This is a genomic window from Actinoplanes sp. TFC3, from assembly GCF_001553785.1.
Taxonomy (GTDB): Bacteria; Actinomycetota; Actinomycetes; order Mycobacteriales; family Micromonosporaceae; genus Actinoplanes.
In genome coordinates this window covers 1568493-1615746 of sequence record NZ_LOJP01000001.1, presented here as the reverse complement: position 1 = coordinate 1615746, position 47254 = coordinate 1568493, and the positions used below count along the sequence as shown (strand labels likewise).

26 protein-coding genes are annotated in these 47254 nt (G+C 69.9%); 9 read left to right on the top strand and 17 right to left on the bottom strand.

Going from position 1 to position 47254, the window contains the following annotated elements; all coding sequences use genetic code 11:
- The 10 genes from TFC3_RS07270 to hrcA form a co-directional block, all read right to left on the bottom strand.
- Positions 1-18792 (bottom strand): non-ribosomal peptide synthetase (locus tag TFC3_RS07270; RefSeq protein WP_067497203.1); only part of this gene is annotated, 18792 nt, incomplete at its 3' end.
- A 124-nt stretch (positions 18793-18916) separates the two neighbouring features.
- Entirely contained in the window at positions 18917-20644 is a 1728-nt protein-coding gene (locus tag TFC3_RS07265) for an ABC transporter ATP-binding protein (protein WP_067497199.1), read from the bottom strand.
- Positions 20641-22305 (bottom strand): ABC transporter ATP-binding protein, encoded by a 1665-nt coding sequence (locus TFC3_RS07260; RefSeq protein WP_067497197.1) that lies wholly within the window; start codon positions 22303-22305, stop codon positions 20641-20643. The genes TFC3_RS07265 and TFC3_RS07260 overlap by 4 nt, the downstream gene beginning before the upstream one ends.
- Positions 22302-22514 (bottom strand): MbtH family protein, encoded by a 213-nt coding sequence (locus TFC3_RS07255; protein ID WP_067497195.1) that lies wholly within the window; start codon positions 22512-22514, stop codon positions 22302-22304. The genes TFC3_RS07260 and TFC3_RS07255 overlap by 4 nt, the downstream gene beginning before the upstream one ends.
- A 38-nt stretch (positions 22515-22552) precedes the next feature.
- Positions 22553-23335 carry an ABC transporter ATP-binding protein gene (locus tag TFC3_RS07250; RefSeq protein WP_067497194.1) on the bottom strand — a complete coding sequence of 261 codons (783 nt, stop codon included), beginning with the start codon at positions 23333-23335 and terminating at the stop codon, positions 22553-22555.
- A gap of 10 nt (positions 23336-23345) precedes the next feature.
- Positions 23346-24416 (bottom strand): iron chelate uptake ABC transporter family permease subunit, encoded by a 1071-nt coding sequence (locus TFC3_RS07245; protein WP_082772394.1) that lies wholly within the window; start codon positions 24414-24416, stop codon positions 23346-23348.
- Between the two features lie 23 nt (positions 24417-24439).
- Positions 24440-25495, bottom strand: coding sequence for an iron chelate uptake ABC transporter family permease subunit (locus tag TFC3_RS07240; protein WP_067497192.1), 1056 nt, complete (start codon positions 25493-25495; stop codon positions 24440-24442).
- A gap of 32 nt (positions 25496-25527) precedes the next feature.
- Positions 25528-26262 (bottom strand): 16S rRNA (uracil(1498)-N(3))-methyltransferase, encoded by a 735-nt coding sequence (locus tag TFC3_RS07235; RefSeq protein ID WP_067506155.1) that lies wholly within the window; start codon positions 26260-26262, stop codon positions 25528-25530.
- A 158-nt stretch (positions 26263-26420) separates the two neighbouring features.
- A complete protein-coding gene (gene dnaJ, locus TFC3_RS07230) occupies positions 26421-27566 on the bottom strand; it encodes a molecular chaperone DnaJ (protein ID WP_173745368.1) in 1146 nt (381 codons plus the stop codon).
- A 66-nt stretch (positions 27567-27632) separates the two neighbouring features.
- Positions 27633-28655 carry a heat-inducible transcriptional repressor HrcA gene (hrcA, locus tag TFC3_RS07225; protein WP_067497188.1) on the bottom strand — a complete coding sequence of 341 codons (1023 nt, stop codon included), beginning with the start codon at positions 28653-28655 and terminating at the stop codon, positions 27633-27635.
- Between the two features lie 151 nt (positions 28656-28806).
- Here hrcA and TFC3_RS07220 point away from each other — a divergent pair, with 151 nt between their 5' ends.
- A complete protein-coding gene (locus TFC3_RS07220) occupies positions 28807-29433 on the top strand; it encodes a DUF4870 domain-containing protein (RefSeq protein WP_067497187.1) in 627 nt (208 codons plus the stop codon).
- Positions 29434-29439: 6 nt separating this feature from the next.
- Here TFC3_RS07220 and hemW read toward each other — a convergent pair whose 3' ends face one another.
- Positions 29440-30630: a radical SAM family heme chaperone HemW gene (gene hemW / locus TFC3_RS07215; RefSeq protein WP_067497186.1), complete on the bottom strand. Its 1191-nt coding sequence runs from the start codon at positions 30628-30630 to the stop codon at positions 29440-29442.
- Between the two features lie 27 nt (positions 30631-30657).
- Here hemW and TFC3_RS07210 point away from each other — a divergent pair, with 27 nt between their 5' ends.
- From TFC3_RS07210 to TFC3_RS07200, 3 genes are all read left to right on the top strand, one after another.
- Positions 30658-31428, top strand: coding sequence for an enoyl-CoA hydratase-related protein (locus tag TFC3_RS07210; protein ID WP_067497184.1), 771 nt, complete (start codon positions 30658-30660; stop codon positions 31426-31428).
- Positions 31429-31471: 43 nt separating this feature from the next.
- Positions 31472-32335, top strand: coding sequence for a hypothetical protein (locus tag TFC3_RS07205; RefSeq protein ID WP_067506152.1), 864 nt, complete (start codon positions 31472-31474; stop codon positions 32333-32335).
- Positions 32336-32513: 178 nt separating this feature from the next.
- A complete protein-coding gene (locus tag TFC3_RS07200; RefSeq protein WP_236718023.1) occupies positions 32514-34100 on the top strand; it encodes a PAS domain S-box protein in 1587 nt (528 codons plus the stop codon).
- A 294-nt stretch (positions 34101-34394) separates the two neighbouring features.
- On the opposite strand, the gene TFC3_RS07195 is transcribed toward TFC3_RS07200, so the two are convergent.
- The 4 genes from TFC3_RS07195 to TFC3_RS07180 all read right to left on the bottom strand — a co-directional run bounded on the left by TFC3_RS07195 (position 34395) and on the right by TFC3_RS07180 (position 38151).
- The gene (locus TFC3_RS07195; protein ID WP_067497181.1) at positions 34395-34673 is read right to left on the bottom strand and encodes a GlsB/YeaQ/YmgE family stress response membrane protein; all 279 of its coding nucleotides are present in this window, start codon (positions 34671-34673) and stop codon (positions 34395-34397) included.
- A gap of 192 nt (positions 34674-34865) precedes the next feature.
- Complete coding sequence (gene lepA, locus TFC3_RS07190) at positions 34866-36743, bottom strand: translation elongation factor 4 (protein WP_067497179.1); 1878 nt, start codon at positions 36741-36743, stop codon at positions 34866-34868.
- 111 nt (positions 36744-36854) lie between these two features.
- Positions 36855-37556, bottom strand: a complete 702-nt coding sequence (locus TFC3_RS38670; protein WP_067497177.1) for an MOSC domain-containing protein — start codon at positions 37554-37556, stop codon at positions 36855-36857.
- Between the two features lie 61 nt (positions 37557-37617).
- Positions 37618-38151: a DUF4240 domain-containing protein gene (locus tag TFC3_RS07180; protein ID WP_067497173.1), complete on the bottom strand. Its 534-nt coding sequence runs from the start codon at positions 38149-38151 to the stop codon at positions 37618-37620.
- A 141-nt stretch (positions 38152-38292) separates the two neighbouring features.
- Between TFC3_RS07180 and TFC3_RS07175 the strand changes: the two genes are divergently transcribed.
- From TFC3_RS07175 to TFC3_RS40385, 4 genes are all read left to right on the top strand, one after another.
- A complete protein-coding gene (locus TFC3_RS07175; protein WP_236718022.1) occupies positions 38293-39183 on the top strand; it encodes a phosphotransferase family protein in 891 nt (296 codons plus the stop codon).
- Between the two features lie 110 nt (positions 39184-39293).
- Positions 39294-39560: a 30S ribosomal protein S20 gene (gene rpsT / locus TFC3_RS07170; protein ID WP_067497171.1), complete on the top strand. Its 267-nt coding sequence runs from the start codon at positions 39294-39296 to the stop codon at positions 39558-39560.
- A gap of 507 nt (positions 39561-40067) precedes the next feature.
- Positions 40068-41042, top strand: a complete 975-nt coding sequence (gene holA, locus TFC3_RS07165; RefSeq protein ID WP_369819585.1) for a DNA polymerase III subunit delta — start codon at positions 40068-40070, stop codon at positions 41040-41042.
- Positions 41039-41866, top strand: a complete 828-nt coding sequence (locus TFC3_RS40385) for a hypothetical protein (RefSeq protein WP_369819584.1) — start codon at positions 41039-41041, stop codon at positions 41864-41866. Before holA ends, TFC3_RS40385 begins: the two co-directional genes overlap by 4 nt.
- 56 nt (positions 41867-41922) lie before the next feature.
- On the opposite strand, the gene TFC3_RS07155 is transcribed toward TFC3_RS40385, so the two are convergent.
- Positions 41923-44334, bottom strand: a complete 2412-nt coding sequence (locus tag TFC3_RS07155; RefSeq protein ID WP_201787128.1) for a GH92 family glycosyl hydrolase — start codon at positions 44332-44334, stop codon at positions 41923-41925.
- 134 nt (positions 44335-44468) lie between these two features.
- Between TFC3_RS07155 and TFC3_RS07150 the strand changes: the two genes are divergently transcribed.
- Positions 44469-45218, top strand: a complete 750-nt coding sequence (locus TFC3_RS07150) for an SDR family oxidoreductase (RefSeq protein WP_067497167.1) — start codon at positions 44469-44471, stop codon at positions 45216-45218.
- 136 nt (positions 45219-45354) lie between these two features.
- On the opposite strand, the gene TFC3_RS07145 is transcribed toward TFC3_RS07150, so the two are convergent.
- Positions 45355-47254: ComEC/Rec2 family competence protein (locus TFC3_RS07145; protein ID WP_067497166.1), on the bottom strand; the 1900-nt coding region annotated here is incomplete at its 5' end.

Here is a 47254-nt window from a genome sequence, read left to right as displayed (position 1 = left end):
GTCGAGGGGCAGGTAGGCGGCGCCGGCTTTGTGCACGGCCAGGACGGCGATGACCAGATTGGCCGAGCGGGGCAGGTGGATGCCGACGATGCTGCCGGTGCCTACCCCGCGAGCTGCGAGCGCGGTCGCCAGCGAGTCGGACGCGGCGGCGAGATCGGCAGCCGAATAGGACACGCCGTCCGCAATCAGGCCGCCTGCCATCGCAGCGCTGCCTGACAAGCCGGACTCATCCGGACGTGCAAAGGGCGGCGACTCCGCACCTCCCCGGCCCACCTCCCAGGCGGACAACTCCGACTTGTCCGCAGCGGTCAGCAGCGAGGCTTCGAACACGGCAACCGCCGGGTCAGCCGCGAAGGCCGTCAGCAGCATTGACAGCCGCTCCAGCAGCCGGGCTGCCGTCCCCGGCCGGAACCGGTCGGTGTCGTACTCGCAGGTCACCTCGACCCCCTCCGCCCCGGCGTCGATGAAGGTGACGTTCAGGTCCACCTTCGGGTCCGCCGCGAAGGGGGGTGCTTCCAGAGCCGGCAAGCCCAGGAACGAGTCCTCGGAAGCCGGGCGGTGGAAGTAGCCGATCATCACCTGGAACAGGGGGTTGCGGCCGGGGACGCGCGGCGGGTTCACCAGCTCGACGACCTGCTGGAACGGGACGTCCGCGTGCTCGAACGCCGCCAGATCAGCGTCTCGCACCCGCCGGAGCAGGTCTACGAACGCCGGGTCTCCGGACAGGTCCGCCCGCAGCACGATGGTGTTGACGAAGAAGCCGATCAGCTCGTCCAGCGCCGCGTCGCCCCGGCCCGAGGTGGGGCTGCCGATCGGGACGTCGGTGCCCGCGCCGTGCCGCGCGAGCAGGGTGGCGAGGGCGGCGTGCAGGGCCATGAAGAGGCTCGCCGATTCGCCGCGGGCGAGGTCGCGCAGGCGGTCCACCAGCTCGGCGGGCAGGTTTGCGGTGACCGTTCCGGCGGGCTTTTTCGCCACGGTACGTCCACCGTCAGCGGGCAGCGCGATCTCATCCGGCAAGCCCGCAAGCGCTGACGCCCAGTAGTCAGGCGCGGCGGGAGCAAGTGACAGCACGTAGTCGGCGTACTGAACGGACAGCGGTTGCCAGTCGGGGGCGGCACCGGCGAGCCGAGCCCGGTAGGCGATGTCGAGGTCACGCAGCAGCGGGCGGTCGGACCACTCGTCCATAGCGATGTGGTGCAGCACCAGCGCAAGCAGACTTGACCGGCCCTCGTTCACCAGCGCGGCCCGGATGGGCAGGTCGGCGGCCAGGTCGAACGGGCGCGTGATGATGTCCAGCGAGGTTTCCACGGGCAGCGCGCCGGGAGCGGGGACGATGTGCTGTGCGGACGAGCGGATCAGCGTGCGCAGCACCTCGTGCCGGGCCACCACGTCACCGAGGGCCAGCGACAGCGCCGGAACGTCGGGGTGACCGTCGAGCCGGACGAGCAGCGGGTAGTTGTAGGCGCTGGAACCGGGGTCGAGCTGGTCGAGCAGCCACAGCCGCTGCTGAGCCGGGGACAGCGGCAGCACGTCCGGGCGGACGCCCGCGTTGACAGCCGCACGGGCCGGGCCGCTGGCGAGACGGGCGAGTCGTTCGGGCGTACGGGCATCGAAAAGGGCACGCAGTGAGAGGTCGCCGCCCAGCTCGGTGCGCACCCGCCCGAGCAGGCGCAACGCGGTCAGGGAGTGGCCGCCGGCGTCGAAGAAATCATCCTCCACGCCGAAGGATGGCAGCTCCAGGACCTCGGCGAACAGCTCGGTGAGGCGTTGTTCCCGAGCGTCGGCGGGCGGGCGGGACGCGGTGGTCACCGGGGTGGCAGCGGGCAGCGCGGCAGTGTCCAGTTTGCCGTTCACCGTGAGGGGCAACTCGGGCACAACCGCATACAGCGACGGCACCATGTACGACGGCAGCCGCTCGGTCAACGCCGCCCGCACCTGCGCCGGGGCGACATCGCCGACCAGGTAGGCGTGCAGAGCCCCATCGCGGGCCAGCACCGCGCACTGCCGGACGCCGGGCACCGCCGACACCGCGGTTTCCACCTCACCCAGCTCGATGCGGTAACCGCGGATCTTGACCTGGTCGTCGGTGCGCCCGAGGAAGTCGAGGTTGCCGTCGGCGCGCCGGCGGACCAGGTCGCCGGTGCGGTACAGCCGGCTCCCGTCCGGGCCGGCCACGAAGCGCGACGCCGTCAGCGCGGGCCTGTTCAGGTACCCCCGGGCCAGGCCCGCCCCGGCAATGTAGAGCTCCCCCGCCACCCCCGGCGGCACGGGCCGGAGCCAGCCGTCGAGCACGTGGCCGACGGTGTTGAAGATGGGCTTGCCGACGGTGGCTGTGGCGCTGCCGGCCGTACCGCCGCCCAGGGTGTTGATCGTGTATTCGGTGGGGCCGTAGAGGTTGTAGCCGGCGACGCCGTCGGTGTCGCGCAGGGTGGCCCACAGCTTTTCGGACACCGCTTCGCCGCCCAGCAGCACCAGGCAGGGCCGGTGCGCGCCGTCGAGCAGGCCCTCATCGAGCAGGGCCTGGGCGTAGGTGGGCGTGAGGTTGACGACGTCCACCTTGTGCTCGGCGCAGTACGCGACCAGCGCCCGGCCGTCGCGCCGCAGCTCCTCGTCGGCGACGTGCACGTGGTGGCCTTCGACCAGCCACAGCAGCTCCTCCCAGGACATGTCGAAGGAGAAGCTGACGGTGTGCGCGATGGTCAGAATCCGCCCACCGGCCGCCGCGACAGTGGGGTCGAAGATGGCCTCGCGATGGTTGAGCTGCATGTTCGTCAGCCCGCGGTACGGTGTGACGACACCCTTGGGCCGGCCGGTGGAGCCCGAGGTGTAGATGACGTACGCGGGCCGGTCCAGGCGCCCGGGGGTGCCCGGCGCGAAGTCCTCCATCCACGGCTCGCCGACCTCGTAGTACAGCCCGGCCAGCGAGTCGAGCACGAACACCGGCCCGGCGTCGTCGATCATGGTCTGCCGCCGCTCCTCCGGCAGGTCGAGGTCGAGCGGCAGGTACGCGGCTCCGGCGCGCAGCACGGCGAACAGCGCGACGACCATGTCGATGCCGCGGGGCAGGGCCAGGCCGACGATCGTTTCCGGTCCGGCGCCGCGGTGCCGCAGCCCGCGGGCGATCGCGCTGACCCGGCCGTCGAGTTCGGCGTAACTGATCGTGGTGCCGTCATGGGTCAGCGCGGCCGCCGTGGGGGTGCGCGCGGCCTGCTCGGCCAGCATCTCCGCAATGGTTGTATCGGGAATGCCAGCCGTAATGCCGGTCTGCGGTGGCTCGTCGGGGAGGGCCCAAGCCGCCGCCGAAATGTCCGAGTTGAACCCGAGTAAAGCGGAATGGAGCCGGCCCAGCAAAGCCTCAGCAGCCGCGGCAGGCACCACATCGGAGCGATACTCCAGCCGGATCCGCAGCGCCCGCCCCGGCGTAGCAACCCAGGTCAGCGGGTAGTGCGTGGCATCCACCGCCGCCACGCCCACGATCCCGTGCTCGGTTTCCAGGTCGTCGAACGTGTCGTCGTCGAGGAAGTTCTGCAGCACGTACAGGCTGTCGAAGAGCTGACCCCGGCCCACCGCGCGCTGAATGTCGCCGAGTCCGACGTACTCGTGAGCCATCATCTCGATGCGGGACTCCTGCACGCGCCGCAGCACCTCGCCCACCGGCTCAGCCGCCTCGAACGTCACGCGCTGCGGAACGGTGTTGAGGAACACGCCGACCACGTCCTCGATGCCGTCCAACTCGGTCGGGCGTCCGGCCACGGTCGTGCCGAACATCGCTTCCGGGCGGCCCGACGCGTGGCTGAGCACGAGCCCCAAAGCGGTGCTGAGCACGGCGTTCAGGGTGACTCCGGCAGCGCGGGCCTGAGCCGTGAGCCGGGCCGTCTCCTCCTCGGTGAACTGCACCGCGAGGCTGGTCGCGAGGATCGGCTCGGTGCCTGCGGCGGCGGGGTACAGGATCGTCGGTTCAGCGCCGGCGAGCTCGTGCACCCAGGCCTGCTCGGACGCGGCCGCATCCTGGCGGGCGGTCCAGGCGAGGTAGTCGGTGAAGCTTGCCTTCCCGGCGGGCACGGGCCGGCCCGCATACGCCCCGAACAGATCGCGAAGGACCAGCTCACGGGACCACCCATCCCACAGGAGCAGGTGGTACGTGAACAACAACCGGTCCCGTCCTCCGGGCAGCCGCAGCACGGTCAGCCGGGCCAACGGCGGCTCGGCGAGGTCGAACGGGCGGGCCCGGTCGGCGGCCAGCACCGCGTCCAGGTCGGCCGGATCCTCGATGACCTCGACATGCACCGGCACCGACCGGCGCAGCACCGCGCCCTCATCGGTGAACGCCAGCCGCGCCGCCGGATGCGCCTGCAGCACCGCCGCGAACGCCCGTTCCAGCGCCGGCACATCGAGACGATAGGTCACATCAAACGCGTTCTGCGCGATGTAGACGTCGGCGTCCCCGGCGAGTTTGGCCTGGAAGTACAGCCCCTCCTGCAGCGGCGACCTCGGCAGCACACGCTCGTCCGCCGGAGCCAATTCGGCCACCCAGCCCTCGGCGATCGCGCGCACGGCATCAAGACCAAGACCCTCATCGGCGTACGTCAGGAGCACGCGAAGCTCGTTCCCGACCGCCGCAACGTTGACTTCCAGCAGGTACGGCGTGCCCAGGTCGTCGTCGGGCCGGATGTGGATGTCCTCGCCGGTCGACGCCCAGTCGCCCGCGTCCTCGGTGAACCGGCCGAGGTAGTTGAACAAGACCTGAGGTGTGCTCAGGCGCGCCAGAGCGGCGGCGCTGCGCGGGTTCACGTAGCGCAAAAGGCCGTAACCGAGACCGTCGCCCGCCGGCTTCTCCGAGGTTGCGGGCAAGCGGACCGGGGCGATGCTGGTGAACCAGCCGACCGTGCGCGACAGGTCAGCGTCGCTTTCCCGGCCGTGCCGTTCGAGATCCACCACCAGGCCGGCGTCGGTGCCCCGCCAGCGGTTGACCGCCTTGTGCAGCGCGGTCAGCAGTGTGCCGGTCACGTCACCGGTCAGCGTGGACGCCTCGACCGGGATGCGCAGCTCGTGGTCGCGGGTCTGCCCCACCGTCAACCCGAACGTCATCGCCCCCGCGTCCAGCTCAGCACCGGGAGCCAGAGCCGCCTGCCACTGCGGGAACTCGGCGAGCCGCGCGGCGCTGCTGGCCTGCTCGGTGAGGCTGCGCGCGAACGACCGCAGCGACGTCGGCACCGGGTCGAGGTCCTCGCCTGCGTACGCGCGGCGCAGGTCCTCGGTGAGGATGTGCCAGGAGACGCCGTCCACGACCAGGTGGTGGGCGACGAGCAGCAGGCGGTGGTGACCCGGGAAGTACACCGCTTCGAGCACCCGACCGGCGTCCGGGTCGAGCCGGGACACCGCGTTCCCGGCCGCACGCTTGATCAGCTCGGGGCCGGTGCCCTCGACGGTGGTCAGGGTGACCTGCCCGGTCTCGGTGACCTCCTGGGACCACAGCATGGGCGCCGGGCGGCTCAAGCGCAGGCGCAGCGCGTCGTGGTGGGCGACCAGCTTGTCCAGCGCGGCTTGCAGCTTGCCGGCGGTGGCGTCGGCGGGGGTACGCAGGATGTCGGCCTGGTGCAGGCGGTTGATGCCGCCGCCGAGTTCGGCCAGCCGGTGCACGATCGGCAGCAGCGGTACCTCGCCGACGCCGTCGGTCTTCACGACCTTCTGCACGGGGGCTGCGGAGCTGGCGAGGGCCGCCGGGGTGCGTTTGAGGAAGACATCGCGCGGGGAGAGCCGGATGCCGCTGCGCTTGGCGCGGTTGACGAGCTGGATCGCCACGATGCTGTCGCCGCCGAGGGTGAAGAAGTCGCCGTCCCCGGGCACCGCGTCCAACCCGAGCACCTCGGCGAACAGTCCCCGCAAGGCAGTGACCTCGGTGCTTTCGCCGGTCGTCTGCGATGCAGCGCTGGTGACTTGCCGGGCCGGTGCGGGCAGGGCGTCCTTGTCGAGCTTGCCGTTGACGGTCAGCGGCAAGGCGTCCAGCGTCACGAACGCCGACGGCACCATGTAGTCCGGCAACACCCCGGCGAGGTGGGCGCGAACGGCATCCACGTCGGGGCGGCTGCCGGCCCTGGCCACCAGGTACGCCACCAGCTTGCCGTCGCGCACGATCACCGCCGTGTTGGCCACCCCGGGCAGGGCGAGCAGCGCCGCCTCGATTTCGCCGGGCTCGATGCGGTAGCCGCGAACCTTCACCTGGTGATCCGAGCGGCCGAGGTAGACCAGTTCGCCGTCTTCCCAGCGGGCCAGGTCACCCGAGCGGTAGAGCCGGGTGCCGTCCGGCCCGGCGACGAAGCGGGCTGCGGTGAGACCGGGCCGGTCCAGGTAGCCGCGGGCGAGCTGGGGGCCGGACACGTACATCTCACCGGTGACACCTTCGGGGACGGGCTGCAGGTAGGAGTCGAGCACGTGGACGCTCAGGCCGGGCAGGGCGGCGCCGATCACGCTGGGCCTGGTGACATCCGCCGGGTCGAGGGCGCGGAACGAGACGTGCACGGTGGTCTCCGTGATGCCGTACATGTTGACCAGCACGGGGTTGGCGTTGCGGGCGTACCAGGGGCTCAGACGGGCCAGGTCCAGCGCCTCACCGCCGAAGACGATGTAGCGCAGCGGCAGGTGATCGGGGGCGGCCGCGTCGGCTTCGATCAACGGGTAGAACGCGGACGGCGTCTGGTTGAGCACGGTGACGCGCTCGTCGCGCAGCAGCGCCCGGAACCGCTGCGGATCACGGGCAACATCGTGCGGCACGGTGACCAGCCGGCCGCCGTGGAGCAACGGACCCCACAGTTCCCAGACCGAGAAATCGAAGGCGTACGAGTGGAACATCGTCCACACGTCATCGGGCCCGAAGGCGAACAGCTGGTCCGCGGCGGCGAACAGGGCCCGCACATCGCGATGGGTGACCACGACGCCCTTGGGCTTGCCGGTCGACCCCGAGGTGTAGATGACATACGCCGCGTGGTCGCCGTGCAGCGCAACCGCGGGCCGGGTGCCGGGACGGCCGGGCGCTTGCACGCCGACGCCGCCTTCGCCGACCACGCAGACCGGGTTGGCGTCGGCGAGGATGTAGTCCTGCCGGGTCGCGGGGGCTGCGCTGTCGACCGGTACGTAGCAGCCGCCGGCCTTGATGACGGCCAGCAGCGCGACGATCAGGTCCTTGCCGCGCGGGAGGCGGACGGCCACGCGGGATTCGGGCCGGACGCCGCGGGCGATGAGTTCGTGCGCGAGCTGGTTGGCGCGGTGTTCGAGTTCGGCGTAGGTGAGGTCGTCCACGGCGACGGCGTCGGGTCTTTCGAGCGCGAGATCCAGGACATCGACCGGCACCGACTCGGGCAAGTCCGAGATGCGGCGGCTCACCGTCGGCACATCGGACACCGCAGCGGCCGGCCGGGGAGCAAGAGGAACCGGCGCGGGGGCCACGCCGAGTTGCAGAGCCGCGACCGGGCGGTCGAGGTTTTCGATCAGTTGGTGCAGGATGTGCGCGACCTGCTCCACCAGGCGGCGGGCGGCCGGCTCCCCCACTGCCGTGTCGTACTTGATCTCCAGGGTCAGGCGGTCGCCGGGGAAGGCGACGAGCGAGACCGGGTAGTGGGGTGAGTCCGTACCGGTGAAGCCGACGACTCCCAGGCCGCCGGCGTCTCCCCGGGCGACCGGCGGGAAGTTCTCGACCACGACCATGGAGTCGAACAGTTCGCGGACGCCGGCCAGGCGGTTGAGTTCGGCCAGGCCGACCTGTTGCACGTCGAGGACGTCGGTTTGCTGGTCCTGCAGGCGGCGCAGCACCTCGGCCAGGGGCTCGTCCGGGCGCCAGGACATGGGCACCGGAACCGTGTTGATGAGCAGGCCCACAACGGTTTCCACGCCGGGCAGCTCGCCGCCACGGCCCGAGACCGTGGAGCCGAAGACGACCTGGTCGCGGCCGAGGAGGCGGCCCAGCAGCAGGCCCCAGGCGCCATGGATCAGGGTGCTGACGGTGATGCCGTGGCGGCGGGCGGCTTCGGCGAGGTCGGCGACCTGGTCCACGTACGCGAAGGCGCTCTCGTGGTGGGAGACCGAGGTGATGTCCGGGTGGAGGGCGGTGGGTTCCACTCCGGTCAGGGCCTGCGCCCAAGCGGTGCGGGCGGCTTCGCGGTCACGGCCGAAAACGGCTTCGAGGTGGTCGCGGAAGGTTGCGGTGGGGGCTGGCAACGAAGCTCCGTGGTAAACGGCGACGACGTCGGAGAAGACCAAGGGGTACGACCAGCCATCGGCCAGGATGTGGTGCATGGTCTCGATCAGCCGGTGCTCAGTGGGGCTCAGCGACACCAAGGCGTAGCGCAGCGCGGGCGGGTGTGCGAGGTCGAACGGCTTGGCGAGTTCCTCGCGGGCAATGGCAGCTACGTCCGTACCGTCGGCGAAGCGCCAGGGAAGGTGCACGTCGTTCGCAATGATCTGGACGATCCGGCCGTCGCGGGTTTCCCGGAAGCAGGCGCGCAGGGCGTCGTGCCGGCGCACCGCGGCCTCAACCGCAGCCCGCAGCCGCGGCGCATCGACCTCCCCGACCAGCTCAGCGATCTGCTGGACGGCATACGTGTCCACTTCGGAGGTCACCGAGTGGAAGTACATGCCCTCCTGCAACGGCAGCAACGGCAGCACGTCGGCCGCGTCAGCGAAGGCGTCGACGTCGTCCTGGGTGAGCTCGACCAAGGCAAAGTCCGAGGGGGTACGACCGGAAATGTCGGTCGTTACCAGCTCGCGCAGCACAGTCGTCCAGTGGCCGGCCAGCGCCACCACCCGGTCCTCGCTCAGCAGCCCGGCCGGCCAGGACAGCGTGGCTTCGAACGTGTCACCGGTGGCGAAGGCGTTGATTTCCAGGGGCATCGCCGGGTTCGCCGGGTCCACGCCTTCGCGCAGCGGCGCCGCCTGACTCCAGTCCGCCTTGTCCGTCGCAGCACCAAAGCGGCCCAGGTAGTTGAACAGGATCTCCGGTGCCGGGCCGAAGTCGTGATCCTCCAGCCAGCGCAGCGCGCCGTAACCCAGCCCCTCCGTGGGAACCGCGCGGAGCTGCTCCTTCACCGCCCGAGCGGCGGCCTTGAGGTCCACGGTCGTGCCGGGTTCGAGGCGTACGGGGTGGATCGCGGTGAACCAGCCGACCGTGCGGGACAGGTCAAGATCGCCGGTGCGCCCATGGCCTTCGAGGCTGACCAGCACCGGCTCCTGCGCCCGGCCCCGCCAGCGGTTGACCGCAACGGCCAGCCCGGTGAGCAGCACGTCGTTGACGCCACCGTTCATCGACGCGGGCACGCTGGTCAGCAGCGGTACGGTCACCTCGGGCGGCAGCGTCACCGAAATCGAGCGGACCGTCGCAGCCGTGTCGATGGCCGGGTCGGCGGGCCGGTCACCGAGCAACGGACGCGGCTGGGCCAGCGTGGTGCGCCAGAAGTCCTCCTGGCCACCGAACGACACAGGAGCTGCTGCGAACGTACGGAACGAGGCTCCCACTTGCGCAAGCGGCAGCTCGCGAGCGAGATCCTCGGTGAGAATGCGCCACGAGACGCCGTCGATCACCAGGTGGTGGATGACCAGCAGCAGCTTGCGACCGTCCCACGCGGCGCGCAGCATGATGCCGTTCGCCGGGTCCAAGCGCGCGACCTCGGCCTCCTCGTCGATCGGCCCCTCGGTGATCAGCCCGGCCGCCCGCAGGCCGGGGGCGGGCACGTGCAGGGTGCCGTCGAACGTGGCGCGCAGCAGGTCATGGCGGTCGAGCAGCGCCTGCAGCTTCTCCACCAAGCCGGCACGGGTCAGCGAGGCCGGGGTGTGCCAGGCCATCGACTGGTAGAAGTGGCCCAGCGGTGTCGCGGACTTCACCGTCTCGGCGAGCATCGGGGTGAGCCGGACGTCGCCCAGACCGTCGTCAACCACGGTCTCGACGGTGGTCGCAGGCAGCGCGGCGGCGAGGGCTTGAACGCTGCGGCGGCGGAACACGTCACGGGGAGTCACGGACAGACCGGCCTTGCGGGCGCGCCCGGCCACGGCGATGGACGAGATGCTGTCGCCGCCGATGGCGAAGAAGTCGTCGTCGATGCTGACCTGCTCCAGACCGAGGACGCCGGCGTAGATGCCGGCCAGGGTACGTTCACGCTCATCGCGGGGATCGCGGACAACACCGAGGATCGGGGTGGCCTCGGGCAGCGCCTTGGTGTCGAGCTTGCCGTTGACCGTGAGCGGCAGGGCCTCCACGGTGGCGTAGAGCGACGGGACCATGTACGACGGCAGCCGCTCGGTCAACGCCGCGCGGACGTCGGCCGGGAGGGCTTCGCCGACCAGGTACGCGTGGAGCTTGCCGTCACGGGCGATCACCGCGGCTTGCCGGACACCGGGTACGGCCGCCACGGCGCTTTCCACCTCACCCAGCTCGATGCGGTAACCGCGGATCTTGACCTGGTCATCGCTGCGCCCGAGGAAGTCGAGGTTGCCGTCGGCGCGCTCGCGGACCAGGTCACCGGTGCGGTACAGGCGACTGCCGTCCGGCCCGGCGACGAAGCGCGACGCGGTCAGGGCCGGGCGGTCCAGATAGCCGCGGGCCAGGCCGGCCCCGGCGATGTACAGCTCACCGACGACACCACGCGGCACCGGGCGCAGCCAGTCGTCCAGCACGTAGCCGACGGTGTTGAAAATCGGTCGGCCGACGGTGGGGGTGGCGCTGTCCGCCGTACCCGCGCCCAGGGTGTTGATCGTGTATTCGGTGGGTCCGTAGAGGTTGTAACCGGCCGGGCCGCCGGGGTCGCTGAGCCGCGACCAGACCGCGTCGGTGACGGCCTCGCCGCCGAGCAGCACCAGCCACATGCGATGCCCGTCGAGCAGACCCTCGTCGAACAGGTGATGCGCGTACGTCGGGGTCACGTTGATCACGTCGATGCCGTGGGCGTGGCAGTAGGCCACCAGCGCTGTCGCGTCGCGGCGAAGTTCCTCGTCACAGACGTGGACCTCGTGACCTTCGACCAGCCACAGCAACTCCTCCCAGGACATGTCGAAGGAGAAGCTGACGGTGTGCGCGATCCGCAGCCGCTCGACCCCGGCGGCGCGGGCGCGGGTCACGGTGGGCGTGAAAATTTCGGCCCGGTGGTTCAACTGCATGTTCGTCAATCCGCGGTACGCCGTGACGACGCCCTTGGGCCGCCCGGTCGACCCGGAGGTGTAGATGACGTAGGCGGGGCGATCAAGATCGGTCTGCTGCCGGACCGGCGAGGTGTCCTGCGACGCGATGCCGTCAAGCGTTTCCAGGACCAGCAGCGGGCGGGCGTCGTCAATCATGGTCTGGCGGCGCTCGGCCGGAAGGTCAAGGTCCAGCGGGAGGTACGCCGCCCCGGCGCGCAGCACGGCGAAGAGCGCGACGACCATGTCGATGCCCCGGGGCAGTGCGAGCGCGATGATCTGCTCGGGTCCCGCGCCGCGCTCGATCAGGCCGCGGGCCACGGCGTTGATGCGCGCGTCGAGATCGGCGTAGGTGAGGCGCTGGTCGCCGAAGACGAGCGCGGTGAGGCCGGGGGTCTGCTCGGCCTGGGTGGCCAGCATCTCCGCCACGGTCATATCTGGAATGTCTGTCTCGTGCCCACGGGACTGGTGGCCGTTTTCCAGAGACACCGCGCCGGCCGGGATCTCCAGGTTGTCTGCCAGGACGCGCAGGACGGTGACAAGGTCGTCAACCATCTCGCGGGCCTGGTCGGCCGGGATGACGTCGGGGCGGTACTCCAGTTTGATCCGCAGGTTGGCGCCCGGCGTCAGGACCCAGGTCAGCGGGTAGTGGGTGGTGTCGGTGTACTGGACGTCAACGATGCCCTGGGCTGCTTCGAGGTCGGCGAAGGTGCTGTCGGCGAGGAAGTTCTGCAGCACGTACAGGGTGTCGAAGAGTTGGTCGTGCCCGGCTGCGCGCTGGATGTCGCCGAGGCCCAGGTACTCGTGCGGGGCCAGGTCGAGACGGTCCTGCTGGGCGCGGCGGGCGAGGTCGGCCACTGTCGTGCGGGGAGTTGCCGCCACCCGCACCGGCACGGTGTTGAGGAACAGGCCGATGACGTTCTCGATGCCGGGGATCCCGGTCGGGCGTCCGGCCACCGTGGTGCCGAAGGTGACGTCGCCGCGGCCGGTGCGGTGACCCAGGACCAGGCCCAGGGCGGCGGTGAGCACGGCGTTGAGCGTGACGCCGGCGCGCCGGGCCTGCTCGGTGAGCCGGGTCGTGACCGTGGTGGGCAGCGCGGCGAGGACACGCTCGGACAGCAAGGGTTCGCGGCCCACCGCCTCGGGCACCACGATCGTCGGCTCGTCGAGGACCGCTTTCCAGGCGGCGGCGGAGGCGTCCTTGTCCTGCGTGGCGATCCACGCCAGATAGTCGGGGAAACCGGGGCCTTCGGTGGGCAGCGCTCCGGTCGTACCGCAGGAGTCGTAAAGCGCGAAAAGCTCGCGCAGCACCAATTCGCGCGACCAGCCGTCCCACAGCAGGAAATGACACGTGAGCAGCAAACGGTCGGTGCCGTCGGCGTTGCGCACCACCGTGAGGCGCATGAGCGGCGGATCGGTCAGATCGAACGGGCGCTCGCGATCCTCGGCGGCAATGGCCTCGGGATCGCCGTCGGAAACGGTGACAATGGCAGGAACGCGGGCGGCGATGTGTTGCTGCGGACGCGGTTCGCCGACGAAGGAGGCGCGCAGGGTGCGGTGGCGGTCGAGCAGGGCGGCGAAGGCTTTTCCGAGCGCTTCGATATCGAGGCGGCGGTCGAAGTCGAAAACGTTCTGGGCGATGTAGGTGTTCGCGCCGTCGGAAAAGGTGGCCTGGTAGTAGACGCCCTGCTGCAGCGGGGAAAGGTCCCAGATTTCGGCTTCTGCCGCTTTGGCTACGACGGCTTCCTCGGTGTGCGTGGCGGCTATCGCGGCTGCTGTGCGCGTACGGAAAATATCCTGGGTGGAAAGCTGAATGCCCTCCCGCGCCAGCAGATTGGCCAGCCGGATCGCCGAGATGCTGTCACCGCCGCGGGCGAAGAAGTCATCGTGGACGCCGACGGCATCGGTGTTCAGCACCTCGGCAAAGCGCGCCACAACTTGCGCTTCCCGTTCGTTGCGCGGCGGCGTGGAAACGGCCGCAACGGGATCCGGCAGGGCGCGCCGGTCACGCTTTCCATTGGGCAGCAACGGTACGGCCTCAAGCACCGTAATTGTCGACGGAACCAGATAACCCGGCAGTTCCTCGCGCAACGTCGCCAGCAAGGCTTGCGGATCCAGCGTTTCGCCGGGCTCGGCTACCACATATCCGTGCAGCGAACTGCGATTGCGCGCGACCGCTATGGCCTCCCGCACGCCCAGCCGCCGCAGCAACGCCGCCTCGACCTCGGCCAGCTCGACCCGATGCCCGTTGACCTTTACCTGGTCGTCGTTACGACCGAGGAACTCGACCTCGTCGCCTGCCCAACGCCCGAGGTCACCGGTGCGGTACAGCCGCTCCCCCGGCGTGAACGGGTCAGCCACGAACCGCGCCGCGGTGGCCCCGCCCTGCCCGCGATAGCCGCGCGCCAACTGCACGCCGCCGACGTAGATCTCGCCGACCGCCCCGGGCGCAACCGGCTCCAGCGCGGCGTCGAGCAGGTGGATGGTCACGCCCGGAACGGCCCGGCCCAGGGTGACAGGCTGGCCCGGCGTGACAGTTCCGGCGAGGACATCCCCGGTGTTCTCCGAGGCACCGTACGAGTTCACGAGCTCGGCGTCCGGCGACGCGGCGGCCAGCGCGGCCACCGTACCGGCATCGAGCGCCTCACCGCTGGTGATCCACCGCTCCAGCCCGCGCACCTGCTCAGCCGCGGACTCGGCGAGCGCCGCGGCCAGGCTGGGCACGGCGAGCAGCTGGGTAGCGCCGGACTCGTGCACCAGCCGGGCCAGCGCCGAACCATCAGCCGCCGCAGTCTCGTCCGCGATCACCACTGTGGCCCCGGCAACCAAGCCACCCAGGAGTTCGGTGGTGCCGTCGATGAAGCTCATGGAACTCTTGGCGACCCGGACCTCGCCGGTCCAGCGCTCTTTCGCCCAGGCCAGCCGGTTGGCCAGCGCGCCATGGGTGCCGATGACCGCCTTGGGCCGCCCGGTCGAGCCGGACGTGTACACCACGGAGGCCGCGTCGAGCGGACCGATTTCGACGGGCCGAGGTTCGCCCTTGGCCGTGCGGATGCGGACGACCGGGAGATCGTGCGGGGGCAGCGAACGGTTGGTGGCGTCGTCGACCAGGACGCATACGGGTTGGGCGTCGTCGAGCATGAACTCGATGCGGGCGGCTGGATAGCCGGGATCGACGGGGAGGTAGGCCGCGCCGGCGCGGAGGACGGCTAGGAGAGCTGTGGGGAGGTCGGGGGTGCGCTTTGTCGCTACGGCTACTACGTCGCCGCGCTGGACGCCTGCGGCTTGCAGGGCGGCTGTGACTGCGCCGGAGCGGGTCCAGAGGTCGGCGTAGGTCAGCTCCAACCCGCGACCGAGCGGGGCTTGCATTCCAATTGCCACCGCGGACGGATGCACGGCTCGGATCGCCTCCGTCACCAGCGCGATTTGCCCGGACGGTTCCCCTCTTCCTCGAAGCACGACGTCCGCGTGGTCCGCGTCGGACAAAAGCTGCAACTGGGCCACAGTGGTGGTGGCGTCGGCCGTGAGGACGCGGACGTACTGGTCCAGCAGGCGTTCGGCGGCCTCGTGCCGGAGGCGGTGGGTCAGGGTGATCTCGATGGTGTCGCCGGGCTTGACCATCAGGGTGACCGGGTAGTGCGATGCCTCGATCACGTCCATGCCGGTGATGCGCAGGCCACCTTCGGCGGGCGCCGACGTGGCCGGATAGTTCTCGATCACCACGAGCGTGTCGAACAGTTCGGGCAGCCCGGTCCGGCGCTGGATCCCGGCGAGCGACGTCTGCTCGTGCTCGACCACCTCCCGCTGGTCCGCGGCGAACCGGCGCAGCACGTCAGCCACGCTCTCGTCACCACTGCACCGAACCCGCGCCGGCACGGTGTTGATCAGCAGCCCCGCGATGTCATCGATACCGGCCAACTCGACGCCGCGACCCGAAACCGTCGAGCCGAGAACCACATCGTCGCTCCCGGTCACCCGGCCGACCAGCACCCCCCACGCGGCCGCGATCACGTTGCTGACCGTCACGCCATAACGCTGGGCAACCTCGCGAACCGCAGCCCCGTCGACCGATGCCCTGACCCGGCCTGCAGCGCCCGAAATGCCCCCCGCAGCGGGCGCGAGCAGCGTCGGCTCGACCACCCCATCGAGCAGGCGGGCGAACGCTTCCACGTCCCCCTCACCGCGCGCCGCGAGGAAGTCCCGGTAGGGGAGGGCCGGCGCGAGCGACTTCCCCGCGTACAGGGAGAGCAATTCATTCAGGACCAGCGGCACCGACCAGCCGTCCGCGACGATGTGATGCACGGTCTGGATCAGTACGTGGCTGTCATCGCTGACCCGCACGAGCGCGTACCGCATGCCCGGCGGCGTGGCCAGGTCGAACGGCTCGGCACGCTCGGCCGCGGCCACCGTTTCCACGTCTCCGCTGACCACGTACCGCCAAGGAGCCGCAACCGGGCCGCCGAGCACCGCCACGATCTCGCCACCGGCCGTCGGACGGAACGCCGCAGCCAGGTTGGGGCGCCGGTCGAACACGGCGGTCGCCGCGCGGTGCAAGCGTTCGGCGTCGAGGCGGCCCTCGAGGTGGATGAGCTGCTGCACGACGTACGGGTCGGCGCTCGGATCGTACGTTGCGTGGAAGTAGAGACCGGCTTGCAGCGGGGTGAGCGGAAGGACGTCGCGCACCTCCCCACCCAGCGCGTCCACCTCGGACTGGGTGAGCTGCACGAGCGGGAAGTCGCTGGGGGTGTGCCCGGTCACGGCCGGGTCGGTGGCCAGCTCGCTCAGGTGCGCGGTCCAGCGGTCGGCGATCGTCTGCACCTCGGCGCGGGTCAGCACCGAGCCGGGCCAGCTGAACACAGCCGACAACTGGGTGCCCGTGGTGACCGCGTTGACCTCAAGGGTGCGCGGCAGCGGCATGCGGGGGTCACGGCGTTCGACGACCACCTCACCGTCGTCGAAGCGGCCCAGGTAGTTGAACAGCACGCGGGGCTGGACGGCGAGATCGTGGTGGCCCGCGAGATAGCGCAGGATGCCGTACGAGATCCCGTTGCGCGGCACCGCCCGCAACTGATCCTTGACCGCCTTGACCGCCGCAGCCGCAGTGAGCCCGGAAACGTCAAGCGGGACCGGGAACAGCGTGGTGAACCAGCCGACCGTACGAGAAAGGTCAAGGTCCACGGCGTCTTCCTCGCGCCCGTGTCCCTCCAGTTCCAGCAGGAACGGCTCGTCCGGCGAGATCGCCAACGCCAGCGCGGCCACCAGCGCATCGTTCACGCCGCCGTGAACGGCCGCCGGTACGGCACCGAGCAGCCGGTCCGTGACGTCCTCGGGCAGCGTGACGGTCAGCGTTTCCTCGGTCGCGACCGTGCCCGCGCCGACCGGCAACGATCCCGGGGAAACCTGCGCAGCGGCTTGCCAGAACGCCAGGTCAGCACCGAGGTCCACGCCCCGCAGCGCCGTCGCCCACTGCCGGAACGAGGTCGGGGCGGGCGCGATCGGCAGGCCGGTGCGCAGGGCCTCGGCGAGCACCCGCAGCGAGACGCCGTCGACGATCGTGTGGTGCAACGCGATGATCAGCTCGCCACGGTCGGGGAGGTACGAGAACGCGACCATGCGCTCGGTGCTCAGCCGGGCTACGGTGGCCTCCAAGTCCTCGCCCTCGCGCAGCACCTCGGCCGCCGTGATCGAACCGGCCGGGCGGAGGGTCAGCGTGGCCCCTTGGATCGACCCGCGCAGCACGTCGTGCGCGGCGAGCAGGCCGTCGATGAGGTCGGCACTGCCGTTGAAGGGCACAGTGATCGCCTGGAAGAAGCCGTCGAGACCGTCGCCGACTTCGTCCAGCCAGGCCAGGATCGGCGTGGGCGGCACCTCACCGACAGCCTCGATCGCGGGCTGCTCCGCTTCGGCGGCCAACGTCACGACCAGCGCCAACGCGGCCGGGGTGGGGTTGGCGAACAGGTCACGGGCGCGCAGCGTGAAACCGGCGCGCCGGGCGGCTCGTACGGCACCGATGGCCACGATGCTGTCGCCGCCGAGCGCGAAGAAGTCGTCCTCGGCGCCGACTGTTTCCAACCCGAGCACGTCCTTGAACACGTCGCACAGGCGCGCTTCGGTTTCCGTACGCGGCGGGCGGGAACGGGCCGGGCCGAGCACCGGGACCGGCAGTGCCCGCCGGTCGACCTTGCCGTTGGCGGTCAGCGGGAACGCCTCAAGGATCACGAAAACCGAGGGCACCATGTACTCGGGAAGCCGCTCGGCACACCAGTCGCGCAGGTCGTCGGCGGTTGCGGGGGCGCCCAGGACGGCGTACCCGATCAAGTGTCTGTCCTGGACTGTCACCACGGCCTGGCGGACCGCCGGGTGGGCCGAGGCGACGGCCTCGACCTCCTCCAACTCCAGGCGCATGCCGCGGATCTTCACCTGGTCGTCGGCGCGCCCGGCGAACTCCAGGCTGCCATCACCGGTCCAGCGGGCCAGGTCCCCGGTGCGGTACATGCGGGTGCTGCCGCCGAAGGGGTTGGCGATGAACCGGGAGGCGGTCAGCGCGGGAGCGTTGACGTAACCGCGGCCGAGCAGGAAACCGGCGGCATAGAGTTCCCCGGTCACGCCCGGCCCGACCGGGTTGAGATCGTCGTCGAGCACGTACAACTGGGTGTGCGGGTTGGGACGCCCGATCGAGGTGGCGATGCGCTCGGCTGAGTCGCGGTAGATCACGTGGGAGACGCCGATGGTCGCCTCAGCCGGACCGTACCCGTGATAGAGCGTCGTCGTGAGCTGCGAGCGGAAGCGTTCGAACAACCCGGGGGTCAGCACCTCGCCGCCGCACCACACGTGCCGCAGCCCGTCGAGCAGGTGGGTACCCCGGGCGAGTTGCAGGAGGACGTCCAGCATCGAGCTGACCAGGTAGACGAAGGTGACACCCTCGGTGGAGATCAGGTCGAGCAGGTACTGCGGGTCGCGTTCGCCGCCCGGCTCGGCCACCACGACATAGCCGCCGGACACCAGCGGGAGCAGGATCTCGTTGACGCTGATGTCGAACGAGAGCGGCGCCTTGAACAGGGTCGCGTCGCCCGGCCCGAAGTGCAGGATCTCGTCACGCTGCCAGCGCAGCCGTTCGTGGATGGCCTCGTGGCGGATCATCGCGCCCTTGGGCTTACCGGTCGAGCCCGAGGTGAAAATAACGTAGGCGAGTTGGCCCGGCTCGATGCCGGTCCCCGGCGCCGGTTCCACCGTGCCGGAAATATCGCCCGAGGTCAGCACCAGCTTCGCCCGCGCCTCGGCGAGGACCTGCTCCCGTCGCTGATCAGGCCAAGCCGGATCCACCGGTACGAACGCAGCGCCGGCGACCATGATCCCCAATACGGCGACCACCATCTCGGCTGAGCGAGGCATGCCCACGCCCACGACATCCTCGGCCCCGACGCCGTCCGCCTGCAGCCGACGGGCCAGGGCACAGACCCGGCCGCTGAGCTGGGCATACGTCCACCGGGTCTCCCCCGCGACCAGCGCCAGGGCGCCGGGGTGCCGCGCGGCCTGGGCCAGGAAGGCTTCCACCACGGTGGAGATGCCGGCCGGCGTCGTGTGGTTGTTCCACCGCGCCAGCGAGTCCTCAATCCCCTGAAGCCCAGCCGTCATGTAACCCGCACCTCCGAAGTGGAGCGCCCAGTCAGGCGCACGTCACCCACCGACGCGGATTTAGGTTAGCCTAACCTCAACAGACATGGAGACCGCCCTCCGTGCCACCCGGCAGGACGCGCCATCACGCCACCGAACGAGCCGACCACGCACTCCACAGATCGGCATACCGCCCACCCGCAGCAACCAGCTCCTCATGCGATCCGGACTCCACAATCGACCCGTGTTCCAGCACGATCACCCGGTCCGCGGCCGCCGCCTGAGTCAGCCGATGCGCCACCACCAGCGCCGTACGACCCTGCAACGCCGCCGCAGCCGAATCCTCCAGCGCCCGCGCCCCCGCACTCCCCGCCTCAGCCGTGGCCTCATCCAACACGGCCACCACCGGGTCGAGCAGCACCAACCGCGCCAGAGCAAGCTGCTGCGCCTGCGCCGCCGTCAACTCCTGACCGCCATCCCCGACCTCGGTGCCCAAGCCCTCGGGCAGAGCCGACGCCCATTCGAGCGCCCCCACCTTCGCCAGCGCCGCCGACACCTCCGTCACCGAAGCGCCCGGACGGGCCAGGCGAAGGTCCTCGATGAGCGGACCGGCGAACACGTGGGTTTCCTGGCTGACGATCGCCACGGTGCGTTCGGGTACCTCGGTGACCGGCACGCTTGCGACGCACGCGGAACCGCTTGCCGGTCGCAGGATGCCGGCGGCAATCAACGCAGCCGTCGTCTTTCCTGCTCCCGTTGAACCAACCAGCGCGACCCGCTCCCCCGGCTCCACCCGCAACGTCACGTCGCGCAGCACCGGGGTGACCCCGTCGTAGCTGAAGCACACCTTGTCCAGCGACAGCGCAGCACCATCGGCCGGCCGGGATTGATCAGCCGGCACCGGCATGCGCAGCACGCCGACCAGGCGGCCCAGGCTGGCACCCGCGTTCTGCACCTCGTCGAAGGTGAACAGCAGCATCGACACCGGGTTGAACAGGCGGTGGAACAGCAGTGCCGCCGCGGAGGTCTCGCCGACGGTCACCGAGCCGTTGCGGACCAGCAGGAAGCCGACCACCAGGATGGCCGCGAGCCCGGCGAACTCCGCCCGGTTGACCCGGCCGACGAACCGTGTGAACAGGGTGAACACGTCGACCGAGATGTCGCGTGCCTTGGCCGACACGGTGTCTATCTCACGGCGGTGGCGTTCTTCCAGCCGGTACGCGTGCACGGTTCGCAGGCCCTGCATGCTCTCGACCAGCAGTTGCGAGCGTTCGGCGATGGCGGCGCGTTCGCTGGCGTAGCGGGGAGCCGAACGCGGCAGATACCAGCGCAGCCCCAGCACATACAGCGGTACGGCGATGACCCCGGCCAGGCCGAGACGCCAGTCGATGCCGGTCATCGCGGCCAGGCTGAGCACGCCGAGCAGCAGCGCCGAGATCACCTGCGGCAGCACGTCGGTGACGGCCTTGCCGATCGCGGCTATGTCGGCGCCCACCCGCGACAGCAGGTCGCCGCGGCCCGAGCGGTCCAGCACCAGCGCGGGCAGACGCAGCGCGGTCGAGACGGTGCTCTCACGCAGATCCGCGAGCAGCCGGGCGCCAAGACGTCCGATCAGGTACGTCGAAAGCCCCGTCGCCGCGCCCCCCACCAGCGCCGACGCCACGATCACCAGCGCAATCGGGATGATGGCGTGCGCCCCGGCGCCCTCGCGCACCCGGTCCACGAGCAAGCCGAGGACGTACACGGGAACGATCGCGGCAATCGCGGCCAGCACCCCGGCGATCAGCGTTCCGGCCGTCTCGCCGCGGCGGGTTTTCAGCTCGCTCGCCAGCCAGGCGCGGCTCTGTTTCGCAGTGGCAATGGGCAACGTCATCGCAGCACCATCCGGCGGTAGGTGTCGTCGGTAGCGCCCAGGCCGGCGTGCTCGCCCTCGGTGTCGACCACGCCGTCGCCCAGCACCACCACGCGGTCGGTGGCCGCCAGCAGGGCCGGGCTGCTGGTGATCACGATGGTGCCGAAACTGGACTCCGGAGCGTGCCGCAGCGCGCGGATGCCCTGCGCGATCGAGTGTTCGGTCACCGCGTCCACGGCGGTGGTCGGGTCGTGCAGCACCAGGACCGGCGGCCGGGCCAGCAGCGCGCGGGCCAGGGCGAGGCGTTGCCGCTGGCCACCGGAGAGGCTGGCGCCGCGCTCGGCCACCGGCTCGGCCAGGCCGCCGGGCTGCGTCGCGATCACCTCGTCGGCCGCTGCCGCCCCGAGCACGGTGTCCGGAATGTCGGCTGCGATCAGGTTGCTTGTGATCGTACCGGTGAACAGGTCGGCATGATGCGGCTCGACCAGCAGTAAGCGCCGGGCGTGGTCGCGGTCCAACGTGTCCAAGGAGGTCCCGGCGAGCAGGATCGAGCCCTCGTAGTCGGCGGGCACCGACAGCACCTTGACCAGCGCTTCGGCGTCACCCGGGCGGCGCGCGACCACACCGACGAACTCACCGGGGCGTACGTGCAGGTCCAAGCCTTGCAGCGGCCCGTGCCGCAGGTCGCGCAGGTGCAGCTCGCAGCGTTCGGTCTCGGCGACGGCCGCGCCGGCGGGCAGGATCAGCGGGGCGTCGGTGACCTTGGCGATCCGGTCGGCCGAGGCCCGCGCCTCGGCCACCCAGCTCGGCACGACGGCGAGCAGGCCGAACGGTTCGATGAGGAACTGGGCCGAGCCGATCACCGTGATGAACTGGCCCGCAGTGATCCGGCCGGTGAGCGCGAACCAGCCCGCCAGGATGGCGATGCCGCAGGCCAGCAGCGTGCTCAGCGTGGTCGAGGCGGCCAGGTAGCCGCCCTGGGTGCGGCCCGCGCGCAGGGTCGCGGCGAGCGAGTGCCGGCTGACCTGCCGGTACCGCTCGGCGGCGGCGTCCTGAGCGCCGATGCCGCGCAGCGGGCGCAACCCGGTCACCAGGTCGGTGGCCAGCGAGGTCGCGGCGCCGGCCCGGCTCTGCTGCTCGGCCACCCGCTTGGTGATCAGGGGCGCGCTGAACTGCAGCAGAAGCAGCACCACGGGGGTGGCGACCAGCACAACCAGCCCCAGCGGTACGGAGATCAGCAGCAGCGTCACCGCACTGATCGCGGTTGCCACGATCGCACCGGCGATCCGGGGCACATAGTCGATCAGGTACGACGCCTCGTCGGCGTCCGTCGTGGACACCGTCAGCAGATCGCCGGCCCGATAGTCCGTACGGATCCCGCGCGGATGCATGATCTTGGCTGCCACCCCGACGCGCAACTGGTGCGCCTCCTCGGCGATCGCCTTCATCAGCTCCCGGGCGCCGAAACGGTACGCGACCGTCAGCACCGCGAACAGCAGCGCCAGCACCCCGGCCCAGAGCAGCAGCGCCGTGCCGTCGCCGGGGCTGACCGCCCGGTCGACGATGACGCCGATGAGAATCGGAATGCTCGCCTCACACGCCTGGTGCAGGCCGATCAGCGAGCTGCCCGACCACAGGCGCTTGGCATTGCGAGTGAGAACCCGGCGAAGAACCTTGTTCACTGCGCCATGCTGTCGCGCAGGCTCTTCGGTCGCAGGTCGGTCCAGTTCTGGTCCACGTAGTCGAGGGCCTGCTGGCGCGGAGCCGGGCCGAACACGCTGCGCCAGCCCGACGGGATCTCCTTGAAGGACGGCCACAGCGAGTGCTGCTCCTCGTCGTTCACGAGGACGTGGAAGGTGCCGTTCTCGTCGTCGAACGGGTTGCTGGACACGCGGGCTCCTTGAGGTCTGCGACACCGACCAGGTAAGGCTAACCTAAGCTGGAGCGCGGAATCACCAGCGGGGTGCGGGTTTCCGGGTCCTCGATGATGCGGCAGCCCAGACCGAACACCCGCTCAACCAGATCAGCGGTCATCACTTCCCGTGGGTCGCCCTGCGCCACGATCGCCCCGGACTTCATGACGACCAGGTGATCGGCGTAGCGGGCGGCCTGGTTGAGGTCGTGCAGCACCGCAACCATGGTGGTGTCCTGCTCGCGGTTCAGCCGTACGCACAGCTCCAGCAGTTCGATCTGGTGCGCGATGTCCAGGAACGTGGTCGGCTCGTCGAGCAGCACGATCGGGGTCTGCTGGGCCAGCACCATGGCCACCCAGACGCGCTGACGCTGCCCGCCGGACAACGTGCCGACCAGCTCGCCGGACAGCTCGCTGACCCCGGTGGCAGCCATCGCGGCGACCACGGCGGCCTCGTCCTCGCTCGACCATTGCCGGATCAGCTTCTGGTGCGGGAAGCGGCCCCGGGCAACGAGTTCCGCGACCGAGATGCCGTCCGGGGCGATCGAGGACTGCGGCAACAGCCCGAGCCGGCGCGCGACTTCCTTGGCCGGGCGCGCGTGGATGTCCCGGCCGTCCAGCAACACCTCACCCGTCGTCGGCTTGAGCAGCCGGGACAGCGCCCGCAGCAGGGTGGATTTGCCGCAGGCGTTGGGCCCGATGATCGCCGTGAACCGGCCCGCCGGGATGTCCAGGGAGAGGTGCTCGCTGATCGTCTTTTTGTCGTACCCGATGGTGATGTTCCTGGCGGCCAGGCTCATGCGCACAGTCCTATCGACGCGCCTGGCGCATCAGCAGCCAGACGAAGTAGAGGCCACCCACGGACACGGTCACCACGCCGACCGGCAGCTGCGTCGGGGCGAACGCCCGCTGTGCGATCCAGTCGCTGAGCATGAGCAGGAACGCGCCCATCGCCGCCGAGGGCACCAGAGCAATGCCCGGGGTGCGGGTCAGCCGCTGGGCAAGCTGCGGGGCGGCCAGCGCGACAAAGGAAATCGGTCCCGCTGTGGCGGTCGCGACGGCGGTCAAGGCAACACCAATGATGAGGTACGACAACCGCACGCGTTCCACTCGTACGCCCAGAGCAGCCGCTGCGTCCTCGCCCATTTCGAGCAGGGCGAGCCGGGGCCCGTACAAGATGAGGGCTACGCACAAGGCACCCACCGCAACCGACGCCGGGGTGACCTGCGCCCACCCGAGCCCGTTCAGGCTGCCCTGCCCCCACATCGACGCCGAGTACGCGGCCTGCAAGTCGACCTTGGTCAGGAACCACTCGTTGGCCGAGGCCAGCATGGCGCTGATCGCGATGCCCACGATGATCAGCCGGAAGCCCTGCACCCCGCGCTGAAACGCGAACAGGTACACGAGCACCGCGGTGGCCAGCCCGCCGGCCAGCGCCCCACCGGCAACCGCGTAGTAGCCGTTACCGGCCACCACTGTCACGATCAGCACCCCGGTGTACGCGCCCACGTTGAACCCGATGATGTCCGGGCTGCCCAGCGGGTTGCGGGTGAGGGCCTGGAAGACCGCACCGGCCAGCCCCAGCGCCACCCCGATGATCAAGGCGAGCAGCACCCGGGGCAGGCGCCACTCGACCACCACGAGCCGGGCCGCGCGGGTGCCCTCGCCGCTCAGCGCCTCGATGACCTGGGCCGGGCCGAGCGAGAACTCCCCGGTACCCAGCGCCAGCACGCCGATCGCGAGCGCAGCCAGCACCAGGATCACCGTGACCAGCAACGGCCGGACCGAGATCCGCGCCGACACCGCCGGGGCCGGGCGCAGCACGAGCACACGCCGGCCAAAGTCCACCTCTCCCGGCCGATCGTCCTGCACTGCCGTCACGGGCCGCTCGCTTTGGACCGGCTTCACAAGCTGCTCGCTTTGGATTTACGGACGTACCAGATCAGCACGGGAGCTCCCACGAATGCGGTGACCACGCCGACCCGCAGCTCGCCCGGGCGCACCACGAGCCGGCCCACGATGTCCGCAACCAGCAGCAGCACCGGCCCGAGCACCGTGGTGTAGACGAAGATCCAGCGCTGGTCGGGTCCGACGATCCACCGGACCACGTGCGGCACCATCAACCCGACGAACCCGATGGGCCCCACCGCCGCCGTCGCCGCCCCGGTCAGCACCATCACCGAGATCGTGGCCAGCACCCTCGTCCGCCCGATGCTCGCGCCCAGCGTGCGGGCCAGGTCGTCGCCGAGCGCCACCGCGTTCAACGAGCGCGCCACGATCATTGCCAGCACCAGCCCGGCCGCCACGAACGGCAGGATCGTGACGGCCACGTCAACCGGCCGGCCCCCGAGCGCGCCGATGTCCCAGAACCGCAGGTAGTCGAACGCGCGCGGGCGGACCAGCCGGATGCCGTTCGAGAGCCCGTCCATGACCGCGCCCAACGCGATGCCGGCCAGCGTCAGCCGCACCGGGGTGGCACCGCCGCGCCCCATCGACCCCAGCAGGTAGACCAGCGTCAACGCGAACGCGACACCCAGGAAGCCGAACCACATGTACTGCGACAGGCTGGTCAGCCCCAGCACGCCGACCGCGAACACGACGAACAGCGCGGCACCAGCGTTGATGCCCAGCACCTGCGAGTCGGCCAGCGGGTTGCGGGTGACCGCCTGGATGACCGCACCCGACAGCCCGAAGGCCACACCGGCCAGCAGCCCCAGGATGGTTCGCGGCACCCGCAGGTCGCGCACGATCGCCTGGTCGTCGGTGTTGGCGTAGTGGAGAAAGGCATCCCAGACGGTGTGCAGCGGGACGTTGCGGGTGCCCAGCGCGATGCTGAGCAGGCAAACCAGCGCCAGCAGGGCAAGACAGACAAGCAAACCGACCCCGCGCCGGGCCTGAGTCGCGGCGAGCCCGGCGGACGGCTGCGATCGCGCAGGCGCCGGCGTACGCGTCAGGACCATGCGCCGAAGCTTAGGCTAGCCTTCCCTATCCGTCACCACCGGTCCAGCCGCGCGGACAGCACGGCCAACGCCGCCATGCCTGCGGTGGAGGTCCTCAGCACGGAATCCCCCAGCTTCACCGGATGCGCACCGGCCGCCACGAAGGCCCCCAACTCCTGGTCGCTGATGCCGCCCTCAGGCCCCACGACCAGCGCGATCTCCCCGGACTCGGGCAGCTTGGCCGCGGTGAGCCGGTCGGAGGCCTCCTCGTGCAGGACGAACGCCGCCGCGACTGTTCCGAGCCGGGCCGCCACCTTCTTCGTCGACACGTCCGGATCCCCGCCCACCACCGGAAGCCACGCCCGCCGGGCTTGCTTGGCGGCCTCGCGCGCGGTAGCCACCCACTTTTCCCGCGCCCGCAGGCCCCGATCCCCCCGCCACTGCGCCACGGAGCGGGAAGCGGCCCACGGCACGATCTCGTCGACGCCGATCTCGGTCATCGCCTGCACAGCGAGTTCGCCCCGGTCTCCCTTGGCGATCCCCTGCACCACAACCAGCCGAGGATCCCCCGCCGATATGAACGAACGCTCGGAGATCAGCAGGTCGACACTGCCCCGCCCGACCGCGGCAACCTCGCCCTGAGCCAGCCCACCCCGGCCGTCGGAAAGCAGCACCGCCTCGCCGGACTTCAGCCGCTGCACGTCGGCGGCATGGTGGCCCTCCTTGCCCCCGAGCGTGTACCGGGAGGCAGCGGGCAGGTCATCAACGAGGAACAGCGGCGCGGACACCCCATGAACGCTACCGAACGCGGGCTTGTCACCGTTGCGGCAGATGATCCTCTGGCGTCGTTTCCAGCAATCATGCGAGCGGCATCCGAGCACCCTGAGCCCGGCCTCGGTGGGTGCGGTCAGCGCCACCCACCGAGCTACGACCTCCGGATCCTGAATTAATGCCCGTTGAAGGCGTCTCGCATCCGGGAGAAGAAGCCGCCCTGCTTGCTGAGCTCGGCGATGTCCTCGCCGCGGGTTTTGGCGAAGTCGCGCAGCATGCGTTCCTGGTCCGCGGTGAGCTTGGTGGGCGTTTTGACGTCGAGGTGCACGAACAGCTCGCCTCGGCCCTGGCCGCGCAGGTGGGGGACGCCCTTGCCGCGGATCCGCAGCGTGGAGGACGGTTGGGTGCCCGCCTTGACCTCGATGTTCTCCTCGGAGTCCAGCGTCTTGATGGTCAGGCGGGTGCCGAGGGCGGCCGCGGTCATCGGCAGGGTGACGCGGCAGTGCAGGTCGTCGCCCTTGCGGGAGTAGACGTCGTGGGGGCGTTCGTGAATCTCGACGTAGAGGTCGCCGGCCGTGCCGCCGCCGGGGCCGACCTCGCCCTGCTGGGCCAGGCGGATGCGCATGCCGTCCTCGACGCCGGCCGGGATCTTGACCGTGAGCGAGCGGCGGGTGCGGATGCGGCCGTCGCCGGCGCAGGTGGGGCAGGGGTGCGGGATGATCGTGCCGTGGCCCTGGCAGTTCTGGCAGGGACGCGACGAGACGACCTGGCCGAGGAAGGTGCGCTGCACCGACTGGACCTCGCCACGGCCCGCGCAGGTCTCGCAGGTGGCGAGGTGGGTGCCGGGCGCGGTGCCGGCGCCGGAGCACTGGGTGCACAGGACCGCGGTGTCCACGGTGATCGGGGCCTCGACGCCGAACGCCGTCTCCACCAGGTCCAGTTCCAGGCGCAGGATCGCGTCGGCGCCGGGGCGGGTGCGCGGGCGCGGGCCTCGCGAGCCGCCGCCTGCGGCCGTGCCGAAGAAGGCGTCCATGATGTCCTGGAAGCCGACGAACGGGCCGGCTCCGCCGGGACCGCCCGGGCCACCGGCGCCACCGCCGCCGGGAGCGAGCGGGTCGCCGCCCAGGTCGACCATCTGGCGCTTCTGGTCGTCGGAGAGGACCTCGTAGGCGGCGTTGATGTCCTTGAACTTCTCGTGCGCCTCGGGGTCCGGGTTGATGTCCGGATGGTACTGACGGGCCAGCTTGCGATAGGCGCGCTTGATCTCGTCGTCGGTGGCTTCCCGGCTGACGCCGAGAATTCCGTAGTAGTCCTTGGCCACAGGTGTTCGAGTCCTCATGTCTGCCCCGCGCTCCGCGCGCTGGCGAGCGGCGTCAGTTTCCGTCTATCAATTCTGTGCCAGCAGATCGCCGACGTAGCGTGCCACGGCACGCACGGTAGCGATGGTGCCGGGGTAATCCATCCGAGTCGGCCCCAGCACGCCGAGGCCACCAACGATTGTCGTACCCGGTCCGTAACCCGTGCTGACGACCGAGGCCGCCCGCAGGTTGTCGATCTCGTTCTCGTCGCCGATGCGCACCCGGGTGGTGCTGGGCTCCACCTCGCCGATCAACTTGAGCAGGATGACCTCCTCCTCGAGCGCTTCCAGCACCGGGCGCAACGAGCCCTGGAAGTCCAGGACACCACCGCGGGTCAAATTAGCCGTGCCCGCCAGCGCGAGACGTTCGTCACTGCGCTCGACCAGCGTCTCGAGCAGCACCGATGCCAGGCACGCCATCGTGATCCGCTTCTCCGGCGCGCACTCGTCGACCAGCGCCTGCACCAGCGGCGGCGTGTCGGCGAGCTTCTCCCCGGTCAGCTTGGCGTTCACCTTGCGGCGCAGGTCGAGCACGTCGTCGTTGCTGGTTGGCCCGGGCAGCTCGACAAGACGCTGCTCGACCCGGCCGGTGTCGGCGATCATCACCAGCATCAGCCGCGTGCTGGAGATCGGCACCAGCTCCAGATGGCGTACCGACGAACGGGCCAGGCTCGGATATTGCACCACAGCGACCTGGCGGGTCAGCTGGGCGAGCAACCGGACCGTGCGGTGCACCACGTCATCGAGGTCGACGGCCCCGGCCAGGAAGCGCTCGATGGCCCGGCGCTCGGCCGGGCTCAGCGCCTTGACCCGCGACAGCCGGTCCACGAACAGCCGGTAGCCGGCGTCGGTGGGCACCCGGCCGGCGCTGGTGTGCGGCTGGCGGATGTAGCCCTCCTCCTCCAGCACGGCCATGTCGTTTCGCACGGTTGCCGGGGAAACGCCCAGCTGGTGCCGCTCGACGAGGGCCTTGCTGCCGACCGGTTCCTGGGTGGCGACGTAGTCCTCGACGATGGCGCGGAGCACCTCGAGCTTGCGGTCATCCAGCGACATGACCCCTCCCTCCGTGGTCTGGCACTCCGTCCGGGCGAGTGCCAGTCTACGTCGCCCAGGCCGCCCGCGCGATGATCGGCCGTCGGCGAAAGCCCTGGACGGCCGGGTGTCGCCCTCGCCAGGTTCGACGCGCGGCCCTACCGTGTGGGCCATGACTGAACCACCTCGTCCGCCCGGTGAGGGACAACCCTCGGACCCCACCGAGCCGTTCAACCAATATCCCCCGCCGCCCTACAACCCGCCGCCCGCCTCGGGAGCCGGTGGCTACCCGCCGCCCAGCTCGGGCTCCGGGGGCTACCCGCCGCCCGCCGGGGGCTTCCCGCCACCACCGCCCTCCTCGGGCGCGCCCTACGGCCAGCAGCCTCCGCCGTCGTCCGGTGGACCCTACGGCCAGCCGTACGGCGCGTCGCAGTACAACCCGCAGGGTGGGGGCGGCAGCAACGAGGACCGCACCTGGATCCTCGTCGCCCACTTCGGCGGCGCGGCCGGCGCGTTCATCACCGGCGGCGTGGCGGGCTGGATCGCCCCGCTGGTCGCGATGCTGGCGCGCGGCAACCAGTCGCCGCTGGTGCGCTCGGAGGCGGTCAAGGCGCTGAACTTCCAGCTGCTCTGGGCCATCATCGCGATCGTCGGCTACATCCTGACCTGCATCGTCGTCGGCTTCGTGGTGGCCATCGCCGCGTGGCTGATCGCCTCGATCATCGGGGTCATCGCCGGGGTCAAGGCGGCGAACAACGAGCCGTACAAATACCCGATGACGGTCTCGCTGATCAAGTAAGCAGCCTCAGACGAGGTCACGCACCACGGCGTCGGCCAGCAGCCGGCCCCCCAGCGTGAGAACTGCTCGGCCCCGTTCGTACGCGGCGGGGTCGAGCAGCCCGTTGGCCATCGCCTTCTCCACGCCAACCGGGTCCGCGGCGGACAACGGCAGCCCCTCGGCCAGACGCACGCGCAGCATCACGTTCTCGACACGCCGATCCTCAGCCGTCAGGACCTCTCGCGCCAGGCCGGGTGAGACACCGCCGGCAAGCTTTTTCGCGTACGAGGACGGGTGCTTGACGTTCCACCACCGCACCCCGTCCACGTGGCTGTGCGCGCCCGGCCCGAAGCCCCACCAGTCCCCGCCGGTCCAGTAGAGCTGGTTGTGCCGGCAGCGCGCCTCGGGCGACGTGGCCCAGTTCGACACCTCGTACCAGGCGAACCCGGCCGCGCTCAGCGCCTGGTCAGCGGCCAGGTAGCGGTCGGCCGCCACGTCATCGCAGGGGAACGGCACCTCGCCGCGGCGCATCTTGGCGGCCATCCTGGTGCCGTCCTCGACGATCAGCGAGTACGCGCTGACGTGATCCACCCCGGCCTCGATGACCGCGTTCAGCGAGGCGGCGAAGTCCTCGGCGGTCTCCCCCGGCGTGCCGTAGATCAGGTCCAAGTTGATGTGCTCAAAGCCGGCCTCGCGCGCCTCCCGGGCGGCTTGGACGGCTCGACCGGCGGTGTGGTTGCGCTCCAGGACGGCCAGCACTCCCGCGGAGGCGGACTGCATGCCGAGCGAGATCCGGTTGAAGCCGGCGCTCTTCAGTTCCCGCAGCGACTCCGGCGTTACCGATTCCGGGTTGGCTTCCGTGGTGATCTCCGCGTCGGCTTCCAGGCCCCAGGTCCGGTCGATTCCTTCGAGGATGCGGCCCAGGTCGTGCGGGCTGAGCAGGGTGGGCGTGCCGCCGCCGACGAACACGGTTTCCACCGGTTTCGCCACGATTTGCCCGGCGAAACGGACCTCTTGAAGAACTGTCGACGCGTACTCGTCACGGCTGGCACCGCCGCCCAACTCGCTGGCCGTGTACGTGTTGAAGTCGCAGTAGCCGCACCGCGAGGCGCAGAACGGCACGTGCACGTACACCCCGAACTGCCCGGACACACGCACGGACGCCGGTAGCAAGCCGTCGGCGGGTACGGGTTCCCCGTCGGGTAAGGCTCCAGGCATCACTCAAATATGCCCTATGGTTCCGGGATGGCTCTGGTCCGTACCGTCACCGCCGCCGGGGTGACCACCCTGACGCTGGACAGCCCGGCTAACCGCAACGCCCTCTCCTCGCCGCTCATGCGCGAGCTGCTGGAGGCCCTCGCCGCCGCGCAGCGCGACCCAGCCGTACGCGCGGTTGTGATCTCGCACACCGGTCCGGTCTTCTGCTCCGGCGCCGACCTCAAGGAAACGGCCGCAACCGGCGACGACGGCAAGCTTCCGGCCGAGGTGATGGCCGACGTGCTGGCCGCCGTCTGGGAGTTTCCCAAGCCCGTGGTCGCGCGCATCGGGGGTCCGGCCCGGGCGGGCGGGCTCGGCCTGATCGCGGCCGCAGATCTAGCTGTCTGTACGCGCACAGCGACGTTCGCCTTCTCCGAGGTCCGGCTCGGGGTGATCCCGGCGGTGATCAGTGCCACCGTGCTGCCCCGGCTGGCCCCGCGCGCCGCCGCCGAGCTGTACCTGACCGGCGACGTGTTCGACGGCACCCGCGCCGCCGAGATCGGCCTGGTCACCAGGGCGGTCGAGGCCGAGCAGCTCGACGAGACCGTGGCGGCGTACTGCGAGTCGCTGGTCAAGGGCGGCCCGACCGCGCTGGCGGGCACGAAAAGGCTGCTCCGGCGTACCCCTGCCGAGTCGATCCGGGCCGACATGGCCGAGCTGTCCGCCCGGTCCGCGGGATACTTCAAGTCGGCCGAGGGCCGCGAGGGTGTGGCCGCGTTCCGCGAGAAGCGGGCGGCCGCCTGGGTGCCGGTCCCGTGAGCGACGGGCGCGCGTTGTCTAGTCTTTGATCGACCGGCTGATCATGCCGGCGGGTCCGCGGGAGGTGCGGGTGAAGCGCAAGCCGGTCGCGATCATCGCGGTGCTGGTGCTGGTGGGCGCCCTCGGCTTTGTGGTCTCCCAGTCCTTTCCGGGCACGTTCAAGCTGCCCCACCTGGGTCCGGAGTGCACGGTGCGCGCCGACGGCGAGGTAACCCTCTACTCGGTGCAGATGGCCAACGCCGCCACCATCTCGGCGATCGGGCTGCGCCGCAAGATGCCGGAGCGGGCGATCGTGGTCGCGCTGGCCACGGCGCTGCAGGAGTCGAAGCTGGAGAACCTGGACACCGGCGACCGCGACTCGGTGGGGCTGTTCCAGCAGCGGCCCAGCCAGGGCTGGGGCACCCCGGAGGAAATCCAGGACCCGCGCTACTCCGCCGACAAGTTCTACGCGGCCCTCAAGAAGGTGAAGGGCTGGAAGGAGATGCGGGTGACCGACGCCGCGCAGAAGGTGCAGCGATCGGCCTATCCCAACGCGTACGAGAAGTGGGCCGACGAATCCGCAGTGCTCGCCAAGGCGCTGGCCGGGCGGGCCACCGGCGCCGTCGAGTGCACTGTGACCGGCGAGCCGGCCCTGCGCGGGGCGGCGGCCTCGGCAGCGCTCTCCGAGGGGCTCAAACTGGACTGGGGCGTCGACACGTCCCCGGACGCCGATCTCAAGGTCACCGTGAAGGACCCGAACACCGGCTGGCGCTACGCGCACTGGCTGGTCTCGCACGCCAAGGGCACCGGGCTCGAACGGGTGCGCTTCGCCGATCGCGAGTGGGACGCCACGAACGGGAAGTGGCAGCCCGTAACCGGCGACCGGCGGGTCGGCGACGACACTGTGGTGGCCGAGGTTTTTCACTGACCTTCACATTCACGTTCACCGACACGTCGGCCAGGCCCGATGCCATGCTCGCAGCTCATAGCGCTACGTATACATCGACATGGACAGACAGCGACCGTACTGGTACTAGTTATTCGTGCTCCACGCCTTGGAATGGACCCTCTTCGGAGCCGTGAGCGTAGCCGCCATCATCATCGGGGTGAACCGGTTCCGACCGGCTCGCACCGGACCGTGGCTGCTCATCGCCGCGTCGGTCGCCTGCCTCGCCCTCGGTGACATCCTGTACGCCTTCGGCCGGTACGGCATCGCGGATGTCAGCTATCTGTCAATGTTCGTCACCATCGGTCTGGCGCTGCTGCAGCTGACCCGCGGCGGCACGCTGCTGATGACCCGCGCCCGGCTCATCGACCTGGTGGCCTGCGCATGCGCGACGCTGCTCGTGGTCTGGGTGTTCGTGATCGCTGACAGCCACCGCCTCGGCGACATAGTCGCCACCGACGTGATCGGCGCGCTGCTGCTCATCGGCGTGGCCGCCCGGCTCATCGCGGCGACCTGGTTCAACTGGTCGGCGGTGTTGCTGTGCGTGGGCGCGGCGGGCATGCTGTCCAGCGACATCGCGTACGGCCTGCACCCCCGCTGGTGGACCGAGACCGGCTTCATGGTGCTCTATCTGGCCTGGGGCGGTGCTGCCCTGCATTCCTCGATGGTGGAGCTGACCGCGCCCATCCCCGCCCGGCAGATCCCCTGGAAGGGCCGCTGGGCCGCGCTGCTCGGCGTCTCGGTGGCCACCCCGCCGATCGTGCTGCTGGTCGAGTCCCTGTCCGGCGCGGTCACCGACGGCGTGGTGATCGCCGTGGCCGGTGCCATCACGCTGGTATTGATGATCACCCGGCTGTCCGACTCGGCGCTGCTGAGCAACCAGGCGGAGGCCCGCGAACGGGCGCTGCGCGAGGCCAGCGCCTCCCTGGTCGCCGCGCCGGACGAGGCCGCCGTGGACGAGGCCGTCCGCGCCGCAGTGGGCAAACTCCTGCCGCCCACCAAGGTGCTGTTCGCCACCGACGATCGCAAGCTGGCGCTCGAAGCCCTGCCCGCCGCGGCCGCCGGTCCGGGTTCGCGCAGCTGGTGGCTGTCCTCGCCGACCGCGGCACCGAACCCGAAGCCGGACGTCGAGGCCACGCTGATCTGCCCGCTCTGGCTGGAGCCGCTCGCGGTCGCCCGGCCCAGCGGCGGGGCCCTGGTCCTCACCGGGCGCCGGGAAACCCTCGACGCCGGCCGCGACGCTCTCGAGGTCCTGGCCGGACAGGCTGCCCTGGCCCTCGACCGCATCGCGCTGGTGGAGGCCATCGGACGCCGCGACAGCGATCTCTATCTACGCGCGGTCATCCGCAACACCGCCGACATCATGCTGGTCACCGACGAGGATCAGGTCATCCGGTACGCCAGCCCGGCGCTGCGGAGCCTGCTGGGCGACAAGGAGATCCCGCCGTTCGCCACGCTGGCCGACCTGGTGCACCCCGACGACCGCACCCAGGTGCGCCGTAAGCTGCGCGAGAACGGCGACGGGGTGGTGCACTGCGCGCTGCAACGCTCGGACGAGAGCCAGGTGCTGGTCGAGGCGACGTACCGGGACCTGCGCGAAGACCGGCTGGTGCAAGGGTACGTGGTGACCATGCGCGACGTGACCGAGGCGCACGACCCGGCCGAGCGCATCCCGCGCCTCGACCACGTCGACGAGCTGCCGGCCTGGGTGAACCGGCGCAGCGCCCAGCACAAGTTCCGGTACTGAAAAGCATGAGCGGAGCTCGTCCCGCCGGGTGGCCGCCGACGACGACGTGCCGCTGGGCTCGCTGACCTACCACTTCGCCGGCACGGACAAGCTGGTGCGCGAGGCGTTCGGCCACTTCGCTGTACCCGCTGGCCGCGCGTGACCCGGCGTTCCGCGCGGCCACCACCCAGTGATGTCCCGCAGCCGGGCCGCGCTCGAACGACACCTTCGACCGGCAACAACGAAAAACCGGACCCCTGTGGGGTCCGGTTTTTCTGGCAGTGCGGTTCCTACGAACCCCCGAGGGGGTCGAGGTCAGCGACGGCTGTAGCCGCGGCGACCGCCGATGCCGGCAACAAGCGCCACACCGACTGCGGCCAGCACGACCTGGAAGAGCAGCTCGATCCAGTCGACACCCTTGGTGTCGGCAACGCCGGTGGCGCGGGCGATCACGGTGCCCAGCAGCGCGGCGACAACACCGATGACCATGGTCAGCCAGATCGGGATGTTCTGCTTGCCCGGAACAACCAGGCGGCCCAGGGCGCCGATGATCAGACCGACGATGAGCGCGGTAATGATTCCGGTGACAGTCATGGAGGTCCTCCTCGGGGGGTGGTGCACGTTGCGTCCGTCGAGCAAAGGAGTTCCCGACGCCCCGAAAAACCAAACCGCTTTTTTGCCAGGAACCTCTCAGGACCACACCCGCACCAACCCCCGCAAACAACCATCAGAGCAGCTCGCGCCCCTTGATCGCCGCAACCGGTCCCGGCCGGAAAAAATCTTCCTTTACTTCTTCGCAGGCTTGGGATCGGCGGTGTCCGAGGTCGACAGCGCGGCGATGAAGGCCTCCTGAGGCACCTCCACGCGGCCGACCATCTTCATCCGCTTCTTGCCTTCCTTCTGCTTCTCGAGCAGCTTGCGCTTGCGGCTGATGTCACCGCCGTAACACTTGGCGAGCACGTCCTTACGGATTGCCCGGATGGTCTCGCGGGCGATGATGCGGCTGCCGATGGCGGCCTGGATCGGCACCTCGAACTGCTGGCGCGGGATCAGCTTCTGCAGCTTCGACGCAATCGTGACGCCGTAGTTGTAGGCCTTGTCCTTGTGCACGATCGCGCTGAACGCGTCGACCGGCTCGCCGTGCAGCAGGATGTCCACCTTGACCAGTTCGGCGACCTGCTCACCGGAGGGTTCGTAGTCCAGGGACGCGTACCCCTTGGTCTTGCTCTTCAGCTGGTCGAAGAAGTCGTAGATGATCTCGGCCAGCGGCAAGGTGTAGCGCAGCTCCACCCGCTCGGAGGACAGATACTCCATGCCGAGCAGGTTGCCGCGCCGGCTCTGGCACAGCTCCATCACCGCGCCGACATACTCGTTGGGCACCAGCACTGTGGCCCGCACGGTGGGCTCATGAATCTCGGCGATCTTGCCCGCCGGGAACTCACTGGGGTTGGTGACAGTGGCTTCCTGCATGTCCTCGGTGATCACCTGGTAGATCACGTTGGGGGCGGTGGAGATCAGGTCGAGGTTGAACTCGCGTTCCAGCCGCTCGCTGATGATCTCGAGGTGCAGCAGCCCGAGGAAGCCGCAGCGGAAGCCGAACCCGAGGGCGGTGGAGGTTTCCGGCTCGTACACCAGGGCGGCGTCGTTGAGCTTGAGCTTGTCAAGCGCGTCGCGCAGCGCCGGATAGTCGGAGCCGTCGATCGGGTAAAGCCCGGAGTAGACCATCGGCCGCGGGTCCTTGTAGCCGCCGAGGGGGTTGCTGGCCGGCCGGTTGTTGCCGGTGACCGTGTCACCCACCCGGGACTGCCGCACGTCCTTCACGCCGGTGATCATGTAGCCGACCTCGCCCACCCCGAGCGCGCCGGCCTTCTCCATCTCGGGCGAGACAACGCCGATCTCCAGCAGCTCGTGCACGGCGCCGGTCGACATCATCTTGATCCGGTCGCGCGCCTCGATCCGCCCGTCGATGACCCGGACATAGGTGACAACGCCGCGGTACACGTCGTACACGGAGTCGAAGATCATCGCCCGTGCCGGGGCATCGGCGTCGCCCACGGGCGGCTTGAACTGGCGGACGATCTCGTCCAGCAGGTGCTCGACGCCCTCACCGGTCTTGCCGGAAACCTTGAGCACGTCGCTGGGCTCGCACCCGATCAGCTTGGCCAGTTCCTCGGCGTACTTCTCGGGCTGCGCGGCCGGCAGGTCGATCTTGTTGAGCACCGGGATGATGTGGAGATCGTTCTCCATGGCCAGATACAGGTTGGCCAGCGTCTGCGCCTCGATCCCCTGCGCGGCGTCGACCAGCAGAACAGCGCCCTCACAGGCCGCAAGGCTGCGCGACACCTCATAGGTGAAGTCAACGTGCCCAGGGGTGTCGATCATGTTGAGCACTGCCGACTCGCCCTGCTGAGCGCCGTTACGAACCTCCCACGGCATCCGCACGGCTTGGCTCTTGATGGTGATGCCGCGCTCGCGCTCGATATCCATGCGGTCGAGATACTGCGCGCGCATCTGCCGCGGATCAACCACGCCGGTGATCTGCAACATCCGGTCAGCCAGCGTCGACTTGCCATGGTCGATGTGAGCGATGATGCAGAAGTTGCGGATGCGACGCGGATCCGTCGCTCCGATGATGTTCACGCCGGGGTCGAGCGGTCCAGGCACGTTCGTCCGTTCTCGAAGCTGAAGGTCAGACTCGGGCAACTCACAGGCCGGCCCCCAACGGGCCAACCCATCCATGGTCCCACGCCGCGCCGCCGGAGCAGGAACGGGCAGTCAGACGCGGTCCAGGCTCTGGTGCGGGCGGGCAGGTAGCTCGGCGGTCACGACGTTGCCGGGCCGGATCTCACCGCCGCGCAGCACGACGGCCATCACACCGGCCTTGCGGACCAGCTCACCGCGCTCGTCATGGCCGAGCACCTCCTTGAGCAGGCCGGGCCGGAACCGGTTGATCTGCGCACACGGGTTGCGAAGGCCCATGAGCACAACCGCCGGGCGCCCGTCATCGCCGCGCTCCAGCTCGCCGGCAATCACGTCCTCCAGCACGTCAACTGCCGCCGCCGTAGCCGGATCCAACGCCGCATCCCGCGCAGCCACCACCACAGCCTGCGCCGCCACCACAGCCTGCGCCGCCTCGCCCGGCGCCGCTGGGCCGAAGCGCAGCACTGTCCCGCGGGGCAGCCCCAGCAGGTCCAACCCGCTGGTCGTCACGTTCTCCCCCAGCCCGCCGGAGGGTACGTCGTACCCCTTCGCTCCCACCTCCCCGAACAATTCGGCCTGGATCAGATGCACCTGGCGCAAGTTCGGCTGCTTGGGGTCGGCCTTTACGCGGGACCGGTGCCGCACCCGCACGCCCGCGTGGATGTCGCCCGCTACGCCCAGGCCGGGTACCAGCACGATGCGGTCCCGGGTGGGCTTGCTGAACGAGTAGACGTCGTTGCGGCTGACCGCGGCTACCTCACCTCGAAGCTCCTCCATGCGCCGATTTTCTCAGCTCGACCTCCCCGAAATCAGCCCCGGAAGGACACCATCCCGAGCGTCAGTCCGGCGGCTCGAGGAAGAGCGACGACAGCCGGGGCAGGCGGCGCTGCATCTCTTCCTCATCGTCGAAGTCCCACAGCATTGCCGGGTCGGGGCGGCCCGGCGGCGCGTCGCTCGGGGGTAGCTCCTCACCGGTGGCCTCCTGGTAGGCCGCCGCGGCGATGCCCAGGACCTCTTCGGCCTCGAACACGGCCCCGGTCAGCGCGGCCGAGCGGACCGCGGGCAGGTCGGTCAGCGAATCGGGGTCGCGGACAGCACGGGCGAGGACGTCACGGCCGTTGGCGATCAGCCAGCCGCGGAAGGAGTCGAAGCCGTCGTCCGAGCAGCCGCCGTTGATCAGGTAGGCCGCGGCCCACAGGTCTTCCTTGCCGGAAGCGGCCATCACCTTGTCGACGTGGCGGCCCCAGGCCACGATCTCGCCGGGGTCGCGCGTGGCCAGCTCGGCGATGGCACGCTTGGCCACCTCGTCGGGCGAACCCGGCCGGTCGGCGGTCGCCCGATCGATGACCGCCCAGAAGTCGTCCGTTCTCATGAGGGACAGCCTGCCAGGCCGGTATGACAAAAACCGGGAGGGGAGGATGGAGGCATGCGTCCGGTATCACTGCCCGACATCGAGTACGGCGTCACGAGCGTACGGCCAGATTGGGGTGATTTGCCTGGGGCTCTTCGGAGGGTGATCGAGAGGCGTCTGGGCGCTCCGGTGACGGCGTCGAGCACCGCGGGCGGCGGGTTTACCAGGGCGTTTGCCGGTGTGCTGGAGACCGCGACGGGTGCGCGGGCGTTCGTCAAGGCGGCGCCTGTCCAGGAGCCGGCGGCCGAGGCCTACGAGCGTGAGGCGTCCATCACATCGCTGCTGCCGCCGGAGGTTGCCGCGCCCCGGTTTCGGTGGGCGCTGGAGGCCGAGGGCTACTTTGTGGTGTGCCTCGACGCGATCGACGGTCACGTCCCGGTCATGCCGTGGCGCGCCGAGGAGCTGCAGGCTGCCCTGGACGCTTGGCAAACGGCGATCACTGCCCTCCACGAGCCACCGAAGGCACTTCGGCTGCCGGCTGTTGCTCATCTCGTACGGGATCAGCTCTGCTGGTGGTCCGAGATAGCCGCCGGCCGGGCCCCTCTCCCAGCCGCGCCGGCCTGGGTGGCGGGAAAGCTGGACGAGTTGGCACGTTTGGAGCAGGCGCTTCCGGCGATGCTGGCGGGCCACGGGATGATGCATGGTGACCTGCGCATCGACAACGTCATCATTGATGGGGACGGCAAGGCGTGGCTCTGCGATTGGGCGTGGCCTTGCATCGGCCAGCCCTGGTTCGACACGGTGACGTTGCTGGTCACCGCGTACGCGAGTGGCCACGATGTCGATCGGCTCGTGGACGCCCCGGCGGAGGGCGTTGACGGGGTACTTGCCGTGATGAGTGGGCATTGGCTGGTGAGCGCGGCTTCCGGACCGAGCAGCGCATCTCCGCATCAGCGCCAGCACCAGGCGTTCAGCGGGCGCCAAGCGCTGGCCTGGCTGGCCGAACGCCGGGGCTGGTCAGCCATCGATTTGGGTGCCGCCGAACCGGCCTGATACATTGGTTCGTCGCGTGTGGTGGCACGCTGATGCGTGCTGTCGCCGCCCAGCTTCATCCCGTTTCACGAACCGAGCATCATCCGAACCTAGTCAGGACAGGCTGTCGCGTGGCGAACATCAAGTCCCAGATCAAGCGCAACCGGCAGAACGAGAAGGCCCGGCTGCGCAACAAGTCGGTCAAGTCGTCGCTGAAGACCGTTATCCGCAAGCTGCACGAGGCGGGCGACGCGGGCAACACCGAGACGGCCACCGCGCTGCTTCGTGACGCCTCGCGCCAGCTCGACAAGGCTGTCAGCAAGGGCGTCATCCACAAGAACCAGGCGGCAAACCGCAAGTCGGCCATCGCCAAGAAGATCGCCGCTCTCTCCGCCTGATACGCAGGGCTCGCTTGCGGCGCCGACGCGCCATGGCGTCCCGAGCTGCCGCGAGCGGCTGCGGAAAAAGCACCCCCAGGCACCGCCGGACCATTACGGTCCAGCGGTGCCTGGGTGCTTTTTCTTGTCTGTAGGAGATTCGCTCTCAGGGCGTTCGGCGCTGGCGGCGCTTTCGCCTTCGCGCTCCTTCGCGGCTTGGGCCCTTCTGCTTTCCGCACGGTGAAGGCGTGCATCTTTCCGGCCTTTCGCATCCGCCGGCGTCGTTGGAATTGAGCGCGACACGCCCGGATTAAGTCCCTTATACGATTCGACATTGGGCGATCGGTTCGGATGTGCGTCGGATCACGTCGGGGTTCCGGGGCAGATGTCCAGCCTGATCGAGGCTCCTCAGCTCGGACTCGATATGTTTGTCGGCCGATATGTCTGCTTTCGCATTCGCTGATCAGATGGCTGCGCGCAGGAGTGAGGCTTCGGAGTGTGTCAGACGCCCGTGCGAAGATTTTGCTCGTGAACAGTGCACCTCCTACCCCCCTGGTCCTGGTCCTCGGCGATGAGGAATTGCTGGCCGCCCGAGCCGTCACCGCGACGGTCGAGGCGGCGCGAGCGGCTGACCCCGGGGCGGACGTGCGGGAGTACGAAGCCGGTCAGCTCAGCCCCGGCGAGGTCGCCGAGATGCTGAGCCCCTCACTGTTCGGCGGTCAGCGCGTGCTCGTCATCCGCAGCGGGCAGGATGCGCGTAAGGAGCTCACGGCGGCGCTTTTGTCGTACGCGAAGAATCCCGATCCTGAAGTGACCTTGATCGTGACCCACCTGGGCGGCGCCAAGGGCAAGGCGTTCGCCGACGGGTTGAAAAGCGCAGGCGCGACAGTGGTGCCCGCGCTCAAGCTCAAGGGCGACCGTGAGCGCATCGCCTTCGTACGCGACGAGTTCCGGCGCAACGGCGGGCGCTGTGACGAACCCGCCGCGGCTGCCCTGCTGCAAGCTGTCGGCACCGACCTGCGCGAGATCGCCGCGGCCTGTTCGCAACTGCTGGCCGACACCGACGGCAAGATCAGTCCCGCCGTGGTCGCCCGCTACTACAAGGGCCGCGCCGAGGTCAGTGGCTTCGCCGTGGCCGATGCCGCGATGATCGGCGACGTGCCGGCGGCGCTGGAAGCCCTGCGCTGGGCACTGCACGTGGGCGTCGATCCCGTGCCGATCGCCGACGCCATCGCTGATGGGGTACGCACGGTGGCCCGGGTGGCGTCGGCCGGGCGCGGCAATCCGTACCAGATGGCCAGCTCGCTCGGCATGCCCGCGTGGAAGATCCAGAAGGCGCAGGAGCGCAGCCGGGGCTGGACCCCCGAAGGACTGGTCGACGCCATGCGCGCGGCCGCCGAATGCAACGCCGCGGTCAAGGGCGGCGCAGAGGACCGCGGTTACGCGCTGGAGCAGGCCGTCTTCGCGGTAGCCCACGCCCGCCAGTCCGGAGGCGCCCGATGACCCGCTCGCGTCGCGCCGGCCTGTCCCGCGAAGAGGTACGCCAGCAACCCCTGTACGCCCGCGCGCTCGGCCTGCAATACCTGGCCCCCAGTGGGTTCCTGTGCTTCGTGTTCCTCGAAGGTGCGGTGGCGCTGGGCGTTCTGCTCGCCCTGGCCGAGCTGGTCAGCTGGTGGGGCGTCCTGGTGCTACCGCTCTCGGTGGCCGCGATGGTCAAGCTCAACGACGTGGTGGCCGGGGCCCTCACGGTCTCGTCGGCCACGCGGTCGCGCAGTCGCGAGGTCGGAGGCAAGACGGTACGACTCCCGGCCTCGGTGCTGTCGCGAGCAGGTCGTAATGCCGGCGCGGCACCGGGTGACAACAAGCCGACTGTGGACCTCACTGGCCGCGTCCCGGGGGCGACTCGACAGTCGCGCAGGCGTGCCGCCGAGCCGGCGGAGAAGGCCGATACCGGGAACGATCTCGCTCAGGCCGACACTCAACGTTTGGTCAGTCCGGTGCCGGCTGCGGTGTCCGATCAGTTCGACAGCCGTTCGGACCGGTCGTTCGACTCGTTCCCGCCGTTGGATGCGCCTAACCGGTTCTCCACCTTTGTCCCCCCGCAGGAGTCGGGCAAGCGGGAGCTGGGGAGCCTGACGTCGCAAGGGCCGCAGCCCGGACTGCCCGAGTTTGGCACGCAGGCAGTGGGTGGGCCGGAGCTGGGCCTGCCCGAGGCAGACAGGCCCGAGCTGGGCACGGTGGGCGTGGGGCGTCCCGGCCGTCAGTGGGCCGAGCCGTTGGATGACGAGCAGCGAGCCCGCCAGTCCGCCAACCGCCGCTACGAGTAGCCGCACCCTCCGCGGTGTCCCCAGGAAGTCAGGGACACCGCGGAGGGTGCGAATTCTTAGTGATCCTCCGGCAGGTCCTTGGTCGCGGTAGCCCACGTCTGGTTGGCCGAACTACCCAGCGTGAACGAGACCGCCCCGCCGCGCTGCAGGAACGACTCCGGCAACCAGGACCGGCGCAGGGTGGAGTTGTTCAGCTTGACGCTCTGCACGTACGTGTCGGTGCTGGTGGCGTTGACCGTCAGCCGGACGCCGTTGCTGCGCTCGATTTCCACCCGGGTGAAGACCGGACTGCCCAGCAGCATCTCCGCGCGCCCCGGGACCTGGGGGAACATGCCGATAGCGGCGAACACGTACCAGGCGCTCATGGTGCCCAGGTCGTCGTTGCCGGGCAGGCCCGCGGGCCCTGTTCCGTACGCGGTATCGAGGATTTGCCGGACGGTTTCCTGGGTCTTCCAGGGCTGGGCGAGTCCGTTGTAGAGCCAGGGCGCGTGGATGCCGGGCTCGTTGGTCGGGTCGTAGCGCAGTGCGTTGCCGCCCAGCACCGCCCAGTTGCCGTTCTCGTCGTGGAAGAAGCCGTCGAGGCGGGCAGCCGCCGCGGGCCGGCCGCCCATCAGCGTGGCCAGCCCTGAGACGTCCTGCGGGACCATCCAGGTGTACGTGGCGCTGGACCCCTGCGCGAACCCGACATCGGTCGACGGTGTGAAACCGGGCTGCCAGCTCCCATCGGCCTTGCGCGCGGCCTGGTAGCCGACCGCCGGGTTGTACGTGTTCTTCCAGTAGTCGCCGCGCGGCAGGAGCTGACGGTACAGATCCTTGCGCCCGCTGCTCTTGGCCCACATGGCCAGGGAGAAGTCGGCGAGCGAGTTCTCCAGGGTTTCCGCCGCGCCGCCCCAGCAGTGGCAGATGTCGTTGGCCGCGTACTTGAGCGCCAGGTACGTATTGAGCGTCGGCCGCTGACCGAGGCACTGACCCGGGCAGCCGGCGTCCGACAGGGCGTCCGGATTCTGCACCGTGGCCTGCTTGACCAGCGAATCCAGGGCGGCGCCGGTGTCGAAGTTGCGCACCCCCATGGCGTAGTAGGTGGCCAGCGTGGGTGCGGCCGGGTCGCCGGTCATCACGTGGGCCGGGGCGCCGAGGTGCAGCCAGCGGTCCCAGATGCCCTTGTTCTGCGTGGCGAAGTCGAGCATCGAGGTGGCCATGTCACCGGCGACGTCCGGGCGCAAAATCGCCAGGAGCTGGATCTGGGCCCGGTACTGGTCCCAGCCGGAGAACGTGCCGTACACCGCTTTCTGGCCGGGGCGGGCGCTGTGCACCTGCAGGTCCGAGCCGAGGTAGCGGCCGTCGAGGTCGTTCATGATCTGCGGTTGCATCAGCGCGTGGTAAACCGAGGTGTAGAACGCGGTGGTGCGCGCCTCGGTGCCACCGCCGACGCGGATGCGACTGAGCTCGGTGTTCCAGGCCTCCCGGGTCGCCCCGGCGACTGAGTCGACAGTTGCCGTGGCGGGGATCTCGGCGTCTCGGTTGGCGACCGCGCCATCCAGGCTCACATACGAGATGCCGATCCGCATCCGTACGTCGGTGTCCGACCCGGTGTCGAAGCCGACCCACCCGCCGGAGCCGCGGCCCGCCCGATCGGCGCCGGTCAGGTAGCCTTCGCCGCCGCTGGCCGCGGTGCCACCGGGCGTGACCGTGGCGTCGTGCCACGTGCCGGTGGACGCGAAGTCCCGGTCGAACGTGGCGCTGAAGTAGAGCCGGTAATAGGAGCGCCGGTCCGGGTTGTTCGCCCCGCCACCGTTGCCTCGGCGGCCGCAGAACGACCCGGTCAACACCGAGCCTTTGACCGTACGAGCAGAGCTGTCGATTTCGATGTCTGCATTTTCACTGCCGTTGAGTGAGTTGGAAGTGCGGAACAACAGGTTCGCGGCCGACCCGGCAGGGAACGTGAAGTCGGCAATGCCCGCACGCGTGTTCACGGCCAGATCGGTCCGCGCGCCGGAATCCAGCGTCACCGTGTACCGGCCAGGGCTCGCCGTCTCGTTGGCATGCGAGAACGTCGACGCGTACTTGGCGTCCTTGGTGTCAGCCGTCGGCGAGGAGTCAACGTTACCCACGTACGGCAGGATCGGGATGTCCCCGGCCGCCCCGGGCGCACAGCCGGCCCCGTTGACGTGGGTGAGGCTGAAGCCGCGCACCTTGGTGGCGTTGTACTCGTACCCGTTGGCAGCAGGCGCGTTCGTCTGATCACCGTTCGTGTTGGTTGGGCTCCACGCCATCATGCCGAACGGGCGGGTCGCTCCGGGCCAGGTGTTGCCACCCCGCGTCGTACCGATGAAAGGGTCCACATAACTGACCGGATTGCCGACGAGCGGCACGGGCGCAGGCGCGGCTTCGGCCCGGACAACCGGGCCCATCGTGACGACGAGGAGCCCACCAGCAGCCCCCGCCACCACACGACGAACACGAGACATTGACATGAGCCACCCTAAAACCATTTCGATGATCAGCAATACGCCCACGCCCAACCGCCGGGTGAACCAGATGTGTCACGTTTCCCGAGGCCATCTCGTCTGCTTGAGGAACACCCCAGGACAGGGAGCGAAAGATGAAGATCGCAGTCGCCGGCGGAACGGGCCTGACCGGGCGCAACGTGGTGCAGGTACTCAGAACGACCGGTCACGAACCGGTGGTGCTGGCCCGCTCGCAAGGCGTCGACCTGCTGAGCGGCGCGGGCCTGGACAGCGCGCTGGCCGGCGTCGACGCGGTGATCGACGTGAGCAACGTGACCACCAACAAGCGTGACGTCGCGGTCGGCTTCTTCGACCAGGCCGGCCGCAACCTGGTCAGCGCGTCGCACCGCGCGGGCGTGCGCCACCTGCTCACCCTTTCCATCGTCGGCATCGACCGGGTACGACTGCCGTACTACGCGGGCAAGCTGCGCCAGGAGGAGGTCGTCCGCACCGGCGACGTCCCCTGGACCATCCTGCGCGCCACCCAGTTCCACGAGTTCGCCGGTCAAATGCTCGACCGCCTCCCCGGCCCGCTGGCCCTGGTCCCCGGCATGAAAACCCAGCCCATCGCCGTCCGCGAGGTAGCCGAAGCCCTGGCCGGCCTGATCACCCAGCCACCCCAGGCCACGGCCCCCGACCTGGCCGGCCCCCGCATCGAATCGCTGCCCAGCATGGCCCGCCGCCTCATCGCCGCAGGCGGCAGCCGCCACCGCCCGGTGATCCCCCTCCCGATCCCTGGCCCCACGGGCTCCGGCGGCCTGATCCCCACCACCGAAGGCCCCCGAGGCCACCAGACCTTCGACGGATGGCTGGCCGCCAACCCCTTCAAAGCTCAGCGGTCCTGAGGTGAACAGCGGCGGCCCCGTTGCCGCATATGTCGGCGCTTGGAGCTTTTGCTCCCGCAGTTGAGGCAAGGGTTCCCGTAGCGCAGTGGCCACGTCATGAGCGGTGGTCATCGGCGAAAGCAGCGGGAAGGCGGGCTCATGGTGGGCTGCCACGGGCCACCACCCCCAGACCCGTCATCGTTTGCACCGCGGCCACGTCCCCTTGTTGATCCGTGCGCATCACCCTCGCCCCGCCGCGTGCCAGCCGGTCCAACAGCGCGGCGTTCGGGTGCCCGTAGTCATTGTCGCGGCCCACCGACACCAGGGCCACCGCTGGATCCACCGCGTCCACGAATTCCGGTGATTGATAGGCCGAGCCGTGGTGGGAGACCTTCAAGACATCCGCGCGTACGGCGGTACGGCCCAAGTGAGACAGCAGTTCCTCCTGTTCCTCGGTCTCCGCGTCGCCGGGCAGCAGCACGGTCCGGCCGCTGATCCGGGCGCGCAGGACGAGGGAGTTGTTGTTGGGGTCGGAACTGGTGCCCTGCAACGGCTCGAACGGCCCGATCACGGTCAGCTCAAGGCCCCCGATCGCGTACCGCCAGCCCGGTGTCACTGCAGCCATCGGCGCCCGGGCCCGCGCCGCCTCGGCCGCCACCCCGGCGTAGCCAGCCGGCGGCTCGGGCCAGTCCGGCGCCACCACCCCGGCGACCGTCCGTCCCCGGAACACTCCCGCTACCCCACCGACATGGTCGACGTGGAAGTGGCTGACCACGAACAGCGCCACCCGCCGGACGCCCAGCCGCCGCAGGCAGTGATCCACCCCGGTGGCATCGGGTCCCGCGTCGACCACCACGGCCCTGCCCTCCCCCGCCGGCAACACCACGGCATCGCCCTGCCCCACCGCGCAGGTCACCACGATCCAGCGCGGCGGTGGCCATCCGGCAGCAATCAGCCGTACGGGGAGAGCACCCAGCACCGCACTCGCCGCAATCACAGCGACCAGCCGGCGCACCAACGGCCGCCGCGTCGCAATCAACGACGCCACAGTCAGCACCGCGAGCAGCAGCGCCCCAAGCACGCCACCAGGCCACGGCAAAGCACCGGCCGGGACATTGGCTCCGCGCGTTGCCACCAGAACCAACCAGCGCGTGGGCCATTGACCGGCCCAGGCCGCGAACTCCGCCCCGGTCGGCCACACCGGTGACAGGACCGCAGCACTGACCCCGAGCAGCGTGGCGGGCGCAATCGCCGGTACGACCAGCAAGTTGGCCGGAACGGCAACAAAGCTGACGCTCGCCGAGATCCCGGCCACCACCGGACCGCACGTGACCTGGGCAGCAGCGGGCACCGCGAGCGCCTCGGCAGCCCACGCCGGCCAGCCTCGCCGCTGCAGGGCGTCCCTCCACTTCGGTGCGAGCAGCAAGAGTCCACCGGTGGCGAGTACGGACAACGCGAATCCGATGTCCCCGGCCAGTTCCGGGTCCACGAAGATCAGCCCAGCCACCCCGGCAGCCAGCGCGGGCACCGCAGCGCGTGGGCGTCCGGCCGCCAACCCGAGCAACCCGATCGCGCCCATGGCAGCCGCCCGTACCACGCTGGCCGAGGGGCGGGCCAGAATCACGAACCCGGCCAGCGCCACCGCACAGACCAGCGCAGTCACCACCGGTCCGGCCCGCGCCCACCGCACGGCGTACAGCACGACACCCAGGATGATTGCCACGTTGGCACCACTGACAGCGGTCAAATGCGTCATACCGGTCGAGCGAAAGTTCTCCTGCAACCCGGGTTCCATCCTGCTGGTGTCCCCGACGACCAGCCCGGGAAGCAGCCCACCCACGTCGTCAGGCAGCGGCGCGCACGCCCGTTGCAGTCCAGCTCGCAGCGCCCCGGCTGCCCGCTGCGCCCACGACGACCGGCCTTGCGGGACAGGTGCCTCCCGCACCGACAGCACTGCCGCCGTCAGGTCACCTCCTCGCGGCTCCAGCACCTGCCCGGTCGCCGTGACGTGCTGACCCGGCAGCAACCCCCGCCACCCCGGATCCGCCCCCATGCCG

What these genes read in the sequence shown, in the direction of transcription:
- TFC3_RS07265 (WP_067497199.1), bottom strand. Translation starts at nt 20,644, where the DNA reads ATGACGTTGCCCATTGCCACTGCGAAACAGAGCCGCGCCTGGCTGGCG.
- TFC3_RS07250 (WP_067497194.1), bottom strand. Translation starts at nt 23,335, where the DNA reads ATGAGCCTGGCCGCCAGGAACATCACCATCGGGTACGACAAAAAGACG.
- TFC3_RS07240 (WP_067497192.1), bottom strand. Translation starts at nt 25,495, where the DNA reads ATGGTCCTGACGCGTACGCCGGCGCCTGCGCGATCGCAGCCGTCCGCC.
- hrcA (WP_067497188.1), bottom strand. Translation starts at nt 28,655, where the DNA reads ATGTCGCTGGATGACCGCAAGCTCGAGGTGCTCCGCGCCATCGTCGAG.
- TFC3_RS07220 (WP_067497187.1), top strand. Translation starts at nt 28,807, where the DNA reads ATGACTGAACCACCTCGTCCGCCCGGTGAGGGACAACCCTCGGACCCC.
- hemW (WP_067497186.1), bottom strand. Translation starts at nt 30,630, where the DNA reads ATGCCTGGAGCCTTACCCGACGGGGAACCCGTACCCGCCGACGGCTTG.
- TFC3_RS07210 (WP_067497184.1), top strand. Translation starts at nt 30,658, where the DNA reads ATGGCTCTGGTCCGTACCGTCACCGCCGCCGGGGTGACCACCCTGACG.
- TFC3_RS07205 (WP_067506152.1), top strand. Translation starts at nt 31,472, where the DNA reads ATGCCGGCGGGTCCGCGGGAGGTGCGGGTGAAGCGCAAGCCGGTCGCG.
- TFC3_RS07195 (WP_067497181.1), bottom strand. Translation starts at nt 34,673, where the DNA reads ATGACTGTCACCGGAATCATTACCGCGCTCATCGTCGGTCTGATCATC.
- TFC3_RS38670 (WP_067497177.1), bottom strand. Translation starts at nt 37,556, where the DNA reads ATGGAGGAGCTTCGAGGTGAGGTAGCCGCGGTCAGCCGCAACGACGTC.
- TFC3_RS07180 (WP_067497173.1), bottom strand. Translation starts at nt 38,151, where the DNA reads ATGAGAACGGACGACTTCTGGGCGGTCATCGATCGGGCGACCGCCGAC.
- TFC3_RS40385 (WP_369819584.1), top strand. Translation starts at nt 41,039, where the DNA reads ATGACCCGCTCGCGTCGCGCCGGCCTGTCCCGCGAAGAGGTACGCCAG.
- TFC3_RS07155 (WP_201787128.1), bottom strand. Translation starts at nt 44,334, where the DNA reads ATGTCTCGTGTTCGTCGTGTGGTGGCGGGGGCTGCTGGTGGGCTCCTC.
- TFC3_RS07150 (WP_067497167.1), top strand. Translation starts at nt 44,469, where the DNA reads ATGAAGATCGCAGTCGCCGGCGGAACGGGCCTGACCGGGCGCAACGTG.